This is a genomic window from Rhodoferax sp. GW822-FHT02D07, from assembly GCF_058802405.1.
In genome coordinates, this window is record NZ_JBXAOD010000004.1 from 224,998 (window position 1) to 278,674 (window position 53,677).

Below are 53,677 nucleotides of genomic sequence, written 5' to 3' on the forward strand. Positions count from 1 at the left end.
GGGTGAACACGCCATAGGGTTTGGCGCTCTGGGTCAGGACCTCGCGCTCCTCGAATACCACATGGTCCTTGAGCAGGTGCAGCGCCGTGCCGCCGGCCTGTAATTGCTGGCGCACCGCATCGTCGCGCGCGCGGGCCTGGGGCTCGTAGTCGCGCCCTGCAAACACGGCTTGCACGCCCAGTGTTCGGGCCAGCGCGGGGATCTCCTGGGTGGCGGACCCTTGCAGCACGATGAGTCCTGCGCCGGGCTGGCCGCCCAATGCGCGCAACTGCGCGTCCAGTTCGACCAAGGACTCGCGGATGAACTCCACGCGCCGGTCCTGGCGCGGCAGGGGGGCGAGGATGTCGGTGTCGAAGACAAAGACGCAATAGACGCGCTCGCATTGCTGCAAGGCGGTGCAGAGTGCCGTGTTGTCGTGGGTGCGCAGGTCGCGCCGGAACCAGACCAGCCCGGAGGCGTAGGGAGTTTGCATGTCAACCGTTAAAATCAAACCATGTCCGGCGATTCTGCACCCATCAATCTCACCAACCACTTCTTGATCGCAATGCCCGGACTGGAGGATGCGATTTTTTCCAAAAGTGTGGTCTATGTCTGCGAGCACAGCAGCAAGGGTGCGCTGGGCCTTGTCATCAACAAGCCCGCCGAGATGGGTCTCAAGGACCTGTTTGACAAGATAGACCTGCCCATGGAGCGTGACGACCTGCGCGGCAGCCGCGTGTTCCAGGGCGGGCCGGTGCAAACGGAGCGCGGGTTTGTGTTGCACGAAGGCACCGAAGTGCCAGACAGCCAGGACGACCAGCAGGCGCTGTATGCATCTACCATGACCATCCCGGGTGGGCTGGAAATGACTACCTCCAAGGACGTCTTGGAAGCGATTGCCAGCGGCTCCGGGCCGCGCAAGGTGCTGGTCACCTTGGGTTATTCCGCCTGGGCCGGTGGCCAGCTTGAAACCGAGCTCGGCGAAAACAGCTGGATCACCGTGGGCGCAGATCCCGCCATCATTTTCGATACACCGGTGGACCTGCGTTATGAAAAGGCACTGGCCCTGCTGGGCCTGCAGTCCTGGATGATCTCCAGCCAGGCGGGGCACGCATGAGCACAGCGGCCACTGTTGTGCCCGCACACCTGACGACGTTCATTGCTTTTGATTTTGGCCTGAAGCGCACGGGCGTGGCGGTAGGCAACCGCTTGCTGCAGACGGCGCAGCCGCAAGGCTCCATCCATGCAGAAGGAGCTGCGCGTTTCGACGGTGTGGCCGCCAAGCTCAAGGAATGGCAACCCGATGCCATCGTCATTGGCGTGCCTTACCACCCCGATGGGGCCGCGCACGAGAACACGGCCCGCGCCAAGAAGTTTGGACGACAGTTGAACGGCCGCTTTGGCCTGCCAGTCTTTGAAGTGGATGAGCGCTACAGCACGACCGAGGCGATCAGCAGTGGAGCGAAGGATGCTGACGCAGCTTCGGCCTGCATCATCCTGGAACAGTTTTTGAGGAGTTTGACGTGAGTACTTTGGCTTTGGATGCGGAGGCGCTGTACCGCGAACTCTTGCGCGGCGTGCAGCAGCTTTGCGATGCGGATACCCGTCTGGTGGGCATTACCTCCGGTGGTGCATGGCTGGCCGAACGCTTGCAGGCGGACCTGAAACTGTCCGGCAAGGCCGGCGCCATTTCGTCGGCCATGCACCGCGACGACTTTGCCCAACGCGGCCTGTCCTCGGGCGGTCAGACCCAGTTGCCCTTCGATGTGAACGGCGCCCACATCCTGCTGCTCGATGACGTGCTCTACACGGGGCGCACGCTGCGCGCGGTGATCAACGAGCTGTTTGACTACGGCCGCCCGGCGTCTGTGCGCCTGGCCGTGTTGGTGGACCGCGGTGGCCGCCAACTGCCCATACAGCCCGACTTTGCGGCAGCGCGTGTGAGCGTGGCGGCCAACCAGTCGCTCGCGCTGGCGCGCAATGATGCTGGCAAATTCACCTTTGACGTTCAGGAGGCCTGACGCATGCTCTACAAACGCAATCCCCAACTTAACAAACATGGTGAGCTGGTGCACCTGCTGTCGGTCGAAGGCCTGCCCAAAAGCATCCTGACCCACATCCTGGACACCGCCTCCAACTTCGTCTCCATCAATGACCGCGAAGTGAAGAAGGTGCCGCTGCTGCGCGGCAAAAGCGTGTTCAACCTGTTCTTCGAGAACAGTACGCGCACCCGCACCACTTTCGAAATCGCGGCCACGCGCCTTTCTGCCGACGTCATCAACCTCGACATTGCGCGCTCCAGTGCCAGCAAGGGCGAGTCGCTACTGGACACCATTGCCAACCTCAGCGCCATGGCCGCCGACATGTTCGTGGTGCGTCACAGCGAGTCGGGCGCGCCCTACCTGATTGCCCAGCATGTGGCGCCCCATGTGCACGTGATCAATGCAGGCGATGGTCGCCACGCCCACCCCACGCAGGGGCTGCTGGACATGTACACCATCCGGCACTACAAAAAAGATTTTTCCAACCTCACGGTGGCCATCGTGGGCGATGTGCTGCACTCGCGTGTGGCCCGTTCTGACATTCACGCACTGACCACGTTGGGCGCGGCTGAGGTGCGCGTGGTGGGCCCAAAAACCCTGGTGCCCTCCGATCTGGCTGGCATGGGTGTGCGCGTCTGTCACACGCTGGAAGAAGGCATCAAGGACTGCGACGTGGTCATCATGCTGCGCCTGCAGAACGAGCGCATGAGTGGTGCGCTGCTGCCGTCCACCCAGGAATATTTCAAGAGCTTTGGCCTCACGCCGGAGAAGCTGCAACTGGCCAAGCCCGACGCCATCGTCATGCACCCTGGTCCCATCAACCGTGGCGTGGAGATCGATTCCGCCGTGGTGGACGGACCGCAAAGCGTCATCCTGCCGCAGGTGACCTTCGGCATTGCCGTGCGCATGGCGGTGATGAGCATTGTGGCGGGCAACGACGCCGACCCGCGCTGAGAGAGGACATGATGATGAAATTGTTGATTCAAGGCGGCCGCGTGCTCGACCCCGCTAGTGGTACGGACCGTGTGGCGGATGTGGCAATTGCCGATGGCCGCATCCTCGCGATTGGCGAAGTACCTGCGGGCTTCACTCCCGAACACACCGTAGCTGCGCAAGGTCTGGTGGTGGCTCCCGGCCTGGTCGATCTGTGTGCGCGTTTGCGAGAGTCCGGCCACCCCCGGCCCGGCCAGCTCAGCAGCGAGCGCGCTGCCGCAGTTGCTGGTGGCGTGACCACGCTGGTTTGCCCGCCCGACACTTCTCCCGTGCTGGACGAAGCCGGCTTGGTGGAAATGCTGCACTATCGCACCCAGATCCAGGGCGGGTCGCGCGTGCTGCCGCTGGGCGCGCTCACGCGTGCGCTGGCAGGCGAGGTGCTCTCGCCCTTGCAGCAGCTGGCCGATGCCGGCTGCGTGGGCTTCGGCCAGGCCGAGGTGCCGCTGGTCAATACGCAGGTGACCCAGCGCGCCCTGCAGTACGCCAGCAGCTTTGGCTACAGTGTGTGGCTGCGCCCGCAGGAATACCACCTGGGCAAGGGCGTGGCGGCCAGCGGCCCCCTAGCGACGCGCATGGGGCTGGCGGGCGTGCCCGTGGCGGCCGAGACGATTGCGCTGCACACGATCTTCGAGCTGGTGCGCTCCACCCAGGCGCGCGTGCACCTGTGTCGCATCAGCAGTGCCGCAGGCGTGGCTCTGGTGCGCCAGGCCAAGGCCGAAGGCCTGCCCGTTACCTGCGACGTGAGCATCAACTCCCTGCACCTCAGTGATGTGGACATGGGCTACTTCGACAGCCGCATGCGCCTGAACCCGCCGCTGCGTCAGCAGCGCGACCGCGATGCCCTGCGCGCTGGCCTGGCCGACGGCACCATCGACGCGCTGGTATCGGACCACACGCCCGTGGATGAAGACGGCAAGACCCTGCCGTTTGCCGAAGCCGAGCCGGGCGCGACCGGGCTGGAGCTGTTGCTGAGTCTGGCGCTCAAGTGGGCGCAGGACAGCGGGCTAGGCCTGGACCGTGCGCTGGCCGTGGTCAGCAGTCAGGCTGCGCAGGTGCTGGGCCAGGCGCCCGGTGCCCTGGCAGGCGGCTTGGGCCGGCTGGCCGTGGGCGGCGTGGCCGATGTCTGCGTGTTCGATCCCCAAGCCCATTGGGTGGTCGAGCCCGCCGCGCTGCGCAGCCAGGGGCTGCACACGCCCTTCGGTGGCTACGAGCTGCCTGGCCGGGTGCGCACCACCGTGGTGGCGGGTCAAGTCGCCTTCTCGGCCTGAGCATGCAGCGCATTCGGGCCTGCTGGCGTCTCCTGCGCGTTTTCTGCCACGTGATGGCAGGTTTCCTGCGCATCCGCTTTGTGTTTCCGCGTCTGCCGCAGGCAGAGCGTGATGCACAAGTTCAGGCCTGGGCCCGCGAAATGCTTGCGCGACTAGCTATCAAATTGGTAGTGCATGGTCATCCGCCAGCCCATGGACCGGTGCTGCTGGTGGCCAACCACATCTCTTGGCTGGACATCGTGGTCATGCACGCCGGGCGGCATTGCCGTTTCATCTCCAAGGCGTCCGTGCAGCACTGGCCCCTGGTCGGTACGCTGGCCAATGGTGCGGGCACGCTCTACATCGAGCGTGAATCCCGGCGCGACGCCATGCGCGTGGTGCACCATATGGCCGAACGCCTGGCGGCGGACGATGTGCTGGCGGTATTCCCCGAAGGAACCACGGGCGACGGTAGCACCGTGCGCCCCTTCCACGCCAATATGCTGCAGGCCGCCATTGCGGCCAACGCCCCGGTCATGCCGGTGGGGCTGGAGTTTGTGGACGGTGCCACCGGCCAGCGCAGCTTTGCACCCTGCTATATCGGTGACGACAGCCTGATGGACTCGCTCTGGCGCACGCTCAAGACTGACCACTTGCAGGCCGTGGTGCGCTTTGGTACCGCGCAATTGCCCGAGGGCCGGGACCGCCGCACCTGGGCGACCGACCTGCACGACGCCGTGGTGCAGCTGCGCAGCGGCCAGTAGGGCTGGTCTCTACCTAGCCAGTCCGCGCAAAGGTGACCACGTGGTCCACCTGGGGGCGGATGCCAATCCACTCGCCCAGGCGGTGGTCGTGGTGGCTGGGCACGTGGGCCATCACGGTGAGCCCGCTCTCCAGCCTTAGCGTGTAGAGAAACTCCGAGCCCCGGAAGGCCTTGCGCACAATCTCTGCCTTCACCGGCGCATCGTCGTCGTGCACGATGTCGTCGGCCCGCAGCAGCACATCACACTCGCCCTGCGGATAAGCACTGGGTAGGGGGCATTCATTGACATCCTGCAGCAGGCCCAACGGCGTGTGCACAACGGGTACGCCACCTTCCAAGGCAAGCGTGGCGGGCGCAAACACGCCGTGGCCGATGAAGTCCGCCACAAATCGCGTGGCCGGGCGGTGGTAGAGCGTGTAGGCATCGTCCCACTGGTGCAGCGTGCCCTCGTGCATCACGCCAATCATGTCGCCGATGGCAAAGGCCTCCAACTGGTCGTGCGTCACAAAAAGGGCGGTGGCACCAGCGGTTTTGAGGATGCCACGCACCTCGTGCGCCAGCCGCTCGCGCAAATCCACGTCGAGGTTGGAAAACGGTTCATCCAGCAACAGCAGCTGTGGTCGTGGCGCCAGCGCGCGCGCCAGTGCCACGCGCTGCTGCTGCCCGCCGGATAGCTCGTGCGGGTAGCGCCGCTCCTGCCCGGCCAGACCCACCCACTCCAACACCTCAGCGATGCGCCGCTGCCGTTCAGCCGCGGGTAGCTGATGGATGCCAAAACCCACATTGCGGCTCACGTCGAGGTGGGGGAAGAGGGCGTAGTCCTGGAACACCATGCCAATGCGGCGCTGCTCCGCAGGCACCTGGGCTTTTGACGAGCTGACCACGGCGTCGCCCAGTCCAATCTCGCCGCCGCTGGCTGGTTCCAGTCCGGCCACGGCGCGCAGCAGCGTGGTCTTGCCGCAGCCCGAAGGGCCAATCAGCACGCCGATGTCGCCCGCCCGCAGGCCCAGCGACACATCCTGCACAGTGGCCTGCGCGCGGCCGGGGTAATGCACCTGGAGGTGGGAGACGTTCAAAAACATGGGGGCAAATTGTAGGTATCTACAATTTGCCCACACTTTTCGATAGCCCTGCCCGCGAGCCCGCCGCCCATGCCGTTTCTGCGCCTCGCGCGTGTTCCCCTTGTCCTGTTTCTGGTGGCCCTGTTGCTGCTCCTGATGCTGCCGCTGGCGGCGGTCTTGGGCGTCTGGATGCCCTGGGGCACCTCGGGCGCAGAGTCTTGGCGCCTCGTGCAGGAAATGGCTGGCGCCGTGTTGCCGGAGTATGTGGGCACCACGGTACAGCTCGCGCTGCTGGTGGGCTTGGGCGTGGTGCTGGTTGGGTTGGGCACTGCAGCGGCGGTGACGCTGTTCGACTTTCCCGGGCGCCGTGTCTTCGAGTGGGCGCTGTTGCTGCCGCTAGCCATGCCGGCCTACGTGGTGGCCTATGCCTATACCGATTTCCTGCAGTTTAGCGGCCCACTCCAAGCCGGCCTGCGCGCCGGCTTCGGATTGCAGGGGCGGGTGTTCCCCGAGGTGCGCAGCGTCTGGGGCGCGGCCTGGGTGTTTACCTTTGTGCTGTATCCCTATGTGTACCTGCTGGCGCGCAGTGCACTGACTGAGCGCGCGGCGCACTTGATGGAGGCGGCCCGCCTGATGGGTGCGAGTCTGGCGCGGCGCATGTTGCTGGTCGCGCTGCCACTGGCACGCCCGGCCGTGGCTGCCGGTGTGGCGCTGGCGCTCATGGAGGTGTTGGCGGACTTTGGCGTCGTCAGCTACTTCGGCATCCAGACCTTTACCGCCGGCATCTACAAGGCCTGGCTGGCCATGGACAACCGCATTGCCGCAGCCCAGTTGGCCACGATGCTACTGGCGCTGGTGGCCCTGCTGCTGTGGCTGGAGCAGCGGGCCCAGGCGCGCATGCGCTTTGCCGCAGGCAACGGTGCACGTGCCCATGCCAGCGACGCGCAGCCTGTGCGTTTGCTTGGGCACCATGCGGTCTGGGCCTGGCTGGTGTGCGCGTTGCCCATCCTCATGGGCTTTGTGTTGCCCGTGCTTTTCATGCTGCGCCCCCTGTGGGTTGAGCAGAATGAGCTGCCCTGGCAACGCTTTGGCGAGTGGGCGCTCAACAGCGTGCGCCTGGCCGGCATCACCAGCGTGCTGGCCGTGGCCATTGCGCTGGCGCTGGCCTTTGGTGCACGCCGCAGCAGCCATTGGGCACCGCGTGTGGCCGCCCAACTGGCGGGCTTGGGCTATGCCATTCCCGGCGCGGTGGTGGTGGTGGGCCTGCTGTTGCCGGTGGGCTGGGTGCAGGCCTGGCAACCGGAGTGGAAGGTGGGCTACTTCGTCACCGCCACTGCCTTCGGGCTTGTCTGGGCTTACCTCGTGCGCTTCTGCGCCGTGGCCCTTCAGTCGCTGCAAAGCGGCTACGCCCGCATTCCCCGCAACATGGATGACGCGGCCCGCATGCTGGGTACGGGCGACGCAGGCATCCTAACCCGTGTGCACTGGCCGCTACTGCGCCGCTCCACGGCGGCCGCAGCCCTGCTGGTATTTGTGGACGTGATGAAGGAACTACCGGCCACGCTGGTGCTACGCCCCTTCAACAGCGACACCCTGGCCGTGGTGGCCTACCAGCTCGCCCGCGACGAGCGACTGGGCGAAGCGGCCGTGCCCAGTCTGGCTTTGGTGCTGGTGGGGCTGGTGCCGGTGGTGATGCTGAGCAGGACGCTGCGCAGCAAGGGTTAAGAGAGAAATCAGGCTCTGGCCCCTGTCAAATATGCGCAAGCAGCTATGGATTCAGTAGCAAAAAAAAGTCTCGGCAAAGAGAGCTGATCATCTTGTGGCCCAGAAAATATCGGCCTGACCGACGAGACCAAGGCCTCGACTGGCCGATGCAGTGCGGAGGCTGCAGGGGCAGCAAATAGGTGAGCGCGGTGATCGTGTCATCATCGGCCATGAACCTCCGTTTTGTGGAAGCTTTTTACTGGGTCGCTTCGCTCAAGAGTATTTCGCGCGCAGCCGACAAACTGTTCCTGACGCAATCGGCCATGTCCAGTCGCATTGCAACCCTCGAAGAGGAATTGGGCGTCCTGCTACTGGACAGGCGCGACAAGCAGTTCAAGCTGACCACGGCCGGCGTGCGCTTTCTGGTCTATGCCCAGAAGTTGCTGGAGCTGCAACGCGAGGTGAAGACCGAAATGGGCTCGGATGCCCCCATGGCCGTCTCCATGCGCATCGGGGCGATTGAATCGGTGTTGCATTCCTGGCTGATCCCTTGGCTGGAGAAGCTCCGTCGCGACCAGCCGGGCCTGGAGCTGGACCTGACGGTGGAGACCACGCCCATCCTGATGGACCACATTCGTCACGGCGCGCTGGACCTGGTGTTTGCGGCGATGCCCGCGTCGGCAGATGGGGTTCGGAACCGTGCGCTTCCTGCAATGGAAATGGCATTTGTGGGCAACCCTGTGTTGCATAAAAAGCGAAAGTACGGGCTGGATGAGTTGGCCGAAATGGAGTTGCTGACATTCCAGAAAGGATCGCAGCCCCACGTCACGCTGCTGGATTTGTTTCGTCAGCACAAGCTGGAGCCCAAAAGGGTGCATGCCATCTCATCAATTTCCGCCATGGTGCAGCTGGTGCAAGGGGGCTTTGGCGTAGCTCTGCTGCCGACTGTTGCCGTTCAACGTTTGACCGGCTTTGCCAGCCTGAAACTGTTGAGTTGCGATGCCAAATTACAGGCACTTCCCATACACGCCAGTTACCGAACAGACCCCACGTCGCAGGCGGTAGAGACAGTCGTCAAGTCTGCAATGGCCTTTGTGGATGGTGCTATGCACGCACCAAAAAAGGGAGCAAAAATGCACTCAAAGGGTAAACCCTGAAATCGAAAAAATCGATGCCAGTAGCGAAATATTTTTAATTTGTGAAACACAGTTCACGCTTACACAATCCGCCCATCGTCATTCAATTGACATGTGAAACAAGGATTTCAAGTGAGCACTGTGTCGCAATCCATTGCCTCTGTTTTCAGCGCTGAAGAGGCCAAGCACGCGCAGTCTGTGCGTGCTCGCATTCGCAGCGGTGAATGGCACTCGCATACCAGCGGCCTTGCGAGCGACCATGTGCAGGGCAATGTGGTCATCCTGCCGGAGGCCCTGGCTACCGATTTCTTGCGCTACTGCCAACGCAATCCCAAACCCTGCCCGCTGTTGGCTGTCTCTGAGCCCGGAAATCCTTTGCTGCCCAGCTTGGGAGCAGACGTCAATATCTGCACAGACCTGCCGCGTTACCGCGTGTGGCACAACGGCTATGTAGCCGACGAGCCGACGGACATATCCCGGTTGTGGCGAGACGATCTGGTGACCTTCGTGCTGGGGTGCTCCTTCTCTTTCGAGCACGCCTTGCTGGAAGCCGGGTTGACTTTGCGCCACGTGCAGCAGGGACGCAATGTGGCCATGTACCGCACCAACATCCAGACAGAGCCGGCCGGTGTCTTCAGTGGCCCGATGGTTGTATCCATGCGCCCCATGAAAGCAGCGGCGGCCATCCGCGCCGTGCAAGTGACCTCGCGCTTCCCGAACGTGCATGGCGCGCCCGTGCACCTGGGAGATCCCTGGCTGATCGGCATACGCGATCTGGCAACTCCCGATTACGGGGATGCGGTTGAGGTGAAGAGCGACGAGATCCCTGTTTTCTGGGCCTGCGGCGTCACCCCCCAAGCTGCCTTGACGCAGGCGCGGCCCGAATTCTGCATCACCCATGCACCAGGCGCGATGTTGATCTCCGATCTGCTGAACCAGCAGTTGGCGTCGTTTTGAATTCCAGGGATGAGCAGTTCAATAAATCCAGAGCATCTGATAGGTCCCATTTTTTTGAAACAAGGAGTACGAGAATGAAAAGTTCACTGTGGAACAAGATGGCCGCTATTGCGGTGGGCGTTGGCATCAGCTGGAGCGTACAAGCCCAGCAAGAAGTGAAGATTGGCGTGATCTATCCGCTGACCGGCCCTGGTGCCGCAGTGGGTGCCGAGTTGCGCAACGCGCTGGAGCTCGCTGCCGACGTTATCAACAACGGCGCTCCCGGCATTCCCGACCTGCCGTTTTCTGCGGGCAAGGGCTTGCCCAATCTGAAGGGCGCCAAGATCAAGCTGGTGTTTGCGGACCACCAGGCCAACCCGCAGATCGGCGCAACCGAGGCCGAGCGTTTGATCACGCAAGAGAAGGTGGTCGCCATCGTCGGCGCCTACAACAGCGCGGTGACCGCCACCGCCAGCCAGGTCGCCGAGCGCGCGGGCATTCCCTTCCTGAACCCCGAATCCTCGTCGGCATCGCTGACGCAGCGCAACTTCAAATGGTTCTTCCGCACCACGCCGCATGACGACCTGTTCGTGCACAACGCATTCGAATTCCTGAAGGAGCTGGAAGCCAAGAAGGGCATCAAACCGAAGACCGTGGCTTCGCTCAATGAAAACGGTTTGTGGGGAGCCGAGACGACCAAGCTGCAGACCAAACTGGCCGTCGAATTCGGCCAGAACCTGGTGAAGCAGGTGTCGTACGCGGCCAAGACCACACAGCTCACGTCCGAAGTGCAGACCCTGAAGGCGGCTAATCCCAACCTGTTGCTGCAATCCTCGTACACGGCCGACGCCATCATGTCGATCAAGACCTACAAGGAACTGGGCTTTTTGCCGGACATGATCCTGGCTAACAACGCAGGCTTCACCGACACCGACTTCATCAAGACGCTGGGCAAGGATGCAGAGTACATCATCACCCGCGAAGTCTGGGCGCTGGACCTGGCGGCACGCAACCCGCTGATCAAGCAGGTGAACGACTTGTACAACGCCAAGTACAAGATCAACTTCACCGGCAACAGCTCACGCACCTTTACCGGCCTGATGGTCATGGCCGATGCAGTGAACCGTGCTGGCTCCACCGACCCCGAGGCTATCCGCAAAGCATTGACCGAAACCAATATCCGTGCCGACAACCTGATCATGCCGTGGAAGGGTGTGAAGTTCGACGCCACGGGCCAGAACACATTGGGTCGCGGCATTCTGGTGCAGATCGTGGACGGCAAGTACAACACCGTGTGGCCTTTCAACATGGCATCCCGCGACGTGGTGTGGCCCATGCCCAAGTGGGATCAGCGCAAGTAAGCCGCCACTGATCGAAGAACTGATCCGAGAAAAACCATGACTACCGAAATTCTGTTCCAGACACTCGCCTCGGGTGTGCTGATTGGCTTGATTTACGCGTTGGTTGCCATCGGCCTGACCATGATTTTCGGGGTCATGGACATCGTGAATTTCGCGCATGGCGAGTTCCTGATGCTGGGCATGTACTCCAGCTTCTGGCTGTTCTCGCTGTATGCGCTGGACCCGATGATGACGCTGCCCCTGACCGTGCTGATGCTGTTTGCCTTTGGCGTCCTGCTATACAAGCTGGTCATCGTGCGCATCATGCAGGCCCCCATGCTGTCCCAGATCTTCACGACCTTTGGCATCATGATCCTGCTGCGTGGCGTGGCCCAGTTTTTCTGGAAGCCCGACTTCCGCTCCATCGAAAACTCTGCCGTCAGTGGCACGGTCAAGCTGTTTGATATCCAGGTCGGGATGCCCCAGCTGGTGGCCGGCATCGGTGCCGTCATCGTCACCGGGCTGATCTACTTTTTCCTGAACAAGACCCGTCTGGGCGCGGCTTTGGAAGCCACGGCCTCCGACAAGGAAGCCGCCCGCCTGATGGGCATCGATTCGCACAAGATGTTCTCGCTGGCCTGGGGGATTGGAGCCGCCTGTGCTGGTGCCGCTGGTGTGCTGCTGTCCACCTTTTTCCCGATCTTCCCCGACGTGGGTGCCAATTTCATCCTGCTGGCCTTTGTGGTCGTCAATCTGGGTGGTTTTGGCAGTGTTACTGGTGCGTTCTGGGCGGGCATCCTGGTCGGGGTGATTGAGGTCATGGGCGGCTTGCTGCTTGGGCCTCAATACAAGACGGCCATCGTGCTGGTGATGTTTCTGGGCGTGCTGATGTTCCGTCCCCAAGGCCTGATGGGCAAGGCGTAACAACCATGAAAAATACTCTCTTCGCTGTTGCTGTGGCCGCGTTGGCTTTGGCGCTGCCCATGGTGCTGGACGCGTCCCACCTCAACATGGTGATCCTGGTGCTGATGGCGGCCCAACTGGGCGTGGCCTGGAACATGGTGGGCGGCTATGCCGGACAGGTATCGCTGGGCCATGCCGCCTTCGTCGGTCTGGGTGCCTACACCTCCACCTTGCTGTTGCTGAAGTTTGGCATCAACCCCTGGTTCGGTGTGCTGGCCGGTGGCTGCGTGGCGGCGTTGCTGAGCCTGGGCTTTGGCTGGTCCTGTTTCCGCCTCAAGGGCCACTACTTCGCCATGGCCACCATTGCCGTTGCCGAGCTGGTGCAGATTTTCTTCAATGAGTGGGAGTTTGGCGGCATGGCCGTGGGCCTGTATGTGCCCATGGAGAAGCAGGGCTGGCTGTGGATGAACTTCGCCACCAAGCTGCCCTACTACTGGCTGGCACTGGGCTTGCTGCTGGTCACGCTGGCTGCCAACCTGTGGGTGGAGCGCAGCTACCTGGGCTACTACTTCCGCGCCATCAAGGACGAGCCCGATGCCGCCCGCAGTGTGGGCATCAACATCGCCCGCTACAAGCAGGTTGCTTTGTCACTGAGTGCTTTCTTCTCCGCCCTGGGCGGCAGCCTGTATGCCCAGAAGGAGCTGTACATCGACCCCAACTCGGTGCTGTCCACGGCGCTGTCGATCAAGATGGCCCTGGTCGCCATCCTCGGTGGTGTGGGTACGCTGCTGGGGCCTGTTGTAGGCTCGGTGGTGCTGACCAGCATCGAGGAGTTCACCCGCATCCTGTTTGGCGGAACGGGCCGCGGCACCGATGTGATCATCTACGCCAGCCTCATCATCGTGATCGCCGTTTTTTACCCCACAGGTCTGCTGGGCTGGGTCCGCAGTTTCAAGGAGCGCAGCCAGGCACGTGCCGACGCATCGCGCCAGCTGGCCGCCCATGCGGCGACCCAGCAAGCTCCCAAGACCCAACATGGAGAAGCGGCATGAGCTTGCTACAAGTCAATAGTGTCAGCAAACAGTTTGGCGGCTTGACCGCCAACCAGGATGTTTCCTTCACGGTGGACGAGGCCCAGGTGGTTGGCTTGATCGGCCCCAACGGTGCTGGCAAGACCACGATGTTCAACTGCGTGGCCGGCTACTTTGCTCCCACCAGTGGCAGCATCTTGTTGAACGGCCGCAATATTGCCGGCCTGCCACCCGAGGACTGTGCCCGGGCTGGTGTGGGTCGTACCTTCCAGGTCGCGCGCACCTTCACCAGCATGACGGCCTGTGAAAACGTGATGACCGGCGCGCTGCTGCAGCAACACAACGTGGCCAAAGCCCGTGCCTCCGCCATGGAATGGCTGGCCTTCGTCAACCTGAAGCAGTTTGCCGACAAACCGGCCGGCAGCATGACCATCAGTGAGCAGCGCCGCCTGGCCGTGGCCCGTGCCATGGCCATAGATCCCAGCATCCTGCTGATGGACGAGGTCATGGCAGGACTGAATCCGTCCGAGGTGCGTGAGGCGGTGGACGTGGTGCTGAAGATCCGCGAACGCGGTACAGCCTGCCTCATCGTGGAACACGTGCTGGAGGGCATCATGCCCATCGCCGACAAGATCGTGGTGCTGGACCGCGGCGTCAAGATTGCCGAGGGAACGCCGCAGCAGGTATCGAGTGATCCGACCGTCATCACTGCCTACCTCGGAGATTGAGAACATGCTGGAAATCAAGAACCTCAAGGTCTGCTACGACGACGTACTGGCCATCTCCGATGTCTCACTGAAAGTGGATACCGGGAAAATCGTCGCGCTGGTTGGTGGCAATGGCAATGGCAAGTCCACCACACTGCGTGCCGTGGCAGGGCTGAACCCTGCTGCGGCAGGCAGCATCCATTTCAATGGCGCGCCCATTCACGGCATCGCGGCCGACAAGCGGGTGCCGCTGGGCCTGTCCCTGGTGCCAGAAGGCCGGCGCCTGTTCCCGCGCCTGACCGTGCTGCGCAACCTGGAACTGGGGGCCTACACTCGCAAGGACAAGCGTGAAGTTGCCGGCAGCATCGACGAGATGCTGGGCCTGTTTCCCATCCTCAAGGAACGGGCAACACAACTGGCGGGCACCATGAGCGGCGGCGAGCAGCAGATGCTGGCCATTGCCCGTGGCCTGATGGCGCGTCCCAAGCTCTTGATGCTGGACGAGCCCTCTTGGGGGATCGCACCCAAGTTCGTCACCAAGGTGCTGGATGTCATCCAGCAGGTCAATGCCAAAGGGGTATCCATTCTGCTGGTCGAACAAAACCTGCAGAAGGCCTTGAGCATTGCACACCACGGCTATGTCATCCAGACGGGGCGGATCGTCATGGAGGGAGCCGGCCAAACCCTGCTGCACGACGAACACATCAAGAAAGCCTATCTGGGCCTGTAGCCCGGCCATCGCAGGAGCGCCCCATGAAATACGTTCGAATTGCTGCGCTGTGCGCGGCAGGGTTGAGCTACGCCTCCGTTTTGAATGCGCAGGCTCCAAACCCTGCCGTGTGGCGGTTTGCAACCGGCTACAGAGCCGAGTCCTTTCACACTGAAAACCTGATGCAGTTCGGGCAGGCTGTGGAACTCGCATCCAAACGGCAATTGCGTGTGGAGGTGGCACCCAATGGCAGCCTCTTCAAGCTGGGCGACATTTTCCAGGCGGTGCAGGATGGCAAGGTGGAGGCCGGAGAGACCATTCTGACCAGCATGGTCAAGGACATTCCGATTGCCGGGGCCGACTCGGTCCCTTTCGTGGTCAGCTCTTACCGGCGGGCACAACGGTTGTGGCAAGTGCAACGCCCTGGTCTGGAGCGGGAGTTCGCACAGCGTGGCCTGAAGATTCTGTATGCCGTTCCCTGGCCGCCCCAGGGGCTATACACCACGCGCCCGGTGACAACGGTCAACGACTTCAGGAACATGAAGATGCGCACCTACAACCAGACCACGGTGCGCATCGCCGAAATGCTGGGTGCCACTCCCGTGGACGTGGCCATGGTGGATGTAGACAAGGCCGTCAAAGGCGGACGCCTGGACGCCATGATTACCTCTGCCGTAACGGGCGTCGAAAACAAGGTCTGGGGGCCTATCAAGTACTACTACGAGATCAGTGCCTGGTTTCCCAAGAACATTGTCTTTGTGAGCACCAAGAGCTTTGACGCCCTGACCCCCGAAGCCCGCACCGCCGTGCTCAAGGCTGCTGCAGAGGCAGAGAGCCGGGGGTGGATCGCCAGCGAAGGGCTTGCACAGACTTCCACCAAGGAATTGCAAGCCAACGGTATTCGGATCGAACGTATTTCCCCCGACCTCGAGATCGACTTCAGGCGCATAGGTGAACGTTTTTCCCGCGAATGGGTGCGCTCCGTAGGCCACCAGGCCAGTGAGATCTTTGTCCCCTATTACTTCAACTAGACCCGTGCGTCACTTACTCCCCAAAAGGTTTAGCACCATGCAAAACAACAGCAACCCATCGGACTCCAAGCTCTGGCAATTCTGGATCGACCGTGGCGGCACATTCACTGACATCGTCGGCAAGCGCCCCGATGGCACCCTGGTCACCCACAAGCTGCTGAGCGAGAACCCTGAGCAATACAAGGACGCGGCCGTGGCCGGTATCCGCCATCTGCTGGGCCTGCAAAAGGGCGAGCCGGTTACACCCGACCGCGTGGCCTGCGTGAAGATGGGCACCACGGTGGCCACCAACGCACTGTTGGAGCGCAAGGGTGAGCCCACGCTTCTGGTCACGACACGCGGCTTCCGCGATGCATTGCGCATCGCCTACCAGAACCGCCCACGCATCTTCGACCGCAACATCCAGTTGCCCGAGCTGCTGTACAGCGCAGTAGTCGAGGCGCACGAACGTGTCGGTGCGCACGGAGAGCAGATCGAGTCCTTGGATGATGTGCTATTAAAAAAAGAGCTGCTGGCGCAATATTCACGGGGGCTGCGAAGCGTTGCGATTGTTTTCATGCATGGCTACCGCTACACCGACCACGAGCTCGCGGCCAAGCGCATCGCCCAGGAGATCGGTTTCACGCAGATCAGTACCTCGCACGAGACCAGCCCGATGATGAAGTTCGTCAGCCGCGGCGATACGACCGTGGTGGACGCCTACCTGTCGCCCATCCTGCGCCGCTATGTGGAGCAGGTGGCCGGTGAGATGCCGGGCGTCAAGCTGTTCTTCATGCAGTCGTCGGGTGGTCTGACCGATGCGCACAGCTTCCATGGCAAGGACGCGATCCTGAGCGGTCCGGCCGGCGGTATTGTGGGTATGGCCCGCACCGCTGCCATCGCAGGGATCCAGAAAACGATTGGCTTTGACATGGGGGGCACGTCCACCGATGTGAGTCACTACGCCGGCGAGTTTGAACGGGAGTTCGAGACCCAGGTGGCAGGCGTGCGCATGCGGGCGCCCATGATGAGCATCCACACGGTAGCGGCCGGTGGCGGCTCCTTGCTGACATTCGATGGCTCGCGCTTTCGCGTGGGACCGGAAAGTGCTGGCGCCAACCCCGGTCCGGCCAGCTACCGGCGCGGAGGCACACTGGCGGTGACCGATGCCAACGTGATGCTGGGCAAGATCCAGCCGCACTACTTCCCCAAGGTGTTTGGCCCGCAGGCCAATGAGCCGTTGAGTCTGGATGCGGTGCAGGCCCAGTTTGAAGGCTTGGCTGGGAAGACCGGCCTGCCTGCTGAAGAAGTGGCCGAAGGCTTCATCAATATCGCCGTACAGCAGATGGCCAACGCCATCAAGAAGATTTCCGTGGCCCGCGGCTATGACGTAACCGGCTACACGCTGCAATGCTTTGGCGGTGCTGGCGGCCAGCACGCCTGCCTGGTCGCGGACGCCTTGGGTATGACCCGCGTGTTTGTGCACCCGCTGGCCGGCGTGCTCAGCGCCTATGGCATGGGTTTGGCCGACCAGTCTGTGATACGTGAGCGCGCTATCGAGGTCCCGCTGACTCCCGAAGCCTTGCCCGGCATTGCCAGCCAGCTGGATACATTGGCCACGCAGGCCGAGGGGGAGCTCACGCGCCAGCAGGTCAACCACGGTGCCATCACCACGCATTGCCGTGTGCATGTGCGCTACGAGGGGAGCGACGCAGCCCTGGTCGTGCCGTACCCGGCTGGTGGCGCCAACGCGCAGGCCACGATGGCGGCCATCGTGGCCGGCTTTGAAGCCGCCTATCGCCAGCGCTTTGCGTTTCTGATGGAAGGCAAGGGCCTGGTCGTGGAGGCCGTGTCCGTGGAAGCGGTCATCGCGGGTGATGCGCCCGCAGAGCCCCGCCACGCGCTGCACCCGGTGCGCGACCTGCCGGCCAGTGGCGCCGTGCGTGAGCGCGTGCGCATGTATTCGGGCGGGCAGTGGGTGGAGGCCTCGCTGGTGGTGCGCGAAGACCTGCGCCCCGGCGACGTGATTCCCGGCCCGGCCATCATCGCCGAGAAGAACGCAACCACGGTGGTAGAGCCCGGCTGGCAGGCTACTTTGACGGAATATGATCATCTGGCCCTCGTCCGTACTGAGAAGCGCGCTATCAAATTTGCAGTTGGCACCACGGTGGACCCCGTGCTGCTGGAGGTGTTCAACAACCTGTTCATGAACATTGCCGAGCAGATGGGCCTGCAGCTGCAGAACACCGCCTACTCGGTCAACATCAAGGAGCGGCTGGATTTCAGCTGTGCGCTGTTCGACGCCGAGGGCAATCTGATTGCCAACGCTCCCCACATGCCGGTGCACTTGGGCAGCATGGGCGAAAGTATCAAAACCGTGGTGCGTGACAACGCTGCCACCATGCAGCCTGGTGATGTCTATGTATTGAACGATCCCTACCATGGGGGAACCCATCTGCCCGACATCACCGTCATCACACCTGTCTATATGGACGGCAAGCCAACCTTCTATGTGGGCTCGCGCGGCCACCATGCAGACGTCGGCGGCACCACACCGGGCTCCATGCCTCCGTTTTCTACCCGCATTGAGGAGGAGGGCGTCCAGATCACCAACTTCAAGCTGGTGGACCGCGGCGTGCTGCGCGAGGCCGAGATGGTGGCGCTGCTCAGCAGCGGTGAGTACCCGTCGCGCAACACGCAGCAAAACATGGCCGACCTGAACGCGCAGATCGCGGCCAATGAAAAAGGCGTGCAAGAGCTGCGCAAGATGGTGGAGCACTTCGGTCTGGACGTGGTACAGGCCTATATGCGCCACGTGCAGGACAACGCTGAGGAGTCCGTGCGCCGCGTGATCACCCGGCTGAAAGACGGCGACTTCACCCTGAAGCTGGACAACGGTGCGCAGATTCACGTGGCCATCAAGGTGAATGCCCGGGAACGCAGCGCCGTCATCGACTTCACTGGCACATCGCCCCAGCAGATCAACAACTTCAATGCGCCGACTGCCGTGTGCATGGCGGCCGTGCTGTATGTGTTCCGAACGCTGGTGGACGACGACATCCCGCTGAACGCGGGGTGCCTCAAGCCCCTGCAGGTCATCATTCCGCAAGGTTCCATGCTGAACCCCAACCCGCCAGCGTCGGTGGTGGCGGGCAATGTGGAGACCTCCAGCTGCATCACGAATGCGCTGTACGGTGCGCTGGGTGTCATGGCGGGCAGCCAGTGCACGATGAACAACTTTACCTTTGGCAACGCGCACTACCAGTACTACGAAACCATCTCCGGTGGTTCGGGGGCAGGTACGCTGCTCAATGCGAACGGCGATGCTGTGGGCGGATTCAACGGGACCAGCGTTGTGCAGACTCACATGACCAATTCGCGCCTGACTGACCCCGAGATTTTCGAGTTCCGTTTTCCGGTGCGTCTGGACAGCTACGAAATCCGTGAGGGGTCGGGGGGCGCTGGCAAGTGGACGGGCGGCAATGGCGGCGTGCGTCGCGTGCGTTTCCTGGAGACCATGACGGCCAGCATTCTGTCCAACGGTCGCAGCTACGGTGCTTTTGGCATGGCCGGTGGTCAACCGGGTGAAGTCGGTACCAACCGTGTGCTGCGGGCGAACGGCACCGTCGAGGAAATCGGTCACATCGGCCAGGCCGAAATGCAGGTGGGCGATGTGTTTGAGATCGCCACACCCGGCGGCGGCGGCTACGGCGCCTGAACATACCCAGGGCGATTCATCACCTCCCACGCACTTTGAAAGCAAAGCACCATGCAAACCCATTCCTGGATGCGTCGTTTCACTATCCGCTTCCGGATGTGGACCGCCTTGTGTGTAGTGGCAGCCCTCGTCAGCCTGCTGGGCGGGGCCGGCTTGTATGGCATGGCCCGCATCTACGGCATGAGCGAGCAGTCCATGCAGCAATCCAATGTGCTGGTAGGGCAGATAAACGCCTTGCGTACCGACATGAACATGGCCCGTCGTCACGACAAGGACATGATCATCCAGTACGAAAGCCCCGAGGGTGTGAAGGCCGCGCAGGCCAGGTGGCAGATGAGTCTGCAGCATGCCGATGGTGCAGTGCAGGCACTGCAGGCCGGTTTGCAGGATGACAGCAAGGCCAATGTGCAAAAGCTGTCGGACGCATTGCACGCCTACCGCGACCTGTTCCTGCCCATCGCTGGCCAGCTGGAGGCCCAGGGCTATGACACGGCTACCATTGCCAACCGCCTGAGTGCCAATGCACTACTAAAGTTTGATGAGGCTGAAGCGGCACTGAATCTGGTGGACGCCGCACTGCGCCAGGATGTTGCCCACGCCGTGGGTTTGCAAGCAAGCGTGGCGCTGCAGATGGAGCGCTTGTTCGCGGTGGCTGTGGTGTTGGGCTTGTTGGTGGTGGTGCCGGGCACGCTGATCAATATGCGATCCATTTGCCAGCCCATAGACCGGGCGCTGCAGTTTTCTCAGGCGATTGCGCGGGGAGACTTGACGGACCATGGCATCGACACCCGCGGCAATGACGAGGCCGCCAGCTTGCTGAAGTCGCTGGAGGCCATGCGCCTGTCCCTGGACCATCTGGTGGGCCAGGTGCGCCACTCCACCGATAACCTGTCCACCGCCAGCGCCGAGATTGCGTCCGGCAACCAGGATCTGAGCGTACGCACCGAGCAGACCGCCATCAACTTGCAGCGCACGGCCTCGAATATGGACCAGTTGACGAATGCGGTACGCCAGTCGGCGGATGCCTCCCAGCAAGCCAACCAGCTGTCCTCGTCTGCCGGCCGGGTAGCGGCCCGGGGTGGGGCCGAGGTGACGCAGGTGGTGCACACCATGCAGGAGATCAATGCCAGCTCCAAGAAGATCAGCGAGATCATTGGCGTTATCGATGGCATTGCTTTTCAGACCAATATCCTGGCCCTGAACGCGGCGGTCGAGGCGGCACGCGCAGGAGAGCAGGGGAGGGGGTTTGCCGTGGTAGCCAGCGAGGTGCGTAGCCTTGCGGGGCGCAGCGCCGAGGCTGCCAAGGAGATCAAACAACTCATTAACGCCAGTGTGGAGCGCGTGGAGGCAGGAACCCAGCTGGTGGACAGTGCGGGCCAGACCATGGCCGAGATCGTGCAATCCGTGCAGCGTGTATCGGACATCATTGGCGAGATCACCGCCGCGTCGACTGAGCAGAGCCATGGCATCGATGCGGTCAATACCGCAGTCGCCCAGCTGGATCAGATGACTCAGCAAAACGCGGCCTTGGTGGAGCAGTCGGCCGCTGCGGCGCAAAGCATGCGCGACCAGACCCAGACCTTGGTCGAGCTGGTTGCAACATTCAATACCAGCAGCTATCCGGGAGCGAATATGCCGACGCGGAGCCCGCACGGCTCGGTACGCCGCGTGGCAGGTTTAGCACCACGCCTTTTGCATCAAGCTTGACGGGTTCAAGGCCCGCAGTGCGCTGTCGGGTTGGGATTTGGGTTCCCCGGGAAATTTACTCGACAACACTGGTGCCCCCGACAGGAATCGAACCTGTATCTGCCCCTTAGGAGGGGGCCGTTCTATCCATTGAACTACGGAGACCAGCGAGCCGGGATTGTAAAGGGGGCTTTGACCCGCGCAGCGGCGGGGCGTGGGGGCTCTATCTACTTGGTCAGGTGCCGCATGGCCTCTTCCAGGCCCTTGAGGGTGAGGGGGTACATCTTGTATCCCACGATGTCCTGGATCACGCTGATGCTCTGGCGGTACTGCCACACGCCCTGCGGTTCAGGGTTGATCCAGGCGTGCCGGGGGAAGGCGTGCAGCAGGCGTTGCAGCCACTCGGCGCCGGCCTCCGCATTGTTGTATTCCACGCTGCCACCGGGCTGCAGGATCTCATAGGGGCTCATGGTCGCGTCGCCCACAAAGATCAGCTTGTAGTCCTTGTTGTACTTGCGGATGATGTCCCAGGTCTCGAACTTCTCGGAGAAGCGGCGGCGGTTGTTCTTCCACATGAAGTCGTAGACGCAGTTATGGAAGTAGTAGAACTCCAGGTGCTTGAACTCGGTCTTGGTGGCGCTGAACAGTTCTTCCACGCGCTGGATGTGTTCGTCCATGGTGCCGCCCACGTCCATGAGCAGCAGCACCTTGACGTTGTTGTGGCGCTCGGGCCGCATCTTGATGTCGAGGTAGCCCGCATTGGCCGCCGTCTTGGCGATGGTGGCGTCCAGGTCCAGCTCGTCCTCGTGGCCCTCGCGCGCGAACTTGCGCAGGCGGCGCAGCGCGACCTTGATGTTGCGCGTGCCCAGCTCCTGGGTGTCGTCGTAGTCCTTATAGGCGCGCTGGTCCCAGACCTTGACGGCGCTCTTGTTGCGCCCCTTGTCCTGCCCGATGCGCACGCCCTGCGGGTTCTGGCCATAGGCGCCAAAGGGCGAGGTGCCGCCTGTACCTATCCATTTGTTGCCGCCTTCGTGGCGTTCCTTTTGCTCTTCCAGGCGCTTCTTGAGCGTCTCCATGAGCTCGTCCCAGCCCATTTTCTGCAGCTTGGCCTGTTCTTCGGGCGTAAGGAATTTCTCCAGATTCTTGCGCAGCCAGTCGGCCGGGATTTCCTTGGTGAAATCCGCCAGCATCTCCACGCCCTTGAAGTAGGCAGCAAAGGCGCGGTCGAACTTGTCGTAATGCTTCTCGTCCTTCACCAGCGCGGTGCGGGCCAGGTAGTAGAAGTCGTCGATCGTGGTGCCGCTGGGTTCGGACACGTCCTCGGGCTGCGGCGTCTTGGGCCCTACCACCCCTTTCTGCAGCGCTTCCAGCAGGGTCAGGTATTCACGGACCGATACCGGCAGCTTGGCGGAACGCAGGGTGTAGAAGAAATCCAGCAGCATGGCGTGCTCCCAGTGCGGCTCAGGCGCGCGGCTTGTCCAGCAGGTACAGCAGCTGGGCCTTCACTTCAGGCCATTCGCCGCTGCGCAGGCTGTACATGACGGTGTCGCGGATGGTGCCGTCGCGGCGCAGGGCGTGGCCGCGGATGACGCCGTCCTTGCGGGCGCCCAGGCGTTCGATGGCGGCCTGAGATGCAAAGTTGAAGTTGTCGGTGCGCCAGCCCACTACATGGCAGCCCAGGGTCTCAAACGCGTGCGTCATGAGCAGCAGCTTGCAGGTGGTGTTGACGTGGCTGCGCTGGCTGCTCTTTCCGTACCAGGTGTAGCCAATCTCCACGCGCTTCACGGCGGGCAGGATGTCGTGGTAGCTGGAGCTGCCCAGTACGCGACCTGTGGCTTCCTCGGTCACGGCGAAGGCAAAGCGGTTGCCGGCCTCGCGCATGGCCAGGGCGTCGTGGATGTACTTGGCGGTGTTCTCGGGTTCGGGCACCGAGGTGATGCGCAGGTTCCACAGCTCGCCATCGGCGGCGGCGGCGCGCAGGCCGGCCTCATGCTCCAGGCCCAGGGGCACCAGTTTCACGCCGCGCGCGCTAAGGGTGACGGGGTCGACGAATGCCATGTTTACTCCTTGTTCTGTGTGTCTTGTCGCGCACGCCAGCGTCGCGCGATCTGCAGGCCAATGCCACCACCGATACCGACCAGCACGATGCCGACCACGCTGGCCGTGGTGTAGCCGGGGGCGAACACGTCCAGCCCCAGCAGGCGGCCCGCACCAAAGCCCAGCAGGGCACCGGCCACAAAGCCCACGGCATCCGAGACGCCTTCGATTAACGGGTTGTTGTTGGACATGGGCGGCTCAGCGGTTGTGGCGTTGCATGAACATCAGCTTTTCGAACAGGGTGCTGTCCTGCTCGTTCTTCAGCAGCGCGCCCACCAGGGGCGGCACAGCCATCTTGTCGTCCTTGCTTTGCAGCGCTTCGGCCGGGATGTCTTCTGCCATGAGCAGCTTGAGCCAGTCCAGCAGCTCGCTGGTGGAGGGCTTTTTCTTCAGGCCGGGCAGGTTGCGCACATCGAAGAAAGTCTTCATGGCCGCGCTGACCAGCTCTTTCTTGAGGCCGGGGAAGTGCACGTCCACGATGCTTTGCATGGTGGCAGCGTCGGGGAACTTGATGTAGTGGAAGAAGCAGCGGCGCAAAAAGGCGTCGGGCAGCTCCTTCTCGTTGTTGGAGGTGATGAACACCAGCGGGCGGTGCTTGGCCTTGATGAGTTCGCGCGTTTCGTAGCAGTAGAACTCCATGCGGTCGATCTCGCGCAGCAGGTCGTTGGGGAATTCGATGTCGGCCTTGTCAATTTCGTCGATCAGCAGGGCCACGGGCTTGTCGGCGGTAAAGGCCTGCCAGAGCACACCCTTGACGATGTAGTTATGGATGTCCTTGACGCGCTCGCCGCCGTCCACGTCCGCCAGTTGGCTGTCGCGCAGACGACTGACCGCGTCGTACTCATAGAGGCCTTGTTGCGCCTTGGTGGTGGATTTGATGTGCCACTGCAGCAAAGGCATGTCCAGCGCCTGGGCCACTTCCTCGGCCAGCATGGTCTTGCCGGTGCCGGGCTCGCCCTTGACCAGCAGCGGGCGCTGCAGCGTGATGGCCGCGTTGACGGACAGCATCAGGTCCTGGGTTGCGACGTAGTTTTTGGTTCCGTGGAATTTCATGGTTGTGGGCAGAACAAAAGGTGGCGGGCCGCAGGGCGCAAAAAAAGCGGGGAGGGCGGAGGCGGTCGATATAATCCCCGAGCTGATTTATATCAATCACCGTCTGGATTGTCCCTGCAAAATGAACAAAATCCTCTTGTCCCTGTCTGTTGCGCTTGTCGCCTCTGTGACCGTTTTCGCTGCCCATGCCGAGGGCGTTCAAGGCGACATCAAGGCCGGTGAGAAGAAGAACGCTATGTGCATCGGCTGCCACGGCATTGTGGGCTACCAGGCCAGCTTCCCCGAGATTCACAAGGTTCCCAAGATCTCCGGCCAAGGCGGCAAGTACATCGCCTCCGCCCTGAATGCCTACCGCGCTGGCGACCGCAAGCACGCCTCCATGCGCGGCATCGCCGCCTCCCTGACCGACCAGGACATCGCTGACCTGGCCGCTTATTACGAAGCCAGCGGCGCCGTGGAAGGCGCCCAGCCTCTGGCCAAGGCGCCCGAAGGTTCCGAAAAAGTGAATGCCCTGCTGACCAAGGGCGCCTGTGCCTCCTGCCACGGCGATTCCTTCAGCAAGCCTGTGGACCCCAGCTACCCCAAGATTGCCGGCCAGCACAGCGACTACCTCTTCGTCGCCCTCAAGTCCTACAAGACCGAAGGCAATGCCCAGATCGGCCGCAGCAACGGCGTCATGGGTGGCGTGGCCAAGCAGTTCACCAACGCAGAACTGAAGGAACTGGCCAATTACATGGGCAAGCTGCCCACCGAGCTGAAAACCGTGCCGCAAAGCCGCTTCCGCTAAGCTGCGCAGCCCCATAAAAAAGCCGCTCAGTGAGCGGCTTTTTTACTTTTGGAGCTTCGGCGGATGCAGCCGCTCAGTCCTTGGTGGCGTGGCGTTGCACGCAGGCAATATAGGCGTCACCATCGGGCGGACGCCCGGCGCGCTGGCTTTCCCACAGCATGGTGCCCAGGCATTCCATGGCTTCGTGGTGTGCCTGGTGCAGGGAGTTGCGCTTGTGGGTGAGCAGTTCCACCGCCTGGCGGATGCCGCGCGGCTGGTCGATGCTGCACTGCTCGCTGATGGAGAGGTGCATGCTCAGGTGCAAAAAGGGGTTGGTGCGGCCCTCGATGGCCTCGTACATGGTGGTCAGCGCGGTGTCCACGTCGGCAAAGTCGGCCGCGTACTCGGGGTGTTCGTCCATCCACTGGGCGGCCAGGGTTTCGATGGCTTCCATGGCCACGCCACTGCGGGCCTTGGCGTAGGTGGCGCAGAAAAAGCGGCGGACGTCTTCTTGGGAGGGGTTGAACATGGGCGTGAGCGTAGCACGCGGACTATGCCCCTGCCGGGGCGCCGCACGGCGGCATTGTGTACCATGTCTCCCGGTGTTGGGCAGGGCTTTGCGGTAGTGTCAGGGCGCACGGGGTGCTTTGGATTGCTATGGTTTTGGTAGCCGCTTGCGCAGTTTCCATGGGGGCTAGGGCCCTAAAACATTCATAACCATGACCTTCCCGATCATCACCGATCCCTTTTTCTACGCCGTCACCATTCCCGCCGTGCTGCTGCTGGGCGTGAGCAAGAGCGGCTTTGGTGCGGGCTTCGGTTCGCTGGCCGTGCCCATGATGGCGCTGGCCGTGAGCGTGCCCGAAGCGGCGGCCATCCTGATGCCGGTGTTGTTCCTCATGGACGTGCTGGGGATGGCGGCCTTCCGCAAGGACTTTGATATGTCGCTGCTCAAGTTCCTGATTCCCTGCGGGCTGGTGGGCATCGGCATTGGTACCTTGCTGTTCAAGGTGCTGGACCCGCACACCGTGGCCGCGCTGGTAGGTGGTTTCACCCTGCTGTTTCTGGCGCAGCGCCTGCTGTTTCCGCCCAAGCCTGACAGCGCGCCGCCGCCGCGCTGGCTTGGTGCCATCCTCACGGCCACCTCGGGCTTCACCAGCTTCATCGCGCATGCGGGCGGCCCGCCCATCAATGCCTATGTGATCCCGCTCAAGCTCAGCCCGGTGAAGTTCACGGCCACCATGGCCTTCTTCTTTTTTGTGGTCAACCTGAGCAAATGGATTCCCTACGGCATGCTGGGTTTGCTGGACATGCGCAACATGGCCACCAGCCTGGTGCTGCTGCCGATTGCGCCCGTGGGCGTATGGATTGGCGTGCGCCTGGCGCGGCGCATCAGCCAGGTGCTGTTCTACCGCTTCCTGTACGCCGGCATGTTCCTCACCGGCGTGAAGCTGCTGTGGGACGGGCTGACCTGAGGCGAAGGCCTCAAGCGTCCCCTATTGCCCGTCCCAGGTATGCGGTCGGCGCTTTGCCTGTTCGGCGCGCTCCTGGGCCATTTGCTCCTCCAACTGCTGGCGGCCCTGCTTGATCACGGCGATGAGCTTGGAGCTGTCTTTGTAGTGGGGGTGCAGCTTCTCAAACAGCTCCAGGTTGTGCTGGCGGAAGCGCATGGCACTCTGGCGGGCCACGTGCGGGTCCTGGCCCAGTAGCTCCAGCACACTGCGCGCGCTGCGCAGGCTGGATTCGAAGAGCTCGCGCTCCACGCGCGTCACGCCGCGGTCGCGCAGCTGGTTCCAGTGCGTCACGTCGCGGGCGCGCGCCACGATCTGCAGCTGCGGGAAGTGTTCCTGCACCAGGTCTACGATCTCCAGCGACTGCCCCACATCGTCCACCGCCAGCACCAGCACCCTGGCCGTGGCCGCGCCGGCGGTGCGCAGCAGGTCCAGGCGTGTGGCGTCGCCGTAAAACACGCGGTAGCCAATGTTGCGCGCCACCTCGATCATCTCGGCGTCATGGTCCAGCACCGTGGTGGCCACCCCCTCTGCGGACAGCAGGCGGCTGATGATCTGCCCGTAGCGGCCGAAGCCGGCAATGATGATGGGCGCCTCCTGCTGCTCGGAAATCTCTTCCAGCTGGGGCACGCCGCAGTTTGCAAAACGCGGCAGCACAAAGCGGTCCAGCAACACCAGGATCAGCGGGCTCAGCAGCATGGACACGGCCACCGCGCCGATCAGCAGCGAAGCCGTTTCGGTCGGCAAGACGTTGGCCCCGGTGGCCGCCTGGAACACCACAAACGCAAACTCCCCGCCCTGGGCCAGCAGCAGCGTGAACACCGGCCGCTCCTGGTAGGGCAGTTCGATATAGCGCGCCAGCGCATAGATGACGGCGGCCTTGACGGCCAGAAAGCCCAGCACCACCAGCGCCATGAGGCCAGGGGAGGCGAGCAGCACGCCAAAGTCGATGCTCATGCCCACGGCAATGAAGAACAGGCCCAACAGCAGGCCCTTGAAGGGTTCGATGTCGGTTTCCAGCTCGCGGCGGTATTCGCTTTCGGCCAGCAGCACACCGGCCAGAAAGGCCCCCAACGCCATGGACAGGCCTACCAGCAGCATCAGCGCCGAGATGCCGACGACCAGCAGCAGGGCGGTGGCGGTAAAGATCTCGGGCGTCTTGGAGCGCGCGATCCAGCGGAACAGGGGGCGCAAGAGCAGGCGCCCGCCCAGCACGATGCCGGCAATAACAGCTACGATTTTGATAGCTGCTTGCGCATATTCCATGGGGGCTGATGCATCATTTGTTGCTGCAGCCACACCCAGTAGCGGCAGCAGTGCCAGGATGGGAATGGCTGCCACGTCCTGGAACAGCAGGATGGAAAACGCAGCCTGCCCGCTGCTGGTGGGCAGCAGGTTGCGCTCGCCCATGACCTGGAGGGCAATCGCCGTGCTCGACAGGGCCAGGCCCAGCGCCGCTACGACGGCCAGGCGCCAGCCCACGCCGCAGCCAATGGCCACCAGCGCCAGCAACAAGGCACAGCCCAGCACTTGGGCACTGCCCCAGCCAAAGATGGAGCGGCGCAGGTTCCACAGCCGCTTGGGCTCCAGCTCCAGTCCCACGAGGAACAGCATCAGCACCACGCCGAACTCGGCAAAGTGCAGGATGTCTTCCACATTGGTGACCAGGCCCAGGCCCCAGGGGCCGATGGCAATGCCCGCAGCCAGGTAGCCAATGATGGAGCCCAGGCCCAGGGCCTTGGAGAGCGGCACGGCGATGACGGCCGCACTCAGATAGACAAAGCTGTTGATCAGCCAAGTGGGTGCATGTTCCATAACTTACTGTGCCCCCACGTTTGCCACTGCATGTGCGGGGCGGTCTGTGTCCGGTACTGCGCAGGCCGGGCAGCTCTCCAGCTCGTCCAGCTCGGGCCATTGCGGGTAGCTGGTAAGGCGCTCGGCAAACACGGCCACATGGTCATCCACCTCGCCGGCAGCCACACGGTGCGCACCGTGCAGCACCAGCGGCGGCAGAAAGCGCATGCCGCACAGGGCGGCCGTTTGCTCATAGGGCGGCAGGAAGGCGTCGAAGAAATAGCGGTTGTAGCCCTGCGGGTGATAAGAGTCTTCCGGCCCGCCCGTGGTCGCCACCAGCCACAGGTCCTTGCCCTGCAGCGCGGTACCGCCGCCATAGGCCCAGCCATGGGCAAAGACTTCGTCCAGCCAGAGCTTGAGCAGGGCGGGCATGGAGTACCACTGCACCGGGTGTAGCAGCACGATGAGCTGCGCCTCCTGCAGGCGCGCCTGCTCCGTGGGGACGGTGATGTGGTAGTCAGGGTAGCGGGCGTAGAGGTCGCACACGCTGGCTGTGCCGGCCGTCTGGGCGGCTTGGGCGGCCTGCAGCAGGCGGCGGTTGACGCGCGAGTCGCGCCAGTTCGGGTGGGCGGCCACCACGTAGACAGGGCGCGGGCTGGGCGCGGGGCCGGAGGCGGGGGTGGCTTGGTGTTCGGTGTCCATGCCGATAACATAGCGCAGTTCCATTCCATGAGGAGTCGTGTATGCCCGTGGTTGTTGTCGCCAATCCCAAAGGCGGTGTCGGAAAGTCCACCCTGTCCACCCAGATCGCGGGCTACTTTGCCTCGCGCGGCCATGCCGTCATGCTGGGGGACGCCGACCGGCAGCAATCCTCCCGGCTCTGGCTGAGCCTGCGCCCTACGGCGGCGCGCCCCATCACGGGCTGGGATCTGAGCGACGAACAAATGGCCAAGCCGCCCAAGGGCACTACCCATGTGGTGCTGGACACGCCGGCCGGCCTGCACGGCAAACGCCTGAAAGAAGTGCTCAAGCTGGCGGACAAGGTGGTGGTGCCGCTGCAGCCCAGCGTCTTCGACATCTTTGCCACGCGCGCCTTCCTGGACGAACTGGCCGCCAGCGCCCATGCGTCCAAGGTGCAGGTCGGCATCGTGGGCATGCGGGTGGACGAGCGCACGCGTGCGGCCGACCAGCTGCACACCTTTGTGGACAGCCTGGGCCTCCCGGTGCTGGGCTTTGTGCGCGACACGCAGAACTACATTCAGCTTTCGGCCCGCGGCCTCACGGTGTTCGACGTGGCGCCGGGCCGGGTGGAGCGCGATCTGGCGCAGTGGCAGCCGATCTGCGCCTGGCTGGACGCCTAGCGGGACACCCGGCTTGTCGCGGGGCTGACACGGCCTGTCGCCCCCGCTGGCTACAGTGGCCGGCATGAAAACCTTTGCCACCCTTGCCGAACTCGCCGCCCTGGTGGGCCAGCCCGTTGCCATCAGCGACTGGGTCACCGTCACCCAGGAGCACATCAACCTGTTCGCCCAGTCCACGGGCGACCACCAGTGGATCCACGTGGACGTGGAACGCGCCAAGGCCGGACCGTTTGGGGCGCCCATTGCGCATGGCTTCCTCACGCTATCGCTGATTCCCCGTTTCTTCGAGAGCGCGCTGACCGTCACCGAGGTGCGCATGGGCGTGAACTACGGGCTCAACAAGGTGCGCTTCATCGCGCCGGTGCCGGTGGACAGTCGCCTGCGCGCCCGTCTCACGCTGCGTGCTTGCGAACCGATTGACAACGGCGGAGTACAGCAGACCTGGGAAGTGAGCGTGGAGCGCGAGGGCGCGGCCAAGCCGGTGTGCGTGGCCGAGTCGCTGGTGCGGCAGTACCCCTAGTTGAGGCTGGCGAAATTGTTCTGACGCCAGGCTTCAAAGACCGTCACTGCGACGGCATTGGACAGGTTCAGGCTGCGCTGTCCCGCCACCATGGGTAGGCGCAGGCTGCGCGGGGCGTCGAAGTGGGCGCGCACCGTGTCTGAGATGCCTTTGGTCTCTGAGCCAAACACCAGCCAGTCGCCGGGCAGAAAGTCCACGGCATAGGGGCTGCGCGTGCCGCGTGTGGTCAGCGTGAACATGCGGTCGACGGCGGGCTGCTCGGTGTCCAGAAAGGCTTGCCAGTCGGCATGGCGCTTGAGCTCGGCGTACTCGTGGTAGTCCAGCCCGGCCCGGCGCATGTGCTTGTCGTCCATTGAAAACCCCAGCGGCTCCACCAGGTGCAGGGTGCAACCCGTGTTGGCCGCCAGGCGGATGACATTGCCCGTGTTGGGCGGAATTTCGGGTTCGACGAGGACGATATGGAACATGGCCGCTATTGTCGTTCCCCAGCTACTCCGTTCTCGCAAACACCAGAACCGTGATGTGCGCCACACCGGCATTGCGCAAGGCCGTGCTGGCCGCGTGCAGCGAGGCGCCGCTGGTCATTACGTCGTCCACCAGCACCACTTTCTTTCCCGCCAGCTCGCGAGCCCGCAGCGGCTCCACGGCAAAGGCGCCCTGCACGCTGCGCAGGCGTTCGTGGCGTGGCAGGCTGCTTTGGGGCGGGGTGTCTCGCACGCGCAGCAGCAGCCCGTCCTGCAGTTTGCGGGGCGCCAGTTGGCGGGCTATTTCCTGGGCCTGGTTGAAGCCCCGGGTCTGCAGGCGCGTGTCCGACAGGGGCAGGGGGATCACGCAGTCCGCCGCTTCGAGCGCGGGCTCCACCCATGGCGTGCTGCGCAGCAGGGTGGCCAGCGTACCGGCCCAGGCGGGGTGGCTGTGGAACTTGAGGTCAACTACCAGGCCCGACCAAGGATAGGCGTAGGGCACGGCGGCCAGCGCACTGTCCCAGGGCGGGGGGCGGGTGATGCAGGCGCCGCAGCGCGGCATGCCGGCAGGCAGTGGCAGGGCACAGTGCATGCAGCGGTGCACCGGCTGGGCAAACTCGGCCACACAGTCCTCGCAGACGGGTTGGGCGGGCCATGCATGGCAGACCACGCACTGGCTCGGCAGGCGCCGCGATACCCCCTGGAGCAGCTGGCGGAACATGCTGGCAATATACTCGCCACCGCCTTGCGCACCCTCCTGCATTTGCCCCATGAGCACCCAGCGTCCCCCTACCATTGACCCCCTTGCGGCCCAGCGCTGGGCGCAGCGCCGTCCGGTGGCCGGTGAGTCCTCGCCCTGGCTGCATGAAGAGGTGGCACGCCGCATGGAAGAGCGCTTGCAGTGGATCGTACAAAAACCGGCCCAATGGGTGCACTGGGCCCCGCTGCAGGGGGGCATGCAGGCCCAGGCCCTGATTAGCAAGCGCTACCCGGATTCTGCGTGTTTTGTGCTTGAGGCCAGCGCAGAGCGTGCGCAAGCAGCTCGCAATTTAATAGCAAAGCCCTGGTGGCAACCCAGCCGCTGGAGCGGTCCGTCCGTGAAGTTCGAGCGCCCGGCGCAGCCGGTGCAGATGCTGTGGGCCAATATGGCGCTGCACACGGCGGCGGACCCGCAGGCACTGATCGCTGATTGGCACGCCTTGTTGGACGTGAATGGTTTTGCCATGTTCTCCTGCCTGGGGCCGGACACGCTGCGCGAGTTGCGCGCCGTCTACGCCCGCATGGGCTGGCCTGTGGCGGGCCATGAGTTCACCGACATGCACGACTGGGGCGACATGCTGGTCCATGCCGGCTTTGCCGAGCCGGTGATGGACATGGAGCGCATTACCCTGAGCTACTCCACGCCGCAAAACCTCTTGGCGGAGCTGCGCACGCTGGGGCGCAACCTGCATCCGCAGCGTTTTTCTGGTCTGCGTTCGCGTGCCTGGTTGCAGCGCCTGCATGCGGCGCTCTCCGAAGGCTTGGCCACGCCAACCGGCGACGGCCGCTTGCAGCTGACCTTCGAGGTCGTCTATGGCCATGCCTTCAAGCCCGTACCCAAACTGAACTTGCAGGCCGAGACCACGGTGTCGCTGGCCCAAATGAGAGCAGTTCTCAAACAGGGTGCTCCAGGCCCCAAAGACAAGGCCTGAAGCCGCCTCTGGCCCGGTCTGCCCTACCTTTTTTGAGGCGGATCAACGGGATGTCTGCACTACAATGCTAAGAAAAAGAGGTAATGGCATATCCCCCTGCAGTCTCGTCCCGGTTCGGTAACGACCGGGCCTTTTCGGGCAAGACGCATGACGAATCTGGTTTTTCGCTTTGCGACGGTACAAGGGCGGCACGTTCAGTGGTTTTTGCGGCGTAACTGCTCGTTTACGCCGTTGCAACTGGTCGGGCTGTATGTGTCACTGTGCGTGGTGTCGCTCGGCATCGGAAGTTTCTTCTGGTTGCAGGGCGCTCCCCTGGTGATCCCCTTTGCATCGATCGAACTGGTCGCAGTGGGGTTGGCGTTTGTGGTCTATGCCAGGCACGCTACCGATGGCGAGCGCATCTCCTTGCAGGAGGGGCAACTCGTGGTGGAGTTGGAAAATGCCGGCAAGCTGGAGCGCGCCGAATTTCCGAGGGAATGGGTAAGGGTTGAGCCGCGGGCGGGCGACGGATCATTGATCGAGTTGTCCGGGCGCGGCAAAACTGTCCGGGTAGGGCGGTTTCTCAGGCCGGAGCTGCGTCCGCTGCTGGCACGGGAGATCCGGATGGCGCTGCGCGCAGCCTGAAGAGGTGGCGTGCAGCTGCTGCGCATTGGGTTATTTTGGGGCTTAGAAAAGTGAACACGATGAAGAGCATATTGAACAAACTGGCTACCCCCTTCATGGCGGTGGGCGCATGGGCTGGCACAGCGGCACTGAGCGTGGCGCATGCTGTCAACGATTTGCCCGGCGGTCCTGCAGTCAATCAGCTGAATTTGGCACCTGCGGTGACCAACATTGCCCGTGAGCAGCAGTGGCTGCACTGGTTCATGCTGATCGTGTGCTCGGTCATTTTCGTGGCGGTGTTCTCGGTGATGTTCTATTCCATCTGGAAGCATCGCAAATCCCAGGGTTACAAGGCCGCCACTTTCCACGAGTCTGTGACCGTGGAAGTGATCTGGACCATCGTGCCCTTTGTCATCGTGATCCTGATGGCCCTGCCGGCCACCAAGGTGGTGGTGGCCATGAAGGACACCACCAACGCCGACCTCACCATCAAGGCCACTGGCATGCAGTGGAAGTGGGGCTATGACTACCTGAAGGGTGAAGGCGAAGGCATCGGCTTTGTCTCCACACTGGACAGCGACCAGCGCGCCATGTCCGACGCCGGCGGCCCCAAGAAGGGTGAGTCGGTCGACAACTACCTGCTGAAGGTGGACAACCCCCTGGTGGTTCCCGTAGACAAGAAGGTCCGCATTATCACCACCGCCAACGATGTGATCCACGCCTTCATGGTGCCGGCCTTCGGTATCAAGCAGGATGCAATTCCCGGTTTCGTGCGCGACACCTGGTTCCGTGCCGAAAAGGCGGGTGACTACTACGGCCAGTGCGCAGAGCTGTGCGGCAAGGAACACGCCTACATGCCCATCCATGTGAAAGTGCTCTCTGCCGAGGACTACAGCAAGTGGGTCGCCGAAGAACAGAAAAAGATGGCCGCCAAGCAGGATGACCCCAAAAAGGTCTGGACGCTTGACGACATCCTCAAGCGCGGCGAGAAGGTTTATGCCCAGAACTGCGCAGCCTGCCACCAAGCCAACGGCAAGGGCGCTGGCGCGATCAAGCCTCTTGATGGCGCCCCTGTGGTGCTGGACGCCGACAAGACCAAGCAAATCGCTGTGCTGCTTAACGGCCAGAACAACGGTGCCATGCCTTCCTGGAAGGCACTGAGCGATACCGATATCGCGGCCGTCATCAGCTACACCAAGAACAATTGGTCCAACAAGACAGGTCAACTGGTGCAACCGGCCGAAGTGCTGGCCCTGCGCAAGTAACGAGCCTCAGACCGAACGCAGAGAATTGAGAAGGACATCAGTATGAGCGCCGTACTAGACCACCACGACCACGCCCATGACGACCACCACCACGCCCCCACGGGCTGGCAGCGTTGGGTGTTTGCGACCAACCACAAGGACATCGGTACCCTGTACCTGCTGTTCTCCTTCACCATGCTGATCGTGGGCGGCATTCTGGCCCTGCTGATCCGTGCCGAGCTGTTCAAGCCCGGTCTGCAACTGGTGAATCCCGAGCTGTTCAACTCGCTGACCACCATGCACGGTCTGATCATGGTGTTCGGCGCCATCATGCCGGGCTTCGTGGGCTTTGCGAACTGGATGATCCCGCTGCAGATCGGCGCTTCCGACATGGCATTTGCCCGCATGAATAACTTCAGTTTCTGGCTGATGATTCCTGCGGCCCTCATGCTGGTGGGCTCCTTCTTCATGCCCGGTGGCGCACCCGCTGCCGGCTGGACGCTGTACGCACCGCTGACCCTGCAGATGGGGCCCTCCATGGATGCCGGCATTTTTGCCATGCACATCCTGGGTGCCTCCTCCATCATGGGCTCGATCAACATCATCGTGACCATCCTCAACATGCGTGCCCCTGGCATGACGCTGATGAAGATGCCCATGTTCGCCTGGACCTGGCTGATCACGGCCTACCTGCTGATTGCCGTGATGCCCGTGTTGGCCGGTGCCATCACCATGACGCTGACCGATCGCCACTTTGGCACCAGTTTCTTCAACCCCGCTGGCGGCGGTGACCCGGTGATGTATCAGCACATCTTCTGGTTCTTCGGCCACCCCGAGGTGTACATCATGATCTTGCCGGCCTTCGGCATCATCAGCCAGATCGTTCCCGCCTTTGCACGCAAGAAGCTGTTTGGCTACGCCTCCATGGTGTACGCCACCAGTTCCATCGCCATCCTGTCCTTCATCGTGTGGGCCCACCACATGTTCACCACCGGCATGCCGGTGACAGGTCAGCTGTTCTTCATGTACGCGACCATGCTGATCGCCGTGCCCACCGCCGTGAAGATCTTCAACTGGATCGCCACCATGTGGCAGGGTTCCATGACGTTTGAGACCCCCATGTTGTTCGCTGTGGGCTTCATCTTCGTGTTCACCATGGGTGGCTTCACTGGCCTGATCCTGGCCATGGCGCCCATCGACATCCAGCTGCAAGACACCTACTACGTGGTGGCCCACTTCCACTACGTGTTGGTGGCTGGCTCGCTGTATGCCATGTTCGCCGGGTTCTACTACTGGGCTCCCAAGTGGACCGGTGTGATGATCCCCGAGTGGAAGGGCAAGCTGCACTTCTGGTGGTCGCTGATTGCCTTCAACGTCACCTTCTTCCCCATGCACTTCCTGGGTCTGGCCGGCATGCCCCGTCGCTACGCTGACTACCCCATGCAATTCGCCGATTTCAACGAAATCGCCTCCATCGGTGCCTTCGCCTTCGGTTTTGCACAGGTCTACTTCTTCGTGGGCATCGTGTTCCCTGCCATGATGGGCAAGGGCGAAAAAGCGCCCCAGAAGCCTTGGGAAGCAGCTGAAGGTCTGGAGTGGGAAGTGCCTTCCCCCGCGCCTTTCCACACATTCGAGAACCCGCCCAAGCTGGACGCCACCGCCACCAAGGTGATCGGCTGATATGTCCACGCCGGAGCAAAAGAAAGCCAACGTGCGCCTGGGCCTGATTCTGGCCTCGGTCGCCGTGGTGTTCTTCATCGGCTTCATGGCCAAGATGGTTTTGCTGGGCAAATAGCGCCATGGGCCTCAAGCGCGAAAACCTACGCATGATGGGCAAGCTGGCGGTCATCACCGCCGGCATGTTTGTCTTCGGCTACGCGCTGGTGCCCCTCTACAAAACCATTTGCGAAATGACCGGCATCAACATCCTCGCCTTGGGTGAGCAGGTGGTGAGCGGTCAAAAGGCGCAGGCCGTCAACACGCAGGTGGATACCAGCCGCACCATCACGGTGGAGTTCGACGCGAATGCGCGTGGCCCTTGGGAGTTCAAGCCGGCCCAGCGCTCGCTGCAGGTGCATCCCGGTGAACTCACTACGGTGGTTTACGAGTTCCAGAATGTGCAGAACCGTCGCATGTCGGCCCAGGCCATTCCGAGCTACGCGCCCATGCAGGCCTCGGCACATTTCAACAAGCTGGAGTGCTTCTGTTTCAACCAGTACACGCTGGAGCCCGGAGAAAAGAAATCCTGGCCCGTAGTGTTCGTGATTGATCCCAAGCTCTCCAAGGACGTCAACACCATCACGCTGTCCTACACCTTCTTCGAGGTGGGAGGCAAGACCCCGGCTGCGCCGGTGGCCAGCGTGAAGGCGGCAGACAGCGCAGGCTCATGATGGCAGCGCCCGAAGTTCACCAAGGTGAGGCCAAGCCCTCCCTGCTGCGCAGCATCAAGGCTGTGGCCTGGTCGTTCGTGGGCATTCGCAGCAGTAAGGGCCAGCGCGACGACTTGGCCAAGGTCAATCCGCTGCACATCGTGCTCGTGGGCCTGGTGGGTGCCGTGCTGGTGGTGGTGGGATTGATCAGTTTGGCAAAGTGGGTGGTGGCAGCTTCCTGAGTGAAGAGGCCGGCACAGCGAGACAAGATTTGGATTAGAGAAGGAATGGAGCAAAAATGAGTTCGACAACACATGGCGGCACACCGTACTACTTTGTACCGGGTCCTTCGCGCCACCCGGTCATGGCCGCCGCAGGCCTGTTCTTCGTGATCCTGGGCGCTGGCCAGTGGATCAATGGCTCCGACTGGGGCATGTACTCTTTGGCGCTGGGCCTGGTCTGGTGGCTGGCAGTGCTCTGGCAATGGTTTGGTGACGCGATCAGCGAAAGCGAAGGCGGCCAGTACGGGCGCAAGATTGACATCTCTTACCGCTGGAGCATGAGCTGGTTCATCTTCTCCGAAGTCATGTTCTTCGGTGCCTTCTTCACTGCGCTGTGGTGGGCCCGTTCGCACTCCGTGCCTGCCTTGGGCAGCCTGGAAAATGCGCTGCTCTGGCCCGACTTCAAGGCCGTCTGGCCCAGCATGGCGGCCGGCGCCACGGCTTCGCCTGGCGGCATTGTCGAGCCCTTCACCACCATGGGCCCGTTCTGGCTGCCTACCATCAACACGGCGCTGCTGCTGTCTTCCGGCGTCACGCTGACCATTGCCCACCACGCACTGGTGGACGGCAACCGCAGCAAGACCATTGCCTTCATGTGGGCCACTGTGCTGCTGGGTGTGACCTTCCTGTTTGTGCAGGGCTATGAGTACTACCACGCCTACCATGAGTACAACCTCAAGCTCAACTCGGGCGTGTTCGGTTCCACCTTCTTCATGCTGACCGGTTTCCACGGTTTCCACGTGTTCGTGGGCATGCTGATGCTGCTGTTCATCACCCTGCGCCTGCAGAAAGGTCACTTCACCTCCGAGCGCCACTTCGGCTTTGAGGGCGCCGCATGGTACTGGCACTTTGTGGACGTGGTCTGGCTGGGCCTTTACGTGCTGGTGTACTGGCTCTAAGCCTTGCTACGGCATCAAAAAAGGCACCGCTTGCGGTGCCTTTTTTGATGGAGGGGTGGGAGCTTCGTACGGGCTTTAGCGTCCCGGTGGAATCCCTGTGGGGTGGATGTAGCCCAGCTTCCAGGCCAGCAAAATGCAGAGAAACAGCAGGATGGAAAAGCCCACCCGCAAAGCCAGCGCCCGCGCCATGCCGCGCGACTTGCCAGCCTGTGGCTGGCCACCCCGCAACATGAACACCAGGGCAGCCCCCAGGCTGGCCAGAATGGCAAGAAACGCAATGGCGACAAGGTATGACATGGTGAGGATTATCCCGTGAGTACGCGCATCCGTCGCGTGCTGATCGCGCTCGCTGCCGTGGTCGGCGTGGCGGTGACCATTTCGCTGGGGCGTTGGCAACTGGACCGTGCGGCGCAAAAAGAAGCGCTGGCGCGCAGCATCCAGACGCAGGGCGGCATGGCAGCCCTTGCTGCAGAAGAACTGCTGGCCAGTACGGCGCGCGCCACGCTGGTCCACCGGCCCGTGCGTCTGCAGGGCCGATGGCTGGCCGAACACACGGTGTACCTGGACAACCGCCAGATGGGCGGACGTGTCGGCTTTTTTGTCATGACGCCGCTGCAGCTGAAAGGCCGGTCCGACGCCGTGCTGGTGCAGCGCGGCTGGGCGCCCCGCAACTTCGAGAGCCGCACGGCCTTGCCGGCCGTCACGACGCCTACCGGCCTGGTAGAAGTCGAAGGCCGCATGGCCCCGCCGCCTTCCAAGCTTTATGAGCCCGGGGAGCCGGGCCATGGCGCAATCCGGCAAAATCTCGACCTGACCCAATTCCGGCAGGAGGCGGGCTTGCCGCTGTGGCAGGACGTGAGCGTGGTGCAGACCGGTGCTGCCAGCGATGGCCTGTTGCTCGAGTGGCCCGAAGTCAACCTCGGTGTGGACAAGCACTACGGCTATGCCGCGCAATGGTTTGCGCTGGCGCTGCTCATCGCGGTGCTGTACGCCTGGTTTCAGCTGCGCCCTCTTGTATTCGTTTCCAAGGATTCCCATGTCTCGCGCCAACCCGAATGATGACCACCCCCTGGGCCTGACTGTGCACTCCATGCCGGTGCCCGACCAGGCGCTGGCGAGTGCAGGCGCGCGCACGCGCCTGGGTCGCTGGAAGATGCTGCTGGTGATGCTGGTGTGCGCCGCGCCCGTGGTGGCCTCGTACTTCACCTACTACGTGGTGCGCCCCGAGAGCCGGCGCAATTTCGGCACGCTGATTGACCCGCAACGCCCCTTGCCCGATCTGCAGGCCGGCACGCTGGATGGCAAGGCTGTGAACCTGCGCAGCCTCAAGGGCCAGTGGCTGTTCATCAGCGTGGCTGGCGCCGCCTGTGACCAAGCCTGCGCGCAACGCCTCTACTTGCAACGCCAACTGCGCGAGAGCCTGGGCAAGGAGAAAGACCGCGTGGACTGGGTCTGGTTGATCAACGACGGCGACGCGGTGCCTGCAACCTTGCTGCCCGGCCTCAAGGAGGCCACGGTGCTGCGCGTGCCTGCTGCGGACCTGGCTGCCTGGCTGCCGCCGCAAACGGGCGCTGCCTTGCCGGACCACCTCTATGTGGTGGACCCGCTGGGCAACCTCATGCTGCGCTTTGCACCGGGGCTGACACCCGAGGACGCACCCAAGGCCAAGCGTGACTTGGACCGCCTGCTGCGCGCCTCCGCCTCCTGGGACCAGGCAGGCCGCTGATACGCCATGGACGCAGAGCTCTACAACCTTTCACCCGTGCTGCGCCTGCTGCTAGTCGGTGTGCTGCTGGCTGCAGGCCCGCTGCTGTGGGTGCGCCTGCGCCACCGGCATACCGGTGCGCTGGGCCGCTACCAGGCGCTCACCGTTATCACCCTGTTTCTCACCTTTGACCTGGTGTTGTTCGGCGCTTTCACGCGCCTGACCGACAGCGGTTTGGGCTGCCCTGACTGGCCCGGCTGCTATGGCAGCGCCAGCCCGCTGGGTGCCAAGGACGCCATTGCCACCGCGCAGGCTGCCATGCCCACGGGCCCGGTCACGCACGGCAAGGCCTGGGTGGAGATGGTGCACCGTTACCTTGCCACCGGCGTGGGCGGCCTCATCCTTGTGCTGGCCATCACGGCCTGGCTGGGGCGCAAACGTTTCCTGAAAGGGCAGGTCAGCCCCTGGCTGCCCACCGTCACACTGCTGTGGGTCTGCGTGCAAGGCGCGTTCGGCGCGCTCACCGTCACCATGAAGCTGTTCCCCGCCATCGTCAGCCTGCATCTGCTGGGGGCCTACCTGCTGCTCGCGCTGCTGACCGTGCAGGTGGTGCGCAACGGCGGTGGTGCGGTGGCCACAGTGCCGCGCTGGGTCTGGCCCTGGACCGCCGCGGCGTTGGCCATGCTGGTGCTGCAGGCGGCCTCGGGCGCTTGGGTCAGTACCAACTACGCGGTGCTTGCCTGCACCGAATTCCCCATGTGCCAGGGCCGCTGGTGGCCGGACATGGACTTTGGCGGCGCGCTGGAGCTCTGGCGCCCGCTGGGCATGAGCCAGGACGGTGACCACATCAGCTTCCAGGTGCTCACCGCCATTCACTTTACGCACCGCCTGCTTGCGCTGTGCACCGTGCTGCTGCTGGGCAGTCTGGCCTGGTGCCTGCGCACCGTGCCCGTGCTGCGCGGCCCCATGCGCTGGCTGGGCGGGCTCTTGCTGCTGCAACTGGTCACGGGCCTGAGCAATGTGGTGTTGGACTGGCCGCTGGTGGCGGCTGTGCTGCACACAGGAGGCGCCGGCGCGCTGCTGGTGACCCTCGTATGGACTTTGACGCTGGCGGGCCGCACCGCCCCGATCGGAACCGAAACATGACCGCGACCCTCTCTCCCGCCACGCCCTCGGTGCTGCGCCAGTTCCACGCGCTGACCAAACCGCGCGTGATCCAGCTCATCGTCTTTTGTGCCCTCATTGGCATGGTGCTGGCCGTGCCCGGCTTGCCCAGCCTGCCCCAGGTGGGCCTGGCGCTGATTGCCTGCGTAGGCATCTACCTGGTCGCTGGCGCGGCGGCGGCCTTCAACTGTCTGGTGGAGAAGGGCATTGATGCCAAGATGAAGCGCACCGCCTGGCGCCCCACGGCGCGCGGCGAGCTCAGCGATGTGCAAACCCTGGTGTTTTCGGCCCTGCTATGCATCGCAGGCTCGCTCATCCTCTACCTCTGGGTCAACCCGCTCACCATGTGGCTCACTTTCGCCACCTTTGTGGGCTACGCAGTCATCTACACCGTCATCCTCAAACCGCTCACGCCGCAGAACATCGTGATCGGTGGTGCGTCGGGCGCCATGCCGCCGGTGCTGGGCTGGGCCGCCATGACCGGCGATGTGGGCCCCGAGGCGCTGATTCTCTTCCTCATCATCTTCCTCTGGACGCCGCCGCACTTCTGGGCGCTGGCGCTGTACCGCGTGGAGGACTACCGCAAGTCCGGCTTGCCCATGCTGCCCGTCACCCACGGCAGCGAGTTCACACGCCTGCAGATCCTGCTCTACACCTTCATTCTCGCGGCGGCCTGCGTATTCCCGTTTGTGTATGGCATGAGCTCCTGGCTCTACCTGGCGGTGGCGCTGGTGCTGAGCGTGGGCTTTTGCTGGTACGCCGTGCGCCTGCTGCGCAACTACTCGGACGAGCTGGCGCGCGCCACCTTCCGCTTCTCCCTTATCCACCTCAGCGTGCTGTTTGCCGCACTGCTGCTGGATCACTACCTGTTGTGAGTCACCATGAATAAACGTTCTGCTATTAAATTGCTAGCTGCTTGCGCACTGTCTACGGGGGCTATGGTCACTTTGACTGCATGCTCCGAGCAGAAGCCCTCGTTTGCCTCGGTGGACGTGACCGGCGCCAACTACGCCAAGGACTTCGAGCTGACCGACCACAACGGCCAACTGCGCCACCTGGCGGACTTCAAGGGCAAGGTGGTGGTCATGTTCTTCGGCTTCACCCAGTGCCCCGATGTCTGCCCGACCTCCATGGCCGAGCTGGCCGAGGTCAAGCAGCTGCTGGGCAAGGACGGCGACCGCCTGCAGGGCCTGTTTGTGACCGTGGACCCGGAGCGCGACACCGCGCCCATCCTCAAGGCCTACATGGCGAACTTTGACCCCAGCTTCCTGGCGCTCTACACCACGCCCGAGAAGCTGGCCGCCCTGGCCAAGGACTACAAGGTCTACTACAAGAAGGTGGAAGGCAAGACCCCCACCAGCTACACCATGGACCACTCCGCGGGCAGCTATATTTACGACGCGCAGGGTAATCTGCGCCTCTTCACCCGCTACGGCAGTGGCGCCAAGGTGCTGGCTTCGGACATTGCACAGCTGCTCAAGAGCAGCTCCTGATCCATTGCACGGGGTGGGGCACCCTGTAGGACTGGTCTGACACCCGCAAGGGGTGATCGCTGATATCAGGGAAAACCCGAATTCGCGACCATAAGGGCATCGATCCACACAGGAGAGCCCATGAAGTCTGCAAGCCCTGATCTCGGCGACAGCCAGCAAAACCATTTGCTCGCTGTTTTGCCCCAGGCGGACGAAGCTCGTTGGCGCGACCAGCTGGAGCTGGTGGAACTGCCCTTGAACCAGGTGCTATGCGCCGCAGGCAGCACCCCCGAATACGTGTACTTCCCCATCACCATGATCGCCTCCATGGTGTACCTCACCCAGGAGGGGGCCTCCACCGAGGTGGCGGTGGTGGGCAACGATGGGGTGGTGGGGGTGTCGCTGTTGCTGGGCGGCGGCTCCGCCCCCAGCGAGGCGGTGGTGCAGACCGCCGGCCTGGCGCTGCGACTCAGCGCCTCCTTCCTCAAGGCCGAGATGGCGCGCTCGGGCGCCATCATGAAGATCATGCTGCGCTATGCCCAAAGCGTGCTGGGCCAGGTGGCCCAGACCGCCGTTTGCAACCGCTACCACTCGATCGACCAGCAATTCTGCCGCCGCCTGCTGGTGGGCCTGGACCGGTCCTGCTCGGACGAAATGGACATGACCCACGAGTCGGCTGCCAATTTGCTGGGGGTGCGGCGCGAGGGCGTCACCATCGCGGCGCACAAGCTGCAGGAGGCCGGCATGATCCGCTACCACCGCGGCCACATCGTGGTACTGGACCGCTCGCGTCTGGAGCAGCAAACCTGCGAGTGCTACGCCGCGGCCAAACAGGAATACCGCCGCCTCTTGCCCATGGCCCTGGCGGCGTAAGAGCCGCAGTCTGGCGGGCCTATTCCATCTTGATGCCCTGGCTGGCAATGATGCCGCCCAGGAGCGCGGTGTCCGACTTCACGCGCAGGCGCAGGCCTTCGGCCATGGTGCCCACCACCGTCCAGCCCTGACCGAACATCTTCTGCCGCATCTCGGGGCTGCGCGCGATCTCGCTGAACAGCGTGGCCAGGCGGGTCGCTGCGGCTGGGGGCAGGCTGTTAGGTGCGGCCACGGCGTTCCAGATCTCCAGGTTGAAGTTCTTCACGCCAGCCTCGGCCAGGCTAGGCACCTCGGGTGCCAGCGGGCTGCGCACGCTGGCCGTCACACCAATGGCTTTGAGCTTGCCCGCGCGCACTTGAGCGGCGGCCAAGGCCGGCGGCAGCAGGCTGAGCTGCAGGTCTCCGGCAATCATGGCCGTGGCCACCTGCGGGTAGCCGGGGTAGGGCACATGCACGGGCGCAATTTTGGCCTGTGACTTGAGCAGTTCCATACCCAGATGGCCCACGGTGCCCACGCCGGGGGTGCCGTAGTTCCAGCGGTCACCGCTGCTGCGCGCGGCCTGCAGGAATTCGGCGGCATTGCCGCCGGGGGCATTGACGGGCGCAGTCAGCACCAGGGGCGAGACGCCGAGCAGGCTGATGGGCTGCAGGTCCTTGAGCGGGTCATAGCTCAGCTTGGGGTTGAGCAACTTGGCAATCGTCATGTTGCCGTTGATCATCAGGCCGATGGTGTGGTCATCGGTGGCCTTGGCCACCGCGTCCGCAGCAATGTTGCCGGCCGCCCCCACCTTGTTTTCCACAATCACCGGCTGGCCCAGCGCCTTGGACAGGGGCTCGGCAAAGGCGCGCGCCGTCAGGTCGGGCGAGGAGCCGCCCGGAAAGCCCACGATGATACGCAGCGGCTTGCTGGGCCACGCAGCAGCTTGAGATACTTTTTGGGCGATAGCCCCCGTGGATAGTGTGCAAGCAGCTATGGAAAGTGTAGCAATGGTGAGCGCGCGGCGTTGCATGGTTTTGTGTCTCCGGAATGAAAAATGCCCCTGCGGCCGGGGCTGCAGGGGCATTGTCGCCCAAGCGCCGAATGGTCGGCGTCCGGGGCAGGGGGCTCAGGCGTAGGCGGCCAGGGTGGTTTTCATCTTCTTCATGGCCGCCACTTCGATCTGGCGGATGCGCTCGGCGCTCACGCCGTATTCGGCGGCCAACTCATGCAGCGTCATGCCACCGGAGTTGTCGTCATTCACCTTGAGCCAGCGCTCTTCCACGATGCGGCGGCTGCGCGGGTCCAGGCTGCCCAGTGCGGTGGCAATGCCGTCGGTAGCCAGCACATCGCGCTGACGCGCCTCGATCATGGCCACGGGCTCGTGGTTGGTGTCGGTCAGGTAGGCGATGGGGCCAAACGCGTCTTCACCATCGTCAGACGGGCTGGGGTCCAGCAGCACATCGCCGCCTGACAGCCGGGTTTCCATCTCGATGACTTCTTCGGGTTTCACGTTCAGCTCGCGCGCCATGGCGTCGATCTGCTCGGGATTCAGCGTGTCGCGGTGCGTGCCCAGGTCGGCAGCGGCATCGTCGCTCTTGAAGCGCTGCTTCATGGAGCGCAGGTTGAAGAACAGCTTGCGCTGGGCCTTGGTGGTCGCCACCTTGACCATGCGCCAGTTCTTCAGGATGTATTCGTGGATTTCGGCTTTGATCCAGTGCAGCGCGTAGCTCACCAGGCGCACGCCCTGGTCGGGGTCAAAGCGCTTGACGGCCTTCATCAGGCCCACATTGCCTTCCTGGATCAGGTCGCCATGCGGCAGTCCATAACCCAGGTACTGACGCGATACGGACACCACCAGACGCAAGTGAGAGAGCACTAACTTACCGGCAGCTTCAAGATCATTCTCATTTTTGAACTTGCGGGCGTACTCCTGCTCTTCTTCCAGTGTGAGCATGGGCAGGCGATTGGCCGCAGAAATGTAGGCATCCAGGTTCCCCAGCGGCGGCACCAAGGACCACGGATTGGCAGTGGCCAGGGCGGTTTGGGGCGTAGCGAGCAGTGCAGTCATGCAGAACCTCCTTGTGTTCAAACTTCATATTAGCACTCGTGAGATCGGAGTGCTAACAAGAAGTTCAATGACCCCGATAGCTATAGGATGAAGTTGTGTAAAGCCCCGCGCCGGTGTCGCCGTACGCGCGATGCTTCACTGCGGCGACAGTGCCGGATCGTCAAATCGCGGTGCGGTTTGATGCACTTTGACAAACCCGCCGGTGGCCGCGCCGGCTGCCCAACCCATGCCTGTTCTCGTGGGCGTGAAGAGCAGGCGCATGGTGTTGCCGCCACCGGGAAGCACGACGGTGTAGGTCATTTGCGCCGTGCCTGAGGTGTTTGAGGCGAGCAATGTGGGGTTTGTTTCAAGTCTCAGCGCTTGCGGCTCTTGCGCCGCCTGGTTGCTTTCTGCCTCGGTGGGTGTTTCCGCTTTGACCGAAACGCAGACCAGGGCAAGACCCGCCCGGAATGCCAGCATGAGCATTTCGCGCTGGAAGGTGTCGTAAGTGCTTTTCATCGTCAAACTCCCTGGCCAGGAAATAGGGCCTCATTCTGAGAATGAATTCTGGCTTTGGAGCGGATGAAAACTGTTGCCGAACTGTGTCTCGGGCTGTCCTGAAGCGTCCGGGGCGGAGAGGGCGGGCAAAAAAATTTCAGCCAACAGCACCGAAGTGCGTTGGCTGACTCGCTCGGGGGCTAAGCCTTCGCTGGGTTTATCAGCTTGCCGCTTCCACCGTCAGGCCGGAAGCATCGACGCTTTGCACGCCCTGGACGTTTTGGGCCAGGTTCTTGACCAGGTCAACGGCGTCCTGCGTGGGCAGCTTGCCCTTGAGCGCGACTATGCCGCTCTTGGTGGTCACATTGACCTTGAAGCCCTTGGAGACGCTGTTGGCCAGGATTTCGGACTTCACCTTGGTGGTGATCCAGCTGTCACTGACAGCCTTTTCGACTTCGGCGCCGGGCTTGGCTTGTGAGCGCTGGGTGTCGGGTTGCTGGGCGGGTTCGGTTTGCGCGTGTACGGCGGTGGCGCCGATGGCGATGGCCGCCATTGCCACGACGGGGCGCAGCATGCGGGCATAACGGGAAGTGATGGAAGTTTGGGTACTAGACATGATGACTCTCTTTCATGAGGGTTGAAATTGCATGCAAGACCGGGAAGATGGTCTTTGCCTGCCGCGGAAACCCAAGATTGCCGGAATGCGCCGAAAAGGTTCGTGCGCTTGCACACACACGCAGGCATGAAAGAGCAGACAAATGTGAATAAGCGTAACTCGTGCGCGCAGGGGCGCGAGGCGCACTGTGCCGCGATGAAGCGGTGCACCCAATGCAGCTTGGTGGCGCAGGGTTTGCTCAGCACAAAGGGATACAGGTCCCGCTGGCCCATGCCCAGCGAGAACTCGTCGAGCACGACTGGTCAGTCGGGTCCAGGCATTGAGGAAGCTGAGAAATGCCGTGTCGGGTGGGGAGGTGTCGCCCGCAGGGCTGTACAGCACATCGGCACCAAAGGGGTCTTTCAGATCGGCCGGGTGCTCGCTATGAATGCCAGCGTCCATGGCAACGTCCAGTGTGTCCACCATGTGCAGGTAGTGCGCCCAGGTTTCGGCCCAGTCTTCCCACGGGTACGCGCTGGCATAGGCGCTGATGTGGGTTTGTGCCCAGTCAGGATCGGGGCCGCCGTCATAGTGCTTCTGCAGCGTGCGGTAGGGTTTGTGCAGGTGCGCGCGTATGGCTTCGCGCCTGGCATCGTTGCCTTCGCCCACGTTGATGGTGATGATGCCTTCCTGGTGGCCGGTTCTCACCGGCTGGCTCCAGGGCCAGCATGGTGCTCGTCTCGGGTACATAACCAAAGGCCCGGCCGCACCGCAGGCATAGGTGGTTGCGAAAGAACACCGGGTGGCTGCAATGGCAAAGGCTCATCCGGCCCGCTTTCAGAACAGCGTTGCTTGCGTGTCGGGCGGTTCCTGCCAGGGCGACGGGTCTTCTACCGGTGGGGGCGGATCCTGGGTGCCAGGGAACTCCGGCGGTATAGCCGGGGGACTTTCGGGTATGGGGGGCGGTGGCGTGATTTCCGCCGTGGTCCAGTCCATCAGTAGCACCGGAACGCGTGGCTGGGTGTCGTACATGGGCGAACTCCTTGAGTTGCCTTCCACTGTATGAGCCAGGTGCGCGCGTGTATGTGTGGCAGCGCACATGGGGCTGCCCCAAAGCAAAAAGCCCCAGGCGGGTGGCCTGGGGCTTGAATCGCCGGGGTGGGGTCAGTACTGCCAGAAGATACGCTGGAGTTCCTTGCTGTCCGAGGTTTTGGTCAGCGCCACCATGGCGAGAATGCGTGCCTTTTGGGGACGCAGATCGTGGGCGACGACCCAGTCGTACTGGTCGTCGGGTTGTTCGGCGTTGCGCAGTACGAAGCCATCCGGCACGCGGGCGGCGCGGATGACCTGGGTGCCGCTGGCGCGCAGCTGGCGCAATGCGGGCACCACGGGGGCGGCCACGGAGCCATTGCCCGTGCCTGCATGGATCAGGGCCTTGACGCCTGCCTTGGCATACGCATCGATGCCGATGCTGTTCATGTTGCCGTAGCCGTACACAATGTCCACGGCGGGCAGGGTTTTGATGTCGTCGATGTTGAATTCGGAATCTGCGGTGTGGCGCTTGACCGGAGCGCGGAACCAGTAGTTCTTGCCCTCGACCACCATGCCCAGCGGGCCCCACTGGCTCTTGAAGGCTTCGGTTTTGATGTTGATGGTCTTGCTGACGTCGCGTCCGCTCTGGATTTCGTCATTCATGGTCACCAGCACGCCCTTGCCGGCTGCATCCTGGCTGGCGGCCACGTTCACGGCGTCAAACAGGTTGAGTGCGCCGTCTGCCGACAGGGCAGTACCGGGCCGCATGGAGCCCACCACCACGATGGGCTTGCGCGTACGCACCACCAGATTCAGGAAGTAGGCGGTTTCTTCCAGCGTGTCCGTGCCATGGGTAATGACGATGCCGTCCACATCGGCCTGCTTGCTCAGAGCAGATACGCGGCGCCCCAGTTGCAGCAAATGTTCGTTGTTGAAGCTTTCCGAGGCGATCTGGAAGACCTGCTCCCCCGTCACGCGGGCCACATTGTTCAGCTCGGGCAGTCCGGCCAGCAGTTTGTCCACCGGCACCTTGGCCGCAGCGTAGGTCGCGCTGTTGGCGGCCGAGGCGCCGGCGCCGGCGATGGTGCCGCCGGTGGCCAGTACCACCACATGGGGCTTGCTGGCCTGGGCGTGTGCCAGTGCGGCCAGGGCCGAAAGGCTCAGTGCCGCGGCCCATTGTTTAAGGTTGAAAGTGCTTGTTGTCATGGTTTTGTCTCCAAGGAATGTGTTCTTCTTCCTGCCTTCAATGGGCAGGTGGTGCAATGCTAGGAATTAACGGCACAGGCGAATCGGAATAATTGATGTTAGGGTGTGAGAAAAACTCACACCCCACCATGAATCTCAGACAACTTGAAGTGTTTCAGGCAGTCATGCAGACCGGCAACATGAGCGCCGCTGCCCGGCTGCTCTGCATCACACCGTCGGCAGTCAGCAAGACCGTGGCCCATACCGAGCTGCAGCTGGGCTTCCCGCTGTTTACCCGCAGCCAGGGCAGCCTCACGCCCACCCCCGAGGCCCGTGTGCTGTTTGAGGAGTCGGCCCAGGTGCACAGGCAGCTTGATGCCCTGCGCCAGATAGCCCAGAACCTCGGCCGGGTGGACCATGGTGCCGTGCGTCTGGCGGCTATCCCGTCGGTGACGCATGAGTTTCTGCCGCTAGTGCTGCAGCGCCACGCCGCGCGCTACCCGCGTGTGGACGTGGAAGTGCGCACCCTGCACCAAGACCAGATGGCCAGCGCCTTGCTCAGCCGCAGTGTGGACTTTGGTTTGGGCTTCTATGAGCACACCCACCCGCAGATCGCCAGCGACCTGCTGGTCAGCGGGCGCCTCTTTCTGGCTGTGGCACGCGACATCTGGCAGCGCGCCACGCGGGTGCGGCATGGCAACCCCTATGGCTACTTTGCCAAGGTACCGCTGATTCGTCTGGTGGGCGACGACCCGATGCGCCCGTTACTGGACGAGCTGGCTGAAAAGCTCGGCCTGCAGGTGCAGGTGGGCAATATCCAGGTGCAGACCTCAAGGCTGGCGGTAGAGTTGGTCCGTCGCGGCATGGGCTGGACGCTGGTGGACTTTCTGACCGCCACCCAGCTGGATCCGGCGTCGGTGGTGGCGATGGAGCTGCACGACCTGGCCCCCATCTCGCTCTATGCCTACCACGCGCGCCCCAGCCCGCCGGGACAGCAAGCCCGGCACATGCTCGACATGCTGCCTGCGCTGCTGCACGAGGCCTTGTCCGCAGTGCATCGTCCCCCGATGGCTGGCTGACAGAGACTGGCCGGCATCCCTTTCACTTTGGGTTAAATTCCCTCGCAGAGCCACACACTGGCCACCCCGTCGTTGGGGCATGACTAACAAAACAAGGGAGACACACTGTGACTGCGTTCCGTCGGGCAATTCCTGCCCTGCTCATTTCCATCGTTGCCCTGGCGCAGCCCGCCCATTCCCGGGAGCTGTTCGACGACGAAAAGCCCCCAGCCTTCAGCATGGGGCAATCCATTTACAGCGACGACACCATGGGTGGCTACCAGATCTACGCTGGCAACGGCATGTGGCAATTCGAGAATGCCTCGATCGGCTGGTCCGGTGGCCGGGCCGACAGCATCCCCATGGGGGTGCTGCGCATGACACGCTGGGAAGGCGACCAGATCGCCGCTGTCCAAACGCTGGTTGCCAATATCCGGGGTAACAACGGAGCCTACTGGTCGGGCAATCCCTGTGAGGGCGAGCATCTGACCAAGCGCAACCGTGGTCGCGGTCGCTTTGACGACTGCATGCGCATCGATGTGGTTTCCCTCAACGTGCAATACAAGACTCAGACCTTTCTGCGGGTCTATACCGTGCAGTCCAACACCGGCGGGCGCTATTACGAGGCGTCCATGCAGATCAGCGCCGCCTACCTCGGCTTCCCGGGGACGGGCCTGGCTGACTGGGATTCGGCCGCAGTGCAGGTCGATCCTGCCAAATCGGAAGCCCTGGCCAAGCTCACGCGCTGGGCAGAGCTCTACCAGGAGGCCGCCGCGGAACAGATGGCTTACCGCAAGCCTGCGGATACGTTTGCAGCGGTGCCCCCGCTCAGGGACTTGCGGCCGGCCGGTGCGCCGCCCCTGCACGGCAGCTTTCCTGTCCCCCGCGTGAACAGTGGTGCGAGCTATGTGTTTTGCGAAACCACCAAGAGCATGGTGCGCGAGGCTCCGGGCAGCTGTCCGGCCGTGGCGCCTGACCCGGCTGTGCCGATGATCCAGATCGTGAAGGAGCGCTCAGCCTCGTATGTGTACTGCGAGAGCAGCAAGAGCATGGTGATGGAAGGGGCGGGCGACTGCCCCAAGCCCAAGCGCTGAGGCCGAGTAGTCCACAATGGAAAAGGGGCCTGCAGGCCCCTTTTTTGTCATCGGAATGTCTACTTCAGGCCCACTGTACCGCGCCTTGGCTGGCGTACCAGCCGGGCAGCTTGGGCTCCATGGCCGCCTCAATCCGGTTGCGGCGGATCTTCATGGTAGGCGTCAGGAAGCCGTTCTCGATGGACCAGGGTTCGGGCGCGATCACCAGCATCTGCAGCTTCTCGTAGTCCGGCAGCTCGGCGTTTATATCCTTGAGCAGCTGCGTCAGGTCGGCCGTAATCTGGGCTTTGACGGCGGGGTCCTTCACCGTGGGGCGCACGGTTTCCGCCAGCACCACCATGGCGTAGGCAGAAGGCTGGCCCACGCCAGAGACCATGCTCAGCTCGATCAGCGGGCAGGCGTTGATGCGGTTCTCGATGGGGGCAGGCGCCACGTATTTGCCCTTGGATGTCTTGAACAGCTCCTTGACGCGGCCGGTCAGGCGCAGCAGGCCGTCGGCACGGCGCTCGCCCTTGTCTCCGGTGCGGAAGAAGCCGTCTTCGGTGAAGACTTCGGCATCCAGGTCCGGGCGCTTGTAGTAACCCACAAGCTGGCCCGGCGACTTGATCAGCACTTCGCCCTCCTCGCTGATGCGCACTTCCACGCCCTTGAGCGGCACGCCCACGCAGCCGGGGGCGTTCACCTTGTCGGTAGAGTTGTGCGAGTAGGCAAAGTCTTCCGTCATTGCGTAACCTTCGATGAGGTTCAGGCCCAGGCGGCGGTACCAGGCAATGAGTTCTGCGGGGATGGGTGCGGAGCCGCTGCCGGCCAGCAGCGCGTGGTCCAGGCCCAGGCCCTTGAGCACCTTGCGGCCCACAATCTTGCCCAGAATGGGGATGCCGAGCAGGCGGTCCAGCTTTTTGGGAGGCATCTTGGCGAACACGCCTTGCTGGAACTTGAGCCAGAGACGGGGCACCGAGATGAAGGTGATGGGCTTGGCGCGGTTCAAGTCCTGCACAAAAGTGTCCAGCGACTCGGCAAAGTACAGATGGGTATTGCCATCTACCAGCGAAGCACCTTCCACCCAGGCCCGTTCGAACACATGAGCCAGTGGCAGGTAGGACAGCATGCGGTTTTTGACATCGGCACCGATGCGCGACTTGGTGTCGCGCACGATGCCCTCGGAGGCGGCGGTAATGCGCTCAAAACTGTGCATCACGCCCTTGGGCTGACCGGTGGAGCCCGAGGTGTACATCAGGATGCCGATGTCAGTACCCTTGCGACTGACCTTGCCTTGCAGGGGCTGGGTGCGGGCCACCACGGCATCCCAACTTTCATAGCTGTTCTTGGGCGCGAGCGGGAATGCAATGCGCGGCAGGGATTCGGGAATGCCGGGCAACTGCTGATCAAAGGTATCGAGCTTGCCCACAAAGAGCAGGCTGGCCTCGCTGTGATCCAGCACATAGCGCACGGTGTCTGCAGTCTCGGTGGGAAATATGGCCACGGTGGTGCCGCCGGCCAACCAGATGGCCAGCTCCGCCATGATGAAGTGGGCGCAGTTCTTGGAAAGGATGGCGATGCGCGCACCGGGTGCGAGGTTTTGCGCCTTCAGGTGCGCAGCCATGCGGCGGGATTCGTCCATCACCTGGCGCCAGGTGTAGTCCTTGACCTGGCCGCCGCCCGTGGGCTGGGTCAGGAAGACCTGATCCGCCAGTGCAGTTTCGTGGTCCTGCACGTAATCCAGAATGAGTTTGGCCTGGGCCATGCTGTCGTCTCCTTTGTAGAAATAGTGATGACATTGTGTTGGGATTTGCCGGCAAAACAGTGCTTTGCGTGACTATTTCCAAGCAAAACAGGGGTTTTACGGTGTTTTCCCTAATCTGCGGGCATCTGCGTCAAGGTGTCTGCCGCATGTCGGGGGCGTATGCGGTTTTGCAGCTGCATGTCTTTGGAGGACAAAAAATACATGTCTTTTTTTGTCCTATAGTTGGCGCGAACGGGCCTTTTTTGTCCTGCGGTTGAGGAATACAGTTCATCCCATCGCAACGCATCAACCGCTTCAAAAATGTCCTCTACCAATCCTTCCAAGTCCGCCCTGATCATCATCGACGTGCAAGAGTCCTTTGCACAAATGCCCTTCTGGTCGGAAGGGATTCATGCCCCCTTTCAGAAGGCATTGCTGAAGCTGGACGCGGGAGCCCGCGCCGCCGGTGTGCCCGTGGTGCACATCTACCACGTGGGCCGCGCAGGTCCCTTCCTGCCCGAATCCGGTTTCATCGAGCCGCTGCCCTGGTTGCCCGGCAACCCCACTGTGCGTTTTGACAAGCACACCCACAATGCTTTCACTGACACTGGTCTGGACCTATGGTTGCGTCGCCAGGGTGTGAACAAGATCATCATCAGCGGCATCCGCACCGAACAATGCTGTGAAACCACGGCCCGCGTAGGTTCGGACCTGGGCTATGCGGTGGATTTTGTGTCCGAAGCGACATTGACCTTCCCCATGACCCACGAGGGCACAGGCCGCACCTTCAGCGCCGAAGAAATCACCACCCGCACCGAGCTGGTTCTGGCGGACCGCTTTGCTCGCATCGTGGATGTGGACACCTGCCTGACCGGTCTGGCCGCCTGACATACCGAAAGGAAACAACATGCTTCAACTGCGCCCCGGCTGTGAATGCTGCAATGTGGATCTGCCGCCCGCGGCGCTAAACGCCCGCATCTGCTCGTTTGAATGCACCTTTTGCGCGGACTGCGCGGACACACACCTGCAAGGCATCTGCCCCAACTGCGGTGGCGAGCTGGTGCGCCGCCCGGTGCGGCCGGCGGGAAAGCTGGCCAATAACCCGCCCTCTGCCGAGCGCGTGTTCAAGCCCCAGGGTTGTGGTCTTGCACCGGCCGGCGCTGGTGGGGTGGCTGCATGAGCGGCGGCTTGCCCATGCGGCCCAAGGACCTGGGGCTGGCCTTGCTGGTCATCGTCGTCTGGGGTGTCAACTTCGCCGTTATCAAGGTGGGCGTTGTCGGCATCCCGCCGCTGTTGCTGGGGGCGCTGCGTTTCATGCTGGCGGCGTTTCCCGCGCTGCTGTTTTTCAAGCCGCCCAAAGTGCCACTGCGCCTGTACCTGGCCTACGGCCTCACCATCTCGGTGGGGCAGTTTGCGTTCCTGTTCAGCGCCATCCATGTGGGCATGCCTTCGGGCCTGGCCTCGCTGGTGCTGCAGTCGCAGTCCTTCTTTACGCTGCTGCTGGCCGCCTGGTGGTTGAAGGAGCGTTGGCAGGCCAACCAGATGGCGGGTCTGTTGCTGGCGGCCGTGGGCTTGGTGCTGATTGGCAGTGCCACCGGGTCTGCGCAGGGTGTATCTATGCCCTTGCTGGGCTT

General features: G+C 62.9%; 59 protein-coding genes, 1 tRNA gene and 1 pseudogene (2 of these 61 running past the window's edge). 40 read left to right on the forward strand and 21 right to left on the reverse strand.

What is annotated here, in order from left to right; translation table 11 throughout:
- On the reverse strand, nucleotides 1-472 hold the 5' end (the start) of the coding sequence (locus AC1RNN_RS11800) for a cryptochrome/photolyase family protein (protein ID WP_493089133.1). It extends 1,019 nt beyond the left edge of the window; the window shows 472 of its 1,491 coding nt (coding positions 1-472); the start codon lies at nucleotides 470-472; the stop codon falls past the left edge of the window.
- A gap of 21 nt (nucleotides 473-493) precedes the next feature.
- Here AC1RNN_RS11800 and AC1RNN_RS11805 point away from each other — a divergent pair, with 21 nt between their 5' ends.
- From AC1RNN_RS11805 to AC1RNN_RS11830, 6 genes are read left to right on the forward strand one after another with little or no spacing between them, the layout of a single operon-like run.
- On the forward strand, nucleotides 494-1,096 hold the full coding sequence (locus AC1RNN_RS11805) for a YqgE/AlgH family protein (RefSeq protein WP_493089132.1): 603 nt from the start codon (nucleotides 494-496) through the stop codon (nucleotides 1,094-1,096).
- Entirely contained in the window at nucleotides 1,093-1,506 is a 414-nt protein-coding gene (ruvX, locus tag AC1RNN_RS11810; RefSeq protein ID WP_493089130.1) for a Holliday junction resolvase RuvX, read from the forward strand. The genes AC1RNN_RS11805 and ruvX overlap by 4 nt, the downstream gene beginning before the upstream one ends.
- A complete protein-coding gene (gene pyrR / locus AC1RNN_RS11815; protein WP_493089129.1) occupies nucleotides 1,503-2,000 on the forward strand; it encodes a bifunctional pyr operon transcriptional regulator/uracil phosphoribosyltransferase PyrR in 498 nt (165 codons plus the stop codon). The genes ruvX and pyrR overlap by 4 nt, the downstream gene beginning before the upstream one ends.
- Before the next feature lie 3 nt (nucleotides 2,001-2,003).
- On the forward strand, nucleotides 2,004-2,975 hold the full coding sequence (locus AC1RNN_RS11820; protein WP_493089127.1) for an aspartate carbamoyltransferase catalytic subunit: 972 nt from the start codon (nucleotides 2,004-2,006) through the stop codon (nucleotides 2,973-2,975).
- A 14-nt stretch (nucleotides 2,976-2,989) separates the two neighbouring features.
- On the forward strand, nucleotides 2,990-4,282 hold the full coding sequence (locus tag AC1RNN_RS11825) for a dihydroorotase (protein WP_493089125.1): 1,293 nt from the start codon (nucleotides 2,990-2,992) through the stop codon (nucleotides 4,280-4,282).
- A gap of 2 nt (nucleotides 4,283-4,284) precedes the next feature.
- Nucleotides 4,285-5,025, forward strand: a complete 741-nt coding sequence (locus tag AC1RNN_RS11830) for a lysophospholipid acyltransferase family protein (RefSeq protein ID WP_493089123.1) — start codon at nucleotides 4,285-4,287, stop codon at nucleotides 5,023-5,025.
- Between the two features lie 13 nt (nucleotides 5,026-5,038).
- Here the strand turns inward: AC1RNN_RS11830 and AC1RNN_RS11835 are convergent, their stop codons facing one another.
- Nucleotides 5,039-6,106, reverse strand: coding sequence for an ABC transporter ATP-binding protein (locus AC1RNN_RS11835; RefSeq protein ID WP_493089121.1), 1,068 nt, complete (start codon nucleotides 6,104-6,106; stop codon nucleotides 5,039-5,041).
- 69 nt (nucleotides 6,107-6,175) lie between these two features.
- Here AC1RNN_RS11835 and AC1RNN_RS11840 point away from each other — a divergent pair, with 69 nt between their 5' ends.
- From AC1RNN_RS11840 to AC1RNN_RS11890, 11 genes are all read left to right on the forward strand, one after another.
- Entirely contained in the window at nucleotides 6,176-7,810 is a 1,635-nt protein-coding gene (locus AC1RNN_RS11840; protein ID WP_493089119.1) for an ABC transporter permease, read from the forward strand.
- Between the two features lie 209 nt (nucleotides 7,811-8,019).
- A complete protein-coding gene (locus AC1RNN_RS11845; RefSeq protein WP_493089117.1) occupies nucleotides 8,020-8,946 on the forward strand; it encodes a LysR family transcriptional regulator in 927 nt (308 codons plus the stop codon).
- A gap of 120 nt (nucleotides 8,947-9,066) precedes the next feature.
- The gene (locus AC1RNN_RS11850; protein ID WP_493137414.1) at nucleotides 9,067-9,882 is read left to right on the forward strand and encodes a putative hydro-lyase; all 816 of its coding nucleotides are present in this window, start codon (nucleotides 9,067-9,069) and stop codon (nucleotides 9,880-9,882) included.
- A gap of 74 nt (nucleotides 9,883-9,956) precedes the next feature.
- On the forward strand, nucleotides 9,957-11,222 hold the full coding sequence (locus AC1RNN_RS11855; RefSeq protein ID WP_493089114.1) for an ABC transporter substrate-binding protein: 1,266 nt from the start codon (nucleotides 9,957-9,959) through the stop codon (nucleotides 11,220-11,222).
- A gap of 36 nt (nucleotides 11,223-11,258) precedes the next feature.
- Nucleotides 11,259-12,125: a branched-chain amino acid ABC transporter permease gene (locus AC1RNN_RS11860; protein ID WP_493089113.1), complete on the forward strand. Its 867-nt coding sequence runs from the start codon at nucleotides 11,259-11,261 to the stop codon at nucleotides 12,123-12,125.
- Nucleotides 12,126-12,130: 5 nt separating this feature from the next.
- The gene (locus AC1RNN_RS11865; RefSeq protein ID WP_493089111.1) at nucleotides 12,131-13,156 is read left to right on the forward strand and encodes a branched-chain amino acid ABC transporter permease; all 1,026 of its coding nucleotides are present in this window, start codon (nucleotides 12,131-12,133) and stop codon (nucleotides 13,154-13,156) included.
- Entirely contained in the window at nucleotides 13,153-13,863 is a 711-nt protein-coding gene (locus tag AC1RNN_RS11870) for an ABC transporter ATP-binding protein (protein WP_493089110.1), read from the forward strand. Before AC1RNN_RS11865 ends, AC1RNN_RS11870 begins: the two co-directional genes overlap by 4 nt.
- A gap of 4 nt (nucleotides 13,864-13,867) precedes the next feature.
- Nucleotides 13,868-14,572, forward strand: coding sequence for an ABC transporter ATP-binding protein (locus tag AC1RNN_RS11875; protein WP_493089108.1), 705 nt, complete (start codon nucleotides 13,868-13,870; stop codon nucleotides 14,570-14,572).
- 23 nt (nucleotides 14,573-14,595) lie between these two features.
- Complete coding sequence (locus tag AC1RNN_RS11880) at nucleotides 14,596-15,582, forward strand: TRAP transporter substrate-binding protein (protein ID WP_493089107.1); 987 nt, start codon at nucleotides 14,596-14,598, stop codon at nucleotides 15,580-15,582.
- A gap of 37 nt (nucleotides 15,583-15,619) precedes the next feature.
- Nucleotides 15,620-19,279, forward strand: coding sequence for a hydantoinase B/oxoprolinase family protein (locus tag AC1RNN_RS11885; protein ID WP_493089106.1), 3,660 nt, complete (start codon nucleotides 15,620-15,622; stop codon nucleotides 19,277-19,279).
- Nucleotides 19,280-19,330: 51 nt separating this feature from the next.
- Nucleotides 19,331-20,986: a methyl-accepting chemotaxis protein gene (locus tag AC1RNN_RS11890; protein ID WP_493089104.1), complete on the forward strand. Its 1,656-nt coding sequence runs from the start codon at nucleotides 19,331-19,333 to the stop codon at nucleotides 20,984-20,986.
- Between the two features lie 69 nt (nucleotides 20,987-21,055).
- On the opposite strand, the gene AC1RNN_RS11895 is transcribed toward AC1RNN_RS11890, so the two are convergent.
- The 5 genes from AC1RNN_RS11895 to AC1RNN_RS11915 all read right to left on the reverse strand — a co-directional run bounded on the left by AC1RNN_RS11895 (nucleotide 21,056) and on the right by AC1RNN_RS11915 (nucleotide 24,115).
- Nucleotides 21,056-21,130, reverse strand: a tRNA-Arg gene (locus AC1RNN_RS11895).
- A gap of 62 nt (nucleotides 21,131-21,192) precedes the next feature.
- On the reverse strand, nucleotides 21,193-22,407 hold the full coding sequence (locus AC1RNN_RS11900) for a vWA domain-containing protein (RefSeq protein ID WP_493089102.1): 1,215 nt from the start codon (nucleotides 22,405-22,407) through the stop codon (nucleotides 21,193-21,195).
- A 19-nt stretch (nucleotides 22,408-22,426) separates the two neighbouring features.
- Nucleotides 22,427-23,023, reverse strand: a complete 597-nt coding sequence (locus AC1RNN_RS11905; protein WP_493089100.1) for a GNAT family N-acetyltransferase — start codon at nucleotides 23,021-23,023, stop codon at nucleotides 22,427-22,429.
- Nucleotides 23,024-23,025: 2 nt separating this feature from the next.
- On the reverse strand, nucleotides 23,026-23,253 hold the full coding sequence (locus AC1RNN_RS11910; protein ID WP_493089099.1) for a hypothetical protein: 228 nt from the start codon (nucleotides 23,251-23,253) through the stop codon (nucleotides 23,026-23,028).
- A gap of 7 nt (nucleotides 23,254-23,260) precedes the next feature.
- Entirely contained in the window at nucleotides 23,261-24,115 is an 855-nt protein-coding gene (locus AC1RNN_RS11915) for an AAA family ATPase (protein WP_493089097.1), read from the reverse strand.
- Between the two features lie 121 nt (nucleotides 24,116-24,236).
- Between AC1RNN_RS11915 and AC1RNN_RS11920 the strand changes: the two genes are divergently transcribed.
- Nucleotides 24,237-24,902 carry a c-type cytochrome gene (locus AC1RNN_RS11920; protein WP_493089095.1) on the forward strand — a complete coding sequence of 222 codons (666 nt, stop codon included), beginning with the start codon at nucleotides 24,237-24,239 and terminating at the stop codon, nucleotides 24,900-24,902.
- A gap of 73 nt (nucleotides 24,903-24,975) precedes the next feature.
- On the opposite strand, the gene AC1RNN_RS11925 is transcribed toward AC1RNN_RS11920, so the two are convergent.
- Complete coding sequence (locus AC1RNN_RS11925) at nucleotides 24,976-25,410, reverse strand: DUF1841 family protein (RefSeq protein ID WP_493089093.1); 435 nt, start codon at nucleotides 25,408-25,410, stop codon at nucleotides 24,976-24,978.
- A gap of 190 nt (nucleotides 25,411-25,600) precedes the next feature.
- On the opposite strand from AC1RNN_RS11925, the gene AC1RNN_RS11930 reads away from it, so the two are divergent.
- Entirely contained in the window at nucleotides 25,601-26,356 is a 756-nt protein-coding gene (locus tag AC1RNN_RS11930) for a sulfite exporter TauE/SafE family protein (protein WP_493089092.1), read from the forward strand.
- Nucleotides 26,357-26,377: 21 nt separating this feature from the next.
- On the opposite strand, the gene kefC is transcribed toward AC1RNN_RS11930, so the two are convergent.
- Both kefC and kefF read right to left on the reverse strand, forming a co-directional pair.
- Entirely contained in the window at nucleotides 26,378-28,207 is a 1,830-nt protein-coding gene (gene kefC, locus AC1RNN_RS11935; RefSeq protein ID WP_493089091.1) for a glutathione-regulated potassium-efflux system protein KefC, read from the reverse strand.
- 3 nt (nucleotides 28,208-28,210) lie between these two features.
- Nucleotides 28,211-28,888 carry a glutathione-regulated potassium-efflux system oxidoreductase KefF gene (kefF, locus tag AC1RNN_RS11940; protein ID WP_493089490.1) on the reverse strand — a complete coding sequence of 226 codons (678 nt, stop codon included), beginning with the start codon at nucleotides 28,886-28,888 and terminating at the stop codon, nucleotides 28,211-28,213.
- Between the two features lie 41 nt (nucleotides 28,889-28,929).
- On the opposite strand from kefF, the gene AC1RNN_RS11945 reads away from it, so the two are divergent.
- Both AC1RNN_RS11945 and AC1RNN_RS11950 read left to right on the forward strand, forming a co-directional pair.
- Nucleotides 28,930-29,547 carry a nucleotide-binding protein gene (locus AC1RNN_RS11945; RefSeq protein WP_493089090.1) on the forward strand — a complete coding sequence of 206 codons (618 nt, stop codon included), beginning with the start codon at nucleotides 28,930-28,932 and terminating at the stop codon, nucleotides 29,545-29,547.
- A 64-nt stretch (nucleotides 29,548-29,611) separates the two neighbouring features.
- A complete protein-coding gene (locus AC1RNN_RS11950) occupies nucleotides 29,612-30,067 on the forward strand; it encodes a MaoC family dehydratase (RefSeq protein ID WP_493089089.1) in 456 nt (151 codons plus the stop codon).
- On the opposite strand, the gene trmL is transcribed toward AC1RNN_RS11950, so the two are convergent.
- Both trmL and AC1RNN_RS11960 read right to left on the reverse strand, forming a co-directional pair.
- Complete coding sequence (gene trmL / locus AC1RNN_RS11955; protein ID WP_493089088.1) at nucleotides 30,064-30,534, reverse strand: tRNA (uridine(34)/cytosine(34)/5-carboxymethylaminomethyluridine(34)-2'-O)-methyltransferase TrmL; 471 nt, start codon at nucleotides 30,532-30,534, stop codon at nucleotides 30,064-30,066. The two genes, AC1RNN_RS11950 and trmL, sit on opposite strands and share 4 nt — an antisense overlap.
- Before the next feature lie 22 nt (nucleotides 30,535-30,556).
- The gene (locus tag AC1RNN_RS11960; RefSeq protein ID WP_493089489.1) at nucleotides 30,557-31,294 is read right to left on the reverse strand and encodes a phosphoribosyltransferase family protein; all 738 of its coding nucleotides are present in this window, start codon (nucleotides 31,292-31,294) and stop codon (nucleotides 30,557-30,559) included.
- A gap of 7 nt (nucleotides 31,295-31,301) precedes the next feature.
- Between AC1RNN_RS11960 and AC1RNN_RS11965 the strand changes: the two genes are divergently transcribed.
- From AC1RNN_RS11965 to AC1RNN_RS12000, 8 genes are all read left to right on the forward strand, one after another.
- A complete protein-coding gene (locus tag AC1RNN_RS11965) occupies nucleotides 31,302-32,222 on the forward strand; it encodes a biotin synthase (protein ID WP_493089086.1) in 921 nt (306 codons plus the stop codon).
- A 147-nt stretch (nucleotides 32,223-32,369) separates the two neighbouring features.
- Nucleotides 32,370-32,846 carry a DUF2244 domain-containing protein gene (locus AC1RNN_RS11970; RefSeq protein WP_493089085.1) on the forward strand — a complete coding sequence of 159 codons (477 nt, stop codon included), beginning with the start codon at nucleotides 32,370-32,372 and terminating at the stop codon, nucleotides 32,844-32,846.
- A 59-nt stretch (nucleotides 32,847-32,905) separates the two neighbouring features.
- Complete coding sequence (gene coxB / locus AC1RNN_RS11975) at nucleotides 32,906-34,090, forward strand: cytochrome c oxidase subunit II (RefSeq protein ID WP_493089084.1); 1,185 nt, start codon at nucleotides 32,906-32,908, stop codon at nucleotides 34,088-34,090.
- Nucleotides 34,091-34,132: 42 nt separating this feature from the next.
- Nucleotides 34,133-35,749 carry a cytochrome c oxidase subunit I gene (gene ctaD / locus AC1RNN_RS11980; protein ID WP_493089082.1) on the forward strand — a complete coding sequence of 539 codons (1,617 nt, stop codon included), beginning with the start codon at nucleotides 34,133-34,135 and terminating at the stop codon, nucleotides 35,747-35,749.
- Nucleotide 35,750: 1 nt separating this feature from the next.
- Nucleotides 35,751-35,864: a cytochrome oxidase small assembly protein gene (locus tag AC1RNN_RS11985; protein ID WP_493089081.1), complete on the forward strand. Its 114-nt coding sequence runs from the start codon at nucleotides 35,751-35,753 to the stop codon at nucleotides 35,862-35,864.
- Nucleotides 35,865-35,868: 4 nt separating this feature from the next.
- Entirely contained in the window at nucleotides 35,869-36,459 is a 591-nt protein-coding gene (locus AC1RNN_RS11990; protein WP_493089079.1) for a cytochrome c oxidase assembly protein, read from the forward strand.
- On the forward strand, nucleotides 36,459-36,680 hold the full coding sequence (locus AC1RNN_RS11995) for a DUF2970 domain-containing protein (protein WP_493089077.1): 222 nt from the start codon (nucleotides 36,459-36,461) through the stop codon (nucleotides 36,678-36,680). The genes AC1RNN_RS11990 and AC1RNN_RS11995 overlap by 1 nt, the downstream gene beginning before the upstream one ends.
- A gap of 56 nt (nucleotides 36,681-36,736) precedes the next feature.
- Nucleotides 36,737-37,618, forward strand: coding sequence for a cytochrome c oxidase subunit 3 (locus AC1RNN_RS12000; RefSeq protein ID WP_493089076.1), 882 nt, complete (start codon nucleotides 36,737-36,739; stop codon nucleotides 37,616-37,618).
- Nucleotides 37,619-37,693: 75 nt separating this feature from the next.
- On the opposite strand, the gene AC1RNN_RS12005 is transcribed toward AC1RNN_RS12000, so the two are convergent.
- Entirely contained in the window at nucleotides 37,694-37,915 is a 222-nt protein-coding gene (locus tag AC1RNN_RS12005) for a twin transmembrane helix small protein (RefSeq protein ID WP_493089074.1), read from the reverse strand.
- 15 nt (nucleotides 37,916-37,930) lie between these two features.
- On the opposite strand from AC1RNN_RS12005, the gene AC1RNN_RS12010 reads away from it, so the two are divergent.
- The 6 genes from AC1RNN_RS12010 (at nucleotide 37,931) to AC1RNN_RS12035 (ending at nucleotide 42,832) form a co-directional block, all read left to right on the forward strand.
- Nucleotides 37,931-38,677 carry an SURF1 family protein gene (locus AC1RNN_RS12010; RefSeq protein WP_493089072.1) on the forward strand — a complete coding sequence of 249 codons (747 nt, stop codon included), beginning with the start codon at nucleotides 37,931-37,933 and terminating at the stop codon, nucleotides 38,675-38,677.
- Nucleotides 38,655-39,344 (forward strand): redox-active disulfide-containing membrane protein, encoded by a 690-nt coding sequence (locus AC1RNN_RS12015; RefSeq protein WP_493089071.1) that lies wholly within the window; start codon nucleotides 38,655-38,657, stop codon nucleotides 39,342-39,344. The genes AC1RNN_RS12010 and AC1RNN_RS12015 overlap by 23 nt, the downstream gene beginning before the upstream one ends.
- 6 nt (nucleotides 39,345-39,350) lie before the next feature.
- Nucleotides 39,351-40,469, forward strand: a complete 1,119-nt coding sequence (locus tag AC1RNN_RS12020) for a COX15/CtaA family protein (protein WP_493089069.1) — start codon at nucleotides 39,351-39,353, stop codon at nucleotides 40,467-40,469.
- Entirely contained in the window at nucleotides 40,466-41,362 is an 897-nt protein-coding gene (gene cyoE / locus AC1RNN_RS12025; RefSeq protein ID WP_493089068.1) for a heme o synthase, read from the forward strand. Before AC1RNN_RS12020 ends, cyoE begins: the two co-directional genes overlap by 4 nt.
- A 6-nt stretch (nucleotides 41,363-41,368) precedes the next feature.
- Nucleotides 41,369-41,980: an SCO family protein gene (locus AC1RNN_RS12030; protein WP_493089067.1), complete on the forward strand. Its 612-nt coding sequence runs from the start codon at nucleotides 41,369-41,371 to the stop codon at nucleotides 41,978-41,980.
- Nucleotides 41,981-42,100: 120 nt separating this feature from the next.
- Entirely contained in the window at nucleotides 42,101-42,832 is a 732-nt protein-coding gene (locus AC1RNN_RS12035; protein WP_493089065.1) for a Crp/Fnr family transcriptional regulator, read from the forward strand.
- Between the two features lie 19 nt (nucleotides 42,833-42,851).
- Here AC1RNN_RS12035 and AC1RNN_RS12040 read toward each other — a convergent pair whose 3' ends face one another.
- The 7 genes and pseudogenes from AC1RNN_RS12040 to AC1RNN_RS12070 form a co-directional block, all read right to left on the reverse strand.
- Entirely contained in the window at nucleotides 42,852-43,841 is a 990-nt protein-coding gene (locus tag AC1RNN_RS12040; protein ID WP_493089064.1) for a Bug family tripartite tricarboxylate transporter substrate binding protein, read from the reverse strand.
- Nucleotides 43,842-43,937: 96 nt separating this feature from the next.
- Nucleotides 43,938-44,879 (reverse strand): RNA polymerase sigma factor RpoH, encoded by a 942-nt coding sequence (rpoH, locus tag AC1RNN_RS12045; protein ID WP_493089063.1) that lies wholly within the window; start codon nucleotides 44,877-44,879, stop codon nucleotides 43,938-43,940.
- 135 nt (nucleotides 44,880-45,014) lie between these two features.
- Entirely contained in the window at nucleotides 45,015-45,377 is a 363-nt protein-coding gene (locus tag AC1RNN_RS12050; RefSeq protein WP_493089062.1) for a hypothetical protein, read from the reverse strand.
- A 199-nt stretch (nucleotides 45,378-45,576) separates the two neighbouring features.
- Nucleotides 45,577-45,972, reverse strand: coding sequence for a BON domain-containing protein (locus AC1RNN_RS12055; RefSeq protein WP_493089060.1), 396 nt, complete (start codon nucleotides 45,970-45,972; stop codon nucleotides 45,577-45,579).
- Between the two features lie 12 nt (nucleotides 45,973-45,984).
- Complete coding sequence (locus tag AC1RNN_RS12060) at nucleotides 45,985-46,701, reverse strand: putative zinc-binding metallopeptidase (RefSeq protein ID WP_493089059.1); 717 nt, start codon at nucleotides 46,699-46,701, stop codon at nucleotides 45,985-45,987.
- Nucleotides 46,646-46,777, reverse strand: a pseudogene (locus AC1RNN_RS12065) (zinc-ribbon domain-containing protein); the annotation flags it as partial. The pseudogene AC1RNN_RS12065 and the gene AC1RNN_RS12060, both read right to left, overlap by 56 nt.
- 338 nt (nucleotides 46,778-47,115) lie before the next feature.
- Nucleotides 47,116-48,189 (reverse strand): type II asparaginase, encoded by a 1,074-nt coding sequence (locus AC1RNN_RS12070; protein WP_493089057.1) that lies wholly within the window; start codon nucleotides 48,187-48,189, stop codon nucleotides 47,116-47,118.
- Nucleotides 48,190-48,317: 128 nt separating this feature from the next.
- On the opposite strand from AC1RNN_RS12070, the gene AC1RNN_RS12075 reads away from it, so the two are divergent.
- Together AC1RNN_RS12075 and AC1RNN_RS12080 are read left to right on the forward strand one after the other, a co-directional pair.
- Nucleotides 48,318-49,247: a LysR family transcriptional regulator gene (locus AC1RNN_RS12075; RefSeq protein ID WP_493089056.1), complete on the forward strand. Its 930-nt coding sequence runs from the start codon at nucleotides 48,318-48,320 to the stop codon at nucleotides 49,245-49,247.
- A gap of 107 nt (nucleotides 49,248-49,354) precedes the next feature.
- Nucleotides 49,355-50,320: a hypothetical protein gene (locus AC1RNN_RS12080; protein ID WP_493089054.1), complete on the forward strand. Its 966-nt coding sequence runs from the start codon at nucleotides 49,355-49,357 to the stop codon at nucleotides 50,318-50,320.
- Between the two features lie 64 nt (nucleotides 50,321-50,384).
- Here the strand turns inward: AC1RNN_RS12080 and AC1RNN_RS12085 are convergent, their stop codons facing one another.
- Entirely contained in the window at nucleotides 50,385-52,064 is a 1,680-nt protein-coding gene (locus AC1RNN_RS12085; RefSeq protein ID WP_493089052.1) for an AMP-binding protein, read from the reverse strand.
- Nucleotides 52,065-52,364: 300 nt separating this feature from the next.
- Between AC1RNN_RS12085 and AC1RNN_RS12090 the strand changes: the two genes are divergently transcribed.
- The 3 genes in view from AC1RNN_RS12090 to AC1RNN_RS12100 are tightly spaced (at most 19 nt apart) and all read left to right on the forward strand, a layout consistent with a single transcriptional unit that may run on beyond the window.
- Nucleotides 52,365-52,931 carry an isochorismatase family protein gene (locus AC1RNN_RS12090; RefSeq protein WP_493089050.1) on the forward strand — a complete coding sequence of 189 codons (567 nt, stop codon included), beginning with the start codon at nucleotides 52,365-52,367 and terminating at the stop codon, nucleotides 52,929-52,931.
- Between the two features lie 19 nt (nucleotides 52,932-52,950).
- Complete coding sequence (locus AC1RNN_RS12095; RefSeq protein ID WP_493089048.1) at nucleotides 52,951-53,223, forward strand: DUF1272 domain-containing protein; 273 nt, start codon at nucleotides 52,951-52,953, stop codon at nucleotides 53,221-53,223.
- 14 nt (nucleotides 53,224-53,237) lie between these two features.
- A protein-coding gene (locus tag AC1RNN_RS12100; protein WP_493089487.1) for an EamA family transporter crosses the window boundary here: on the forward strand, nucleotides 53,238-53,677 show its beginning. It continues 472 nt past the right edge of the window; the window shows 440 of its 912 coding nt (coding positions 1-440); it begins with the start codon at nucleotides 53,238-53,240; its stop codon lies beyond the right edge, outside the window.

Coding starts and splice junctions, on each gene's coding strand:
- AC1RNN_RS11805 (WP_493089132.1), top strand. CDS start 494: ATGTCCGGCGATTCTGCACCCATCAATCTCACCAACCACTTCTTGATC.
- ruvX (WP_493089130.1), top strand. CDS start 1,093: ATGAGCACAGCGGCCACTGTTGTGCCCGCACACCTGACGACGTTCATT.
- AC1RNN_RS11820 (WP_493089127.1), top strand. CDS start 2,004: ATGCTCTACAAACGCAATCCCCAACTTAACAAACATGGTGAGCTGGTG.
- AC1RNN_RS11825 (WP_493089125.1), top strand. CDS start 2,990: ATGAAATTGTTGATTCAAGGCGGCCGCGTGCTCGACCCCGCTAGTGGT.
- AC1RNN_RS11830 (WP_493089123.1), top strand. CDS start 4,285: ATGCAGCGCATTCGGGCCTGCTGGCGTCTCCTGCGCGTTTTCTGCCAC.
- AC1RNN_RS11835 (WP_493089121.1), bottom strand. CDS start 6,106: ATGTTTTTGAACGTCTCCCACCTCCAGGTGCATTACCCCGGCCGCGCG.
- AC1RNN_RS11840 (WP_493089119.1), top strand. CDS start 6,176: ATGCCGTTTCTGCGCCTCGCGCGTGTTCCCCTTGTCCTGTTTCTGGTG.
- AC1RNN_RS11845 (WP_493089117.1), top strand. CDS start 8,020: ATGAACCTCCGTTTTGTGGAAGCTTTTTACTGGGTCGCTTCGCTCAAG.
- AC1RNN_RS11855 (WP_493089114.1), top strand. CDS start 9,957: ATGAAAAGTTCACTGTGGAACAAGATGGCCGCTATTGCGGTGGGCGTT.
- AC1RNN_RS11860 (WP_493089113.1), top strand. CDS start 11,259: ATGACTACCGAAATTCTGTTCCAGACACTCGCCTCGGGTGTGCTGATT.
- AC1RNN_RS11865 (WP_493089111.1), top strand. CDS start 12,131: ATGAAAAATACTCTCTTCGCTGTTGCTGTGGCCGCGTTGGCTTTGGCG.
- AC1RNN_RS11870 (WP_493089110.1), top strand. CDS start 13,153: ATGAGCTTGCTACAAGTCAATAGTGTCAGCAAACAGTTTGGCGGCTTG.
- AC1RNN_RS11875 (WP_493089108.1), top strand. CDS start 13,868: ATGCTGGAAATCAAGAACCTCAAGGTCTGCTACGACGACGTACTGGCC.
- AC1RNN_RS11880 (WP_493089107.1), top strand. CDS start 14,596: ATGAAATACGTTCGAATTGCTGCGCTGTGCGCGGCAGGGTTGAGCTAC.
- AC1RNN_RS11885 (WP_493089106.1), top strand. CDS start 15,620: ATGCAAAACAACAGCAACCCATCGGACTCCAAGCTCTGGCAATTCTGG.
- AC1RNN_RS11890 (WP_493089104.1), top strand. CDS start 19,331: ATGCAAACCCATTCCTGGATGCGTCGTTTCACTATCCGCTTCCGGATG.
- AC1RNN_RS11900 (WP_493089102.1), bottom strand. CDS start 22,407: ATGCTGCTGGATTTCTTCTACACCCTGCGTTCCGCCAAGCTGCCGGTA.
- AC1RNN_RS11905 (WP_493089100.1), bottom strand. CDS start 23,023: ATGGCATTCGTCGACCCCGTCACCCTTAGCGCGCGCGGCGTGAAACTG.
- AC1RNN_RS11910 (WP_493089099.1), bottom strand. CDS start 23,253: ATGTCCAACAACAACCCGTTAATCGAAGGCGTCTCGGATGCCGTGGGC.
- AC1RNN_RS11915 (WP_493089097.1), bottom strand. CDS start 24,115: ATGAAATTCCACGGAACCAAAAACTACGTCGCAACCCAGGACCTGATG.
- AC1RNN_RS11920 (WP_493089095.1), top strand. CDS start 24,237: ATGAACAAAATCCTCTTGTCCCTGTCTGTTGCGCTTGTCGCCTCTGTG.
- AC1RNN_RS11925 (WP_493089093.1), bottom strand. CDS start 25,410: ATGTTCAACCCCTCCCAAGAAGACGTCCGCCGCTTTTTCTGCGCCACC.
- AC1RNN_RS11930 (WP_493089092.1), top strand. CDS start 25,601: ATGACCTTCCCGATCATCACCGATCCCTTTTTCTACGCCGTCACCATT.
- kefC (WP_493089091.1), bottom strand. CDS start 28,207: ATGGAACATGCACCCACTTGGCTGATCAACAGCTTTGTCTATCTGAGT.
- kefF (WP_493089490.1), bottom strand. CDS start 28,888: ATGGACACCGAACACCAAGCCACCCCCGCCTCCGGCCCCGCGCCCAGC.
- AC1RNN_RS11945 (WP_493089090.1), top strand. CDS start 28,930: ATGCCCGTGGTTGTTGTCGCCAATCCCAAAGGCGGTGTCGGAAAGTCC.
- AC1RNN_RS11950 (WP_493089089.1), top strand. CDS start 29,612: ATGAAAACCTTTGCCACCCTTGCCGAACTCGCCGCCCTGGTGGGCCAG.
- trmL (WP_493089088.1), bottom strand. CDS start 30,534: ATGTTCCATATCGTCCTCGTCGAACCCGAAATTCCGCCCAACACGGGC.
- AC1RNN_RS11960 (WP_493089489.1), bottom strand. CDS start 31,294: ATGCAGGAGGGTGCGCAAGGCGGTGGCGAGTATATTGCCAGCATGTTC.
- AC1RNN_RS11965 (WP_493089086.1), top strand. CDS start 31,302: ATGAGCACCCAGCGTCCCCCTACCATTGACCCCCTTGCGGCCCAGCGC.
- AC1RNN_RS11970 (WP_493089085.1), top strand. CDS start 32,370: ATGACGAATCTGGTTTTTCGCTTTGCGACGGTACAAGGGCGGCACGTT.
- coxB (WP_493089084.1), top strand. CDS start 32,906: ATGAAGAGCATATTGAACAAACTGGCTACCCCCTTCATGGCGGTGGGC.
- ctaD (WP_493089082.1), top strand. CDS start 34,133: ATGAGCGCCGTACTAGACCACCACGACCACGCCCATGACGACCACCAC.
- AC1RNN_RS11985 (WP_493089081.1), top strand. CDS start 35,751: ATGTCCACGCCGGAGCAAAAGAAAGCCAACGTGCGCCTGGGCCTGATT.
- AC1RNN_RS11990 (WP_493089079.1), top strand. CDS start 35,869: ATGGGCCTCAAGCGCGAAAACCTACGCATGATGGGCAAGCTGGCGGTC.
- AC1RNN_RS11995 (WP_493089077.1), top strand. CDS start 36,459: ATGGCAGCGCCCGAAGTTCACCAAGGTGAGGCCAAGCCCTCCCTGCTG.
- AC1RNN_RS12000 (WP_493089076.1), top strand. CDS start 36,737: ATGAGTTCGACAACACATGGCGGCACACCGTACTACTTTGTACCGGGT.
- AC1RNN_RS12005 (WP_493089074.1), bottom strand. CDS start 37,915: ATGTCATACCTTGTCGCCATTGCGTTTCTTGCCATTCTGGCCAGCCTG.
- AC1RNN_RS12015 (WP_493089071.1), top strand. CDS start 38,655: ATGTCTCGCGCCAACCCGAATGATGACCACCCCCTGGGCCTGACTGTG.
- AC1RNN_RS12020 (WP_493089069.1), top strand. CDS start 39,351: ATGGACGCAGAGCTCTACAACCTTTCACCCGTGCTGCGCCTGCTGCTA.
- cyoE (WP_493089068.1), top strand. CDS start 40,466: ATGACCGCGACCCTCTCTCCCGCCACGCCCTCGGTGCTGCGCCAGTTC.
- AC1RNN_RS12030 (WP_493089067.1), top strand. CDS start 41,369: ATGAATAAACGTTCTGCTATTAAATTGCTAGCTGCTTGCGCACTGTCT.
- AC1RNN_RS12035 (WP_493089065.1), top strand. CDS start 42,101: ATGAAGTCTGCAAGCCCTGATCTCGGCGACAGCCAGCAAAACCATTTG.
- AC1RNN_RS12040 (WP_493089064.1), bottom strand. CDS start 43,841: ATGCAACGCCGCGCGCTCACCATTGCTACACTTTCCATAGCTGCTTGC.
- rpoH (WP_493089063.1), bottom strand. CDS start 44,879: ATGACTGCACTGCTCGCTACGCCCCAAACCGCCCTGGCCACTGCCAAT.
- AC1RNN_RS12050 (WP_493089062.1), bottom strand. CDS start 45,377: ATGAAAAGCACTTACGACACCTTCCAGCGCGAAATGCTCATGCTGGCA.
- AC1RNN_RS12055 (WP_493089060.1), bottom strand. CDS start 45,972: ATGTCTAGTACCCAAACTTCCATCACTTCCCGTTATGCCCGCATGCTG.
- AC1RNN_RS12060 (WP_493089059.1), bottom strand. CDS start 46,701: ATGTACCCGAGACGAGCACCATGCTGGCCCTGGAGCCAGCCGGTGAGA.
- AC1RNN_RS12070 (WP_493089057.1), bottom strand. CDS start 48,189: ATGACAACAAGCACTTTCAACCTTAAACAATGGGCCGCGGCACTGAGC.
- AC1RNN_RS12075 (WP_493089056.1), top strand. CDS start 48,318: ATGAATCTCAGACAACTTGAAGTGTTTCAGGCAGTCATGCAGACCGGC.
- AC1RNN_RS12085 (WP_493089052.1), bottom strand. CDS start 52,064: ATGGCCCAGGCCAAACTCATTCTGGATTACGTGCAGGACCACGAAACT.
- AC1RNN_RS12090 (WP_493089050.1), top strand. CDS start 52,365: ATGTCCTCTACCAATCCTTCCAAGTCCGCCCTGATCATCATCGACGTG.
- AC1RNN_RS12095 (WP_493089048.1), top strand. CDS start 52,951: ATGCTTCAACTGCGCCCCGGCTGTGAATGCTGCAATGTGGATCTGCCG.